The organism is Parasphingorhabdus sp. (assembly GCF_039939955.1).
Lineage (GTDB): Bacteria > Pseudomonadota > Alphaproteobacteria > Sphingomonadales > Sphingomonadaceae > Parasphingorhabdus.
In genome coordinates, this window is record NZ_JBDVHS010000002.1 from 512,238 (window position 1) to 569,020 (window position 56,783).

The following is a 56,783-nucleotide window of genomic DNA, read 5'->3' on the forward strand; positions in this document are numbered from 1 at the left end:
TCAGCAAGTCCTGACGCCGGGCTTCGCGTTCCTCTAAGGCATCCTGATCCAGCGTCAGTGCTTCGATACCGGCGGCTAGATCGATTCCATTGGCTTTGGCCACACGCTCTGCTGAGTCCAACCGGTCACGGACGACACATAGGTCTCCCGCCAGGACCATGATCATCGACATGACTTGATCCATGCCCGGTGTGTCATAGAATTGTGGGCGCTTTCCCCGCGCATCGCGGATCACATGAGGGCGATCGTCTTGCATATCGTCAAAGCTCATGCTGCCATCTCCTTGGCTAGTTCTTTCTCCGCGACCAGAACTTCCCAACCGCCTCCGGGGGCGTATTCGCCTGCGGTAAATTCGCGATCAGCCACTTCATTGGCGGTTTCTTCGCTATAGCCATCCGACCCGCCAGCAAATTCCATCACTGCCATTGGTGCGTTGTCAAATTTGATCGCTTCGGCGTTAAATCCAGCGCACTTGGCTAGATCGACCTGATCCATTTCACGCATCGCGCCCCAAAATGGTTCATTATTATACCAGGTTTCATTGTCGAGAATGAACTGGGTGAACGGGTCCATCAGGTCAAAGGGTGGCAGGTCAGCATGGATCATCATGCCGCCGGGCGATAGCAGCCGATGGCATTCGTTGAATATGCGCGGCATCGCTTTCCCGCTGGTTTCATGTAGCAGAATATGGCTGACTACGAGGTCGAAATGACCATCGGGGAAGCTTGTTTCCTCAGCGTTCATCTGGGCAAAATTGACCTCATGGCCCATCGCCGCAGCGCGGGCATGGGCGTAGCGGACCACGGGCCCACCGACATCAATGCCCCAGACTTCGGCATCCGGGAAATATTCCTTATAGGGCAGGGTGGCATGCCCGACGGTGCAGCCCATGTCCAAGATGCGAAGGGGTTTGAAATCCGGCTTGTTCCGGCGTAGATAATTGCAGACCGACCGGCCCATGTCGTCATTTTCCGGTCCCATATACCCCATGGAATAGAGATAGACGCCGCGGTCATAGAGGGCGCCGGCAGTAATGTCCTGCTCCGCGACTTCGCTTGCATAGCCGCCGGGCATGCAGTGAATGTCGAGCGCGGTAATATAGCGGGGCGGGGTAAAATCTTCTGGAATATCCAGCTTGGCCTTGCTGGCAGCGGATAGCTGTTTTGCGGTTTCCAGCAATTCGGGCAATTGCCGGTCTAGCGAGACGTTGACCGATTCCCACAAAATTTCCTGCGCCACCCGATTGGCGGAGGCATAATGTTGAAAATAGAGGTTTTTCACCATGGCCGATCGAATGTCGCGCCGGTCGGCTGGTTCGCGGCCATGCTCTTTTTGAAACGCTGGCTTCACCTGCTCATTATAGATCGGGGTCAGGCCCGGCAGCAGAGTGGATTGGATAAAGCCCTTGAAACTCTTGGTGAATTCCTGTCGCGCCGCTTCATCATGCGTGGCTTGTGGCAAGGCTGCGTGATGAGATTGTTGAAATGTATTGAGCATCAATCTGACTCCATGTTGGGCGCGTTCTATATAGCAATGCAAGTTCACCGCTTATAGGGCAATAAGCACCTTGTGCTGCTATCCGGCAGGCGGACAACGAAGGCATTTTGATGCTGAACGTAGTAGGAATGGAGAACAAGTGACTCCATATTGAAAATAGATAGCCAAAGCTGGAGATAAAAATGGACAAGTTTAACCTCAGTCGCCGAGAAAGCTTGGGTCTTGCTGCTCTAGCAACCGGCATGGCGGCGGTACCAACTGTTGCCAATGCGGGTAAGAAAAAATCTGGTATCGACTTCGTGACGAAGATTGATTTCAAAGATCCCAAGTGGAACCGTGATGTCTATGCGCGGATCGACGGGGATATTGATCCGACCAAAGAAAAATGCGGCTGGATCAAGGGCAAGGCGATGGGCGTGCGGCCAAATGAGAAAGTTCGCACGCTATTTGGCGTCGAAGGTTTTAGCTTTGTTCGGATGAAAAAACTGGAGGACGGCAGCTACCGTCGGATGCTTCGTGAAATCGTATTCTATACGGACTTGGAAACCGGTGAAGTCTTGACCGAATGGGAGAACCCCTATTCCAACGAAACCGTAAAAGTGGTTCCGATCGCCAATGATCCTTTCAATTTCACGATCAGCGAATTTTTGCCGGAAGGCCCATCTTATGGCGGGTTGAACAAAGACCTTCGCAAACCCAAACCGTTTTTGCAGGATTGGGAATATGGTCCCAATGGCACGATGATCCTGAACAACGGGATCGATCTCATGTATCCAAACGCGTTGCAGCCAAGCAAGTGGGTTCGCGAATCTGCCGGTGTCATGAATCGGGTGTCCGAACATTTTATCTATGTTGTCGAGCAGAAGGACGTTGAAAATCCGGAACTGACCCATATTCCCCATATTGGGTCTTGGTCGCGGGTTACGCCGTGGCTGCCGTGGATGTTGATGGGAGCGGCCGAAGGGCAGATCAACTATTTCACCCATTTTCAGACAATTCCCGAAGGGGTTGCCGGTTTGCCAGCCCATCTTGTGAAAGCGGCGCGGGACATGGACGAGAAATGGTTGAGTGCTCCGACTGAAGATTATGGTCCATCCCTGTCCAGCTTGGAACTATATGCACGCGAACAAACACCGGCGCCCGTGCCAGAAGGTTGGGAGCCACCCAAGGCACCTGAAGCACCAGCGGGTTTCCCTCCTAGATAGAGCGGGTAGAATATAGCATTCGTCACGAGACCTATGCCGCGTTTTGGTCCAAATCCTGGGTCAAAGCGCGGCCGGTTGGGTGCTGCCAATCCTGCATTTTGGGGTGTTGATTAAAGGCCTAAAGCGCCCGGGTTCATCAATCCGCGCGGATCGAGTTCCTGCTTCGTGGCCTTGACCAGACTGAGCGCCTGCGGATCAAGGCGTGACTGATAAGGATAAGCACGACCGATCTGGAAATGCGCTGCACCGAAATTCTGGTATAGCGCTATGATCGCTTCTTTTAAAACATTGGCATATTCGCGGGCTTCGACATTCTCTTCAAAAGCGGGAATGCTGGCGATGTGATCCGCACCTAGAGTTTCGTGATGATAGCTGCTGCGCTTGTCGGGCCAATAGAGCGCGATCTCGTAGAGGAAACCGGCAGGACCAGCGGGCGAGAACATCGTGCCCAGCCAGACGCCCAAACGGTCCATCTCCACCTGCTGTTCGGCTATCAGGGCGTGAAATGCTGCGTTGAATGCAACAACGGCATCATGATTCAATATGCCGTGGACCGGCACCCATCGTTCGCCACCGGGGCCTAGAATATTGGTCAGCGGCGCAAAGGGCATTGCCCGGACAAAGGTCGGCATAGAATTGGCAATTTCCCGACCGATATCGGCTAGAAGATAGCGCAAACGGCGCGCTTTTGCAGCGGCATCAGCGGGATCAAATCCCTCGACAATGAAATGGCACATATAGGCACCGGAGCGCATCGGGTCTTCACCGGCTATGGCCATGCGCATCAATTGGGCGAGGCCCTGTAATTTGCGCGGCGCCTTGCGCATCACTTCCGTCGCAATTTTTAATCGCGCGCCGATGCCTTCTTGCCGGCCGATTTGTCCTTGTGACAGAGCGAGATCCAGACCGAAGTGGGAGTCATCCAGTCTTTCCGCCTGAGCGATTTGTGTCGCCCGATGATAGGATTCAAAATCATCAAACGCAAAGCTCATTGGTTCGCAATGGTCCAGCGTCCGGATCAAGGGCAGCGTGATCGCTGTCTTTAGTCCGAATGCCCCACAGTCTCCGGTAAATAGCCCGGTCAGATCAGGGCCATAGTTGCGGGTAGATGTGGCGGCGCTGGTGGTTATCAATTCTCCATTGGCAAGCACGACGTCCATCGAAAGTGCGGATTGGGCCGATACGCCATGGGCACTGCTGCCGTGGCTGACCGTATTTTGACTCATGCTACCGCCAACAGTGGCAGCAAGACCGGAAAACGGGCCCCAGAAAGGCGTACGCAATTTCTGCGCGTCGAGCGCTTCTTTCAGCTTCGCCCATGTGGCGCCGGCGCCAACGGTGACCAGTAAATTTGCGGCGTCAATTTTGATCTCATCCAGCGCACCGAGATCAAAGAGAAGATGACCACCGGCAGGATAGAGATAGCCATCGGTATAAGAGGCACCGCCACCGCGCGGCACCATTGCTACGCCCGCTGCGGCGCAAAGCCGCACTGCTTCCTGGACTTGCTCTGCCGATGAAGGCTTCGCAATTGCCAGCGGTTCGCCACCCGAGCGATATACATCGTTGGAAAAATAGGAAAGATCATCGGCCTCGGTAAGCACGCGTTCCGCGCCCAGCAATTTTTGCATCTGTTTCACTAGGCTTGCTGGCTTTTTAATACCGGTCATTTCATTTGGCTCCGTTGATCCAGTCTATGGATGCGGATCAAAAATGTCACTTCCTATGTCGCTTCCCGATCTATCCGTTGGTCGGTCAGCAGCGTGCCTGATCGCCGCGCGGATGAAGGTTTGTGCTGGTCTATCATATTCTTGGTTCAAAAGGTTTGTCTGCAAATGATTGCAATGGATAACGGGTTTCAGGAAGCGGTCGGGATTGTCGACGACCTGGATAGCAGCGGGCAGCGTATTGCGGCGGCTTTGGGCTTTGTCGAAATCTATCGGGGAAAGGCACCCGAGGCCGCTTTGGTTTTGCTGGGGATGGAGGACGAGCAAGCTGTGCAGGAACTTGTGCTGTCCCATCCGACCAGTGATCGCGGTCAGATTCGTTTGCTGTCGTCGCAAAAGCAATCGCACGCTATCATGCGCGACGGAGCGCAGGCGTGGGACACGGGCGGGCTCTTCGACGTCAATATAAGAGCGCTGAAATCCATTGATGATTTGCACCATGCAATGGGGATGCAGGGATTTGTGTCTCCCGCTCCGATCACCGGCTTTGATTTTGATCCGGTTTCCGTCCGTGAAGTTCTGGAACGCGATAGTGACGGATTATGCTTTGCCCTGATGGAGCGGATAAAGCCGCCGCTCTCTGGATTTGAAGATGTTGGCGGACCAGCTTCGTGGCTGTTCAACGCCACGCAGGTGGTGTCCGATTTTTCTGCCGCCCGCGACTTTTATGTCGAACAATTGGGATGGCAGGTGGTTCAGGAAGCCAGTTGGACGCATCCCGATGGGCGCAATTGCATGGGCCTGCCTGCGGGTCTGGCCCCGGATATATTGGTCACGGTTGGCGTCTATCAAGCCAATGGACTGATGGAAGGTTCGGTCGAGATCATTCAATTCGGTTGCGACGGACTGGATTTTTCTGCCGATTGTCCGCCAAAGCGGGGCTGGGGGGCTTTGCGTTTTCCGGTTTCCAGCATCTCCGATTTTCAGTCCCGTGCGGAGAGCGGCGGCTGTAAAACCATCGGTCCTGTTCCTGTGGACTGGGCGCTGCACGGAAAATGTCGGGCGGTGGCGGCTATAACGCCTTGGGGTGTCCGACTGGAAGCCTTGGAACCCATGACAATCTAGCGGTTAGGCGCTGTAACGGCCTAGCCTAGACCCTGAAGGAATTTCACGGTCTCGTCTTCGCTGACAACATCCGCATATTTTGCGTTCATATCGAACAAGTTGGCATCATGGGGTGCTTCGTGTCGATCGCCGCAGGCTTCCGCAACGACCGCTGTGCGAAACCCGTGTGACATGGCATCGATGCAACTCGCGCGCACACAGCCGCTGGTGGTCAGTCCGGTCAGTAGCACGCTGTCGACGCCCATGGCCGTCAGGGTGGAGGCCAGGGAGGTTCCGAAAAAGGCACTCGGATATTGTTTGGTGATGATCAATTCATCATCCTGTGGGTCCAATCCCTCGGCAAAAGCGCCCATAGGATTGCCTTCGACAAAATAACGCAGCGGTGCGGCTTTTTCGAAGAAACGTCCGCCGTCAATCGTACTCGGGTGATAGGATACGCCCGTGAGGATTACCGGTATTTTTGCTTGTCGAGCCACTTCGCGTACACGCAAGGCCGAAGCCAGTGCATCATCTACATCCGCATATAGATCGCAATCGGGGTCAAAATAGCCTTGGCAGAAATCGATCAGGATCAGGGCGGGCCGCTGACCGAAACCGACTCTGGTGTCATAGGCCCGGCGATAATTCTCAAGCAGGTCATCTTCGCTCATGGAGTCATCTCTCTTTCATAGAGCCAAGGCTGGTCTTGGCGTTGCCTTGCTTCAAAGGCGCTAATGTCATTCACTCTTTGATTCAGGATTTGCGCAGTTTCATCCCAGCCATTGATAAGAGCCAATTTCCGTTCTGGCGCGATATCAAAGTCAAAGCGAACATCATCCTCCACTGCTATGGTCTGGCTTTCCAGGTCAATGGTCAAATTCAGGCCATCTTTTGCGCGGCCGAGCAATTTTCGTACGGTTTCATCCGGCAGGGTGATCGGCAATATGCCATTGCGCAAGCAGTTGGCTTGGAAAATTTCCCCGAAACTAGGGGCGATGACCGCGCGGACACCAAAGCCAAGCAAGGCCCAGACGGCCTGTTCGCGGCTTGATCCCGATCCGAGATTGGCACCTGCCAGAAGGATGGGGGCTTCGCGAAAGGGGTTTTGGTTGAGGATGAAATCCGGGTTTTCTTGGCCATCGGTTTCGAACCGTCGATCATGAAATGCATAGCGGCCCAGTCCTTCGCGCGCGGTAATCAGCAGAAAACGCGCCGGGAAAATGATATCGGTATCGATATTGTCCTGTTCGAGAGGAGCGGCGATGCCGGACAAGGTCTTAAAGGGCTGAGCTTTCATTGTGCTAATTTTCTAACATCGGTGATGCAGCCGGTGATGGCGGCGGCAGCAGCCATGGCGGGACTCATCAAATGGGTTCGGCCTCCGGCCCCCTGACGACCCTCAAAATTGCGGTTGGACGTGCTGGCGCAGCGATCTCCCGGTTCCAGACGGTCGTCGTTCATTGCGACGCACATCGAGCAGCCCGGATGCCGCCATTGAAAACCGGCCTCGGAGAAAATTCTGTCCAGCCCTTCGGCTTCTGCCTGAAGGCGCGTGGCGCCCGAACCGGGGACGACGATTGCTGTTACTTCGGATGCAACCGAACAGCCGGCCGCGACGGCAGCGGCGGCGCGTAGGTCTTCGATGCGACCATTGGTGCATGATCCGATGAAGACGTGGCTAATGGCTGTCCCTTCCAGCGATGTGCCGGCTTGCAGGTCCATATATTCCAAGGCGGTTTCCGCTTGTCGGCGTGCGGCCATATCTTCGTGCATCGCTGGTTCGGGAATAGCGCCGCCAATAGACACGCTCTGGTCGGGGCTTGTGCCCCAGGTGACTTGTGGTTCAATCTTATCCAAATCTAGCTCGACCATGAGGTCATATTGCGCGCCTTTGTCGGTTTTCAGGCCTAGCCAGTAAGCCGCAGCCCGGTCCCAAGATGGCCCTTTTGGCGCGAGCCTGCGGCCTTTTACAAAATCTAGAGTGGTTGCGTCCGGTGCGACCAGACCGACCCGGCTACCAGCCTCGATCGTCAAATTGCACAAGGTCATTCGTTCGGCCATCGACATGGCCGACACAGCCGGGCCCGCATATTCCACAGCAAAGCCGGCAGCGCCGTTGGTGCCGATATGTGCAATCAGCGCCAAGGCAATATCCTTGGCAGTGACATGGCGCGATGGGGTTCCCGACAATTGCACCAACATCGTCCGCGCTTTTTTCTGACGCAGGCATTGGGTGGCCATGACGGTGCCGCATTCGCTGGCGCCGATACCAAAAGCCAAGGCGCCAAAGGCGCCATGGGTGGTCGTATGGCTGTCTCCGCATACGATGGTGGTGCCGGGCAAGGTGAAACCGCTTTCCGGGCCAATGACATGGACGATGCCCTGATCTGCGCCTTGCAAGGCGGCATAAGGCATATCAAAGGCGGCGACATTGTCTTCCAGCTCGGCCACTTGCGCCCGAGCCAGCGGGTCTTCAATCGCCGCATTGCGGTCGCGCGTGGGTACCGCATGGTCCGCAACGGCATAATGGGTCAAAGGGCGGCGCAGTTTCCGTTCGCTGGAGCGCAAGGCCGCAAAAGCTTGCGGGCTGGAAACTTCGTGCACCAGATGGCGGTCGATATAGATGAGGGCTTCATCATCAGCCAGATCGCAGACGCGGTGGCTCTCCCACAATTTTTCATAGAGCGTCCTAGCGCCTGCCACAGTCAAACCTTCCGACACGCTTTGACCATCATGGTTTTGTTGCTTCAGCATCGGAAATCACGCCGGCTTCGACATAGGCCGCAATCCATTGTGCAAAACGATCGGGCGATTCCAGCGGTGGATAATGACCGACGTCCGGCATGATCACACGGGATATCTGCGCCGACCCGAGATAGCCGGTGATCGCATCTGCTGCGCTTTCGGGAAGCAGGGCATCCGCGCCGCCCCAGATCAGAAATGTCGGTGCCGTGATCTTCTTCATTTCGATTTTGGCCTGCACACCGTCACCAATCCGCGCAACCAAAGCAATCGGGTGTTTTTCCGGCGTCCGGCGGTTGAAATCATAATATTCCTTGCGCGTCTGTTCGCTGATCCGCGCAGGATCGCCGGCAAAATAGGTCAAATATTCATTCCAGAACGTCATATCTGAAAAGCCTGTTTTGCGGGATTTTGCAGTTGCGCTGAGGAAGCTTTCGGGCATCACCAAATGGCTCGTATCAACCGGATCCGATGGCGTGTTGGAGATGATCAGCCGTTCCACCAGATCGGGGCGTTTGGCGGCCAGATACATGCCCATGGTGCCACCACTGGATACGCCAACGAAGGTGAGCTTCTTGACGCCGAGCATTTCCACAAGCTCTTCGGCAATTTCGATGGGCTGAATATTGGCTGCGGCCTCATCAGATACGCGGCCGGACAGTCCATAGCCCGGGATATCGAACCGTATGACCCGGTAGTTGGGTTTCAGGATTTCTGTTATCCGATCCCATGTCCGTGTCGAGCTGACCGATCCATGGACCATCAGCAACACCGGTCCACTGCCTTCGTCTTTATAATGGACTTCAACGCCCTTGATGTTGGCATAGCGGCTCTGCTCGTCGCCGTAACGCTCACGTAGCTCTGCAATGGTGAGGCGGGGCTGCGCTTCTTCTGATGGAGCTGCGACAGATGCCGATGTGGCCGGTTTCCCTGACTGCGCAGCTGAGCAGGCCGGCATCGCTGCCAAAATTGCCGCGCCAGCGCAGGCTAAGGTCATTTTCGGGGACCATCGATTGGTGAACATTGGGTTTTCTCCATTGCATGTCTTTGGGCATTACGGCCGGCTCGTCATCGGTCCATAGGATGCAGGATGCAGCCGATTTTTGACAAGCTTTATTGCTACATGATTTGAACCGGTTGGGCTTAAAGCGCTACGGCAAATATCCGACTGGTGGGGAGTCCGCTCACCATAGGCTATCAAGTTTCGAAATTGACGGAAAGCGCAACCCAGCCCTGTTGCTTCAAGCTGTTGTCCGAACGGTGGACAAGGGCTAGCAATAGACTGGGGCGGAGATGATGAATATGTTTCAACCGGTTGAAGTCAGCCACAAGCAGGTAGATTAAATGGAATATGATTACGTCCCCTTGCCAGAGCGTCAGCCTTTAAAATGGCCCAATGGTGCGAAGGTCGCTTTGATCCTGACTTTCAATCTGGAGACATGGGATCTGACCAAAGATACGGACAAGCCTTATTATGCGGGCGGACCATCTATCTTGCCGGATATTTTGCCTGGCAACACACCAGATTTTCCAAATTATAGCTGGCGCGAATATGGCCAGCGCGTTGGTATCTGGCGCCTGTTCGATCTGTTTGACGAGCTCGGCGTCAAGGCCAGTTGCACGACCAATGCGGTGACCTTTGAACGACGCAAAGCGATGACCGATGCCGTTTTGGAGCGTGGCTGGGAACTGCTGACCCACAATTGGGAGCAGGGTGAATTGTTGACCAATTTTGCGGGCGATCCTGAGAAAGAACGTGAAATAGTCTTGCGGACGTTGGAGCAGTTTGAAAAATTCACCGGCCGAAAATCGAAAGGCTGGTTATCCTCTTCATTGCGGGGCACGCTGCAAACAGCCGATATTCTCGCTGAAAATGGCTGCACGTTTTATTGTGACATCATGAATGACGATCAGCCCTATATGCTGCGTACGCCAAACGGTCCGATCGTGTCTGTGCCCTATTCGAATGAGATCAATGATTTCACCTTCATCACGCGCAAGAATTTCACCACGGACCAATTCCGCGACGCCCTGATTGAAGAATTGGATGTCCTTTATGAAGAGGGTGCCACCAGCGGACGGATCATGAACGTCGGTCTCCATCCCCATGTATCCGGTCGCGCTCATCGGGTGCGGGCGCTGCGCGAATTTATCGAACATGCCAAGTCGCTGCCGGGCGTTTGGTGGGCAACGCGTGAAGAAATTGCGGCGTGGTATTTGGATAATCATGAAAGCCATATTCCAGGTCAATTGGGATGAGCCGGCCTGAAAAAATTGTAATTGTGGGCGGTGGTATCGCCGGGATGACGGCTGCAGCCGCGATTGCTGATCAAGGCTTTGCGGTGACCCTGCTGGAATCCGCTCCGGAATTTGGAGAAATTGGTGCCGGGGTGACGCTGTCGCCCAATGCGATGAAGGGTTTGGACTTCATCGGTATTTGTGAAGAGGTCGCTGCGGCCGGTGTTGAGCCATCCCGCCAACGCATCCAGCATTGGGAAGATGGCCGGGCGCTCGTCACGATGGACCGGTCTACCCAACGCGAGAAATATGGCGCGCCCTACGTGACCATACACCGGGCTGATCTGCACGATTTATTGACCGCTGCCGCACGTACAGCAGGTGTCGATATGCGCACCAATAGCGCCGTTGTCGATAGCGAGGGATCAACCGCAATTCTTGCCGACGGCAGTCGCGTAACCGGTGATTTGTTGATCGGTGCTGACGGTGTGAAATCGGTCATTCGTCAGCGCTTCGAACCGACCGAACCGCATTTTACCGGCCATGTTGCCTGGCGCGCCTTGGTGCCGGTAACGCCGGAACTTCAGGAACTGTCTGACTTTCCCGGCATCATAATTGGGCCGGGCGCAATGATTACGCGCTATAATATTCGGGGCAGCGCTGCGATGAACCTTGTGTTTTTTGCGCGGCAGGATGGCTGGACCGATGACGGGTGGGCGATTGCCGCTGACCCTGCCGAGATTGAGGCAATCTATGCCGATTGGTGTGATGACGCGCAGAAATTAATCGCAGCGGCTTGTGAACAACCGATGTTCAAATGGGCGATAAATGCCCGGGGCGCGCTTCCCGACTGGATCATCGATGATTCTGTCACGCTGATCGGAGATGCAGCCCATGCGATGACGCCATTTCTTGGTCATGGCGCCGCCTGTGGTATCGAAGATGCCGTCATCATGGCGCGCGCATTGGCCGCTTCTGATGATATTGCCGAAGGGCTGTCGCGCTATCAAGCCGCCCGCCATGAACGGGCCACTTGGATACAATCCGAATCCAACGCCAATGCTGATCGCATGCAAGGACAGGATGCCGACCTATTTGGTATCGGCAAGGCGAAGGACGAGGAGTCTCTCGGTCTGTTCCATTATGACTGTCGGTCGGAACCCGTTTGATGGGTTCCCGTTTCGGTCGATATTACGGGAACGGGCCGTTAATTGTTGCTAAGCCCGTGACTGATCGCAGCGGCTGTTTTCAACAAATCGTCGAGATAATCTTCTAGCGCATCGCTCAACTTCATCGCTGCAACAAAGAATACCATCGTCATCGCAGCTTCAAAATGGCCGTTTTTGAATATCGGAACTGCGATTGACGACGTTTTGCCCGGCGTGAGGTTGAAATGGTTGCGCCCCTGTGTTGCGTAGCCTTCTTCGCGGATTTGGTCGACGTTCAGGCCGATTTCCGCGGTCGAGAGATAGTCGATATCTATCTCCTGTGAAATACGCATGAAGCGGAGAATCATCTCGCGGTCTTCATCCTGGGCAAAGGCCATGGACAATTTTCCCGAAGCGCTATCCAGAATAGGAACGGTGAAACCGGGGTAATAATGTTCGAAGGTCAGCGAGGAATTGGCGTGGGTGCTGTCCCGCAGCATCATGTTGCGGCCTACGCGGACGGCTATAGACACTGGCCATCCGACGCGTTTGGTCAAATCGACAATATGGGGTCGCGCGACGCTCACCAATTGGTCTTCATGTTGAAAGCCGGTGGCTAGTGTCTGGACCAAAGCGGTGGGACGGTAGCGTTTGCGCGCAGGTTCCTGTTCGACCAGGCCTTCATAGAGCAATGTTTGGACAATGCGGCAGGCCGTTGGATAGGGAACTTCTGCGGCTTTCGCTATTTCCATCATCGTCATGGAGCCATGACGGTTTATCGCCCGCAGCGCAGAAAACGCTCGCGTAATGGATCGAATCGGTACGCCTTTTTCCATGACTATCTGAACCTCTCTATGCCGATGACAGAAAGGTGACATCAATAAGTCAAATGTCCGCAAATAGGAATCATTTATCCGATAGTCGGATATTTTATCCGAAGAGCGGAATAGCTATCTGCTGGATGGCTTTGCGTCCTGTGCCCACTTCTTCTCGAACTCCCAAACATCTTCAAATCCGATCAAAGAGCAGAATTCGCTAAAGTCAAAAATCCCATCCGGTTGTCCGATGCCCTCTTCTTTCAGGCCGATCAGAGCCGTCTCCATCGCAGAGGCGGCGGCAAGGCTGGTCAAAGACGGATAAATGGCGAAGCTATAGCCAATTTCTGCCAATATCGACGCGTTGGGAACCGGTGACAGTCCGCCATTGGACATATTGGCCATGACCGGCTTTTCAAAATTGGCGCAGGCCCGCCGCATTTCTTCTTCACTGGTCAGTGATTCCGGGAAAATTACGTCTGCGCCGGCTTTTTCATAGGCTTCCAGACGGCGTAGGACGCCATCCATCCCTTCGCTTTCCCGGGCATCGGTGCGCGCGACGATCAGAAAATTCTCGTCTTCTTTGGCGTCAACTGCGACCTTGATCTTCTCGACCATGTCTTCCAGCGGGATCAGGCGTTTGAACGGGGTGTGCCCGCATTTTTTCGGGAATTCCTGATCTTCCAGCTGGATTGCGGTAACGCCCGACGCTTCATAGCCTTTCACCGTGTGATGCACGTTCAACAGACCACCATAGCCGGTGTCGCCGTCGGCAATTACCGCAGCGTTGCTGGTCCGTGCCAGCGTCTCCATCCGATTGCGCATTTCGGTATAGGTTGCGATGCCGGCATCGGGCAGGCCCCAGGCCGAGGCAGTCAACCAATATCCAGTGCCGTAGACGACATCGAAGCCCACTTTATTCGCGATTACTGCGGTTATCATGTCCTGGATGCCAGGAATTACAAAGAATTTACCAGCCGCAAGCTTCTCGCGCAGGATAGGGTTTGCCATTCGTGTCTGTCCTTGAAAATCGGGGTTTGTTATTCGGCCGTCTGCCATTGGGGCTGCTTCGGTGCCGGAAGTCCGGTCTCTGCCAGACAATTGGCGCGCAGCGTTTCGATATCGGGGCCGTAGTTGAACGTGGGCAAATCGCCATCCCGGGCATCGCGCATTTTCGTGCGCAGCGCGTCGGTTGCAGACTGATCGACTTTGCCATTGGTCAGCACAACGCCATAGCGGAGTGCGCCTTCGACGGTCACAAGACCTTTCTCCAACTCGACGGCAAGCAATTCGGGTTCGCGTTCGAGCGGATCGCCCCAGCCACCGCCACCCCAGGTGACGAAATGCAGCTGATCACCGGCTTCCACTTCATAATCTTCCAGCTTGTTGCCGAGCACGATTTCGGTGCCGTCATTCTTGATCAGCAGCTTGCGCGCCCGGGCACCGGGTTCGCCGCCATTGACGCCCCAAGGCGGTACGAACCAGCGGTCATCATGGATAGCAATGACGCCCGGCTCGAGGAAACGATAGACCATGTTGATGCCGTTGCCGCCGCGGTGGAGGCCCGGCCCGCCGGAATCCGATACGGTTTCATAGCGCTCGATCCGCAACGGGAAATAGCGTTCGAGAAATTCGTTCGGAACGTTGGTAAAGCCCGGCCACAGCGAGTGACCATCCGGTCCGTCGCCCAAAGGCCTTCCTGGGATGCCGCCAAAACCGATCTGAAACAGTTGGAACCATTTTCCGTTCTTGTCGGTCCCGGCATAGAAAAGATGCGGTGAGGACGAGAAGCCCGCGGCGTTAAGAAACTCCGGTGTCTTCTGGCCGAGCAGACCACCGAGGATGTCGAACAAGCGGCCAAGCGCATGGGTCCGACCGGACAAGGCTGCTGGAAATTTCGGTTTCAGCAGCGAGCCTTCCGGAATGCGAACGTCGATAAGATCGTAGAAACCGTCATTGAACAGAATCTGCGGATCAAACACCATGATCATGTAGATGCCAAAGAACATCTTCATCATATTTTCGTTCAACAGGAAGTTGATTGATGCTTTGGATTGCGGATCGGTGCCCTCGAAATCCAGAATGACCCGACCGTTTTCGCGCCACATGGTGCAGCGGATCTTGTAGGGCCCATAGCCCATGCCATCGTCGCAGATATAATCTTCGAAGCTGACTTTCTCTTCACTCACCGACGTCTCGATCAGCTTTTGCATCGCACGATGGTTGCGTTCGAGCAGCAGGTCGGTGGCAGAGGCATAGACATCCTCGCCAAATCGATCGCACAGCTCGACCACCCGGCGCGCAGCAACGCGGCACGATGCGATCAGTGCGTTGAGATCGGCTTTGCACCAGTCCGGCGTGCGGGTCTGGTGCATGATCAATTTGATCAGGTCTTCATTATATTCGCCGCTTTTCCAGATTTTGATGGGCGGGATGCGGACGCCTTCCTGAAAGATGCTTGTCGCATCGATCGGCATGGATCCGGGAACCTTGCCGCCGATATCGGACATATGGCCGAACATGGACGTATAAGCGATCAGACGGCCATCCTTGAACACCGGCATGAGCACCAGCCAGTCGTTGGAATGGCTGATCGCGCCGGCGACCGAATAGGGATCGGACAGGAAAATCAGATCGCCTTCTTCGACCGTGCCGTCAAATCCTTCGAGGAACGGGCCGATATAGCTACCGAACTGGCCGACAATCATCCGGCCCTTGCTGTCGGCGATGAGGGGGAAAGCATCGCCCTGCTCGCGGATGCCCGGAGACATTGCCGTGCGCACCAGCGTGGCGTCCATTTCGATCCGCGCGTTCCGCAAGGCATTTTCGATCACTTCCAGCGTGACGGGATCAATTGCCACCGTGTTGAAGGGTGTTTCGTTAGACTGAATAATCTGTGCAGGCATAAATCCCTCCTCAGGCCAGGTTGATTAGAATGTTGCCGACCGGATCGACGGTGCCGATACAGTCCGCTTCGATCAGAGTGGTGGAGTCCATTTCGATGACAATGGCCGGTCCGGGTATCACGTCGCCGGCCAATAGTTTCGCGCGATCATATATGATCGCTGCTTGCATCTTGCCGTCGGCCCATAGTTGATGGTCGCGTATCTTCGCTGCAGACGGGTCACCATCGCCTTTTTCCAACGTCGGGGCTGGCAGGTCCAGTTCAGGGCCCAATGCGACGGCCCTGACATTCACCAGTTCATGGGCACTTTCCATATTGAAAGTGAACAGGCGGTGATGTTCTTCATCGAACCGGTCGGTGACGCCTTTCAAGCCATCTTCTAGCAGTGTTTTCTCGTCAATCGAGAGCGGCACTTCGAACGCTTGCCCTTCGTAGCGGACATCAAGTTCAAACTGTGAGGTGATGTCTTCGTCCGCTATGCCCTCTTCCATCAATTCGGCGCGTGTTTGCGCAGAAATTTCTTGGAGCAGGCCGATTACTTCTGCTTCATCGGTTTCGTTGAACCGGCGAGAGAAGCTGCGGGCGGTTTCTGTCCGCATCCGGGTCGTCGCATCGCCGAGCGCGCAAAGCACACCGGGAGAAACCGGTGAGACGGCCGGCCAGCTATCCATTAGTCGGGCCACGGCATTGACGTGCAGCGGGCCAGCACCCCCAAAGCCCATCAGCGCAAAATGGCGCGGATCATAGCCTTGTTGAACCGAGATCATCCGCAAGGCGCCAAACATATTTTCATTGACGATATCGATGATACCGCGGGCCGCTTCCATCAGACTTATTCCTAGCGTGTCGGCGATATTCTGGATGGATTTTTCCGCGCCTTCGCGGTCAAGCTTGAACGATCCGCCGAGCAGAGATTCGGGCAGGTAGCCCAGCACCACATTGGCGTCGGTGACGGTCGGTTGGACCCCGCCTTTGCCATAGGCGACGGGGCCGGGCACTGCGCCGGCTGATTCCGGACCAACCCGCAGAGCGCCGGTCAGTTCGGGCACATAGGCGATGGAGCCGCCGCCAGCGCCAACGGTTTTGACATCCAGAGCCGAGGCGCGCACCGAAAGGTGGCCGACTTCTGTTGTTCGCTGCCGCCGCGCTTCGAGATTTTCGATCAGGGCAACATCGGTAGATGTGCCGCCAACGTCGAGTGTGAGGATATTCTTGATGCCGGCGTTGCGACCGACCCATATTGCGCCGGTTACGCCGCCCGCCGGTCCGGACATCAACAAGGAGACAGGATGGTCTTCTGCTTTTTCCGAAGACATCAGGCCGCCATCGGAACGGAGCAGGGAAAGCGATCCGTTCATTTCGCAGGACCGCAGACTGTCGCGCAAATTGCGGACATATTTTCCGACAACCGGGCGAACGGACGCATTGGCGACCGTGGTCAATGTGCGCTCATATTCCTGCATTTCGGGAAGCACTTGATGGCTTAGCGAGAATGGAATGTCGGGCATGATCTCGGCGGCCAGCGCGCCTATCCGGCTTTCATGTCCGCCATTCAGGTAGGAATTGATCAGACTGACGGTCAGGGCTTCGATCCCGGATTCTTTCAATTTTTCCAAAATCTTGCGGATTTCGGCTTCGTCAATTGGAGCAATTTCCTTGCCTTGCGCATCGATACGGCCGCTAATTTCGAAGCTGTCCTCTAAAGCGGCAAGCGGTTCGGGCTTGGGCCATACGATCCAACCGGCCAGTCCGCCGGGCACGAAGCTGCGGGCGATCTGCATGGTCTGGCGATAACCAACGGTGGTGATGAGGCCAACGCGGGCCCCTTTTCCTTCCAGCATCGCGTTTGTAGCGACCGTGGTGCCATGGAGGAAAAATTCGATTGCCGATGGGCTGGTGCCCGCTTCCTGACAAATGGCTGTGACGCCGTTCAATATGCCTTGCGAGCTGTCATGTGGCGTGGATGGTGTCTTGTGTCGCCAGAAGTTTCCGCTCTGCTGGTCCAGCAACAGAAGATCCGTAAACGTGCCACCCACGTCTACTCCCAAACGATAGGACATAGCTTCCCCAATTAATTTACGCCAAATGCGGGAATCGCAAAGGCAATGTTGTGGCAATATTGCTAGCGTAACTCAGAGTGATTAGGCTCTTTTCGGATATTCTTATCCGACAAGCGAATTTTTGAGTAGCTAAGCATGGCGCTTCGGCGTTTAGCGAGTCAGTACAGGCATACATTCTGGAGATATTTGCCATGGGTTTTGATCTAACTAAGCTTCATCCTGAAAATCAGCAGTTCCTCGCACGCCGAGCCGGCGGCGAAGGCTTGCTAGCCAATGGCCAGTGGAAAACCGCCGAAGATGGCAAAACTTTTGATACGGTGGATCCCGCAACCGGATCAGTGACCGGCAAGCTAGCGTTGGCAGGGTCGGCCGACGTCGATGAAGCCGTGTCCGCTGCCCAGAATGCCCTGCCGGGTTGGAAGAATACGACCCCCGTCAATCGCTCCAAAATCTTGTGGGCCATTGCCGATATTATAGAGGCCAATATTGACGCGTTGGCAGAGCTGGAAAGCCTCGACCAGGGCAAACCGCTTTTTGTCGGGCGCTGGGCCGAAATCCCCGGGGCGGTGAACCAGTTCCGCTTCTTTGCCGGTCAGGCCATGAATATCGAAGGCCAGACGCTGGAAAGCTCGATCGACTATCAACCCGAAGGGAAGCAGATGCGGACGTGGACGGTTCGCGAACCTGTCGGTGTCGTTGCCGCGATTGTGCCCTGGAATTCACCACTTGTTTTGACCGCGATGAAGCTGGCGCCTGCCTTGGCGGCCGGGTGCACGATCGTCTTGAAACCTGCGGAAGACACGTCTCTCACTGCCTTGCGCCTCGCGGAGCTGATGGACGAAGCGGGATTGCCTGACGGTGTGTTGAACGTCATCACCGGCTATGGTGCCGAAACCGGTGCCGCTCTGGCCAAACACCCCGGTGTCGACAAGATTGCCTTCACCGGTTCGACCGCAACAGGCCGCGCTATTCTGGATGCAGCGAAGACAAATTTCAAACGGGTCACGTTAGAGCTGGGCGGCAAGTCGCCTTGTATCGTTATGGACGATGCTGATCTGGAGCTGGCCATTCCGGGCGTTGCCAACGCGATTTTCTTTAACGGCGGGCAAGTCTGTATCGCCGGTTCGCGCCTCTATGCGCATAGTGCGATCTATGACCGTCTGGTGGCGGGTGTTGTGGAATATGCCAACGGGCTCAAAATGGGCCATGGTCTGGATCCTGAAACCCAGATGGGGCCGCTGGTGTCGGTGCGTCAGGCAGAGCGTGTCGAAGGATTTATCAAACGCGCCGAGGCCGCGGGCGCCACAGTTTTGGCAGGCGGCGAGCGCAGCGGGGAGGCTGGAACCTTCATCGCGCCAACCGTATTGGCGGACGTGTCTCCCGATATGGAAATTGTCTGCGAAGAGGTTTTTGGACCGGTGCTTGCGGTTCAGAAATTCGACGATGTGGATGACGTCATCGCTGCTGCCAATGATAGTGATTTTGGTCTGGCCGCCAGCGTCTGGACGGAAAGCCTGTCCAACGCACATCGGATGAGTAGCGATATCAAAGCCGGAACGGTCTGGATCAATTGCCACGCCATGTATGATCCATCGCTGGCCATCGGCGGGGTTAAGCAATCGGGCTGGGGTCGCGATAGCGGCAAGCAGGCGATGGACAATTATCTGGAATGGAAAACCGTTTGCGCGGCTGTCTAGTCCGACCGATCTAGTTTGATTGGCGCAGGCCGCGAATCAAAATATTAGGCAGTGCAGCATTGTCCCAGACCGGGTCCTTGGGCGGCGTCGCGCCCATCCGCAAAACGACAAGCTTATGCTTCGGGGAAATATGCACCGTCTGATTGCTGTTGCCGTCGAACATATATATCTGCGGGTCTAGAAAGGGTTCGGATTGATATACGGTGAGGCCGATGGTTCCCGGAGCACCAAATCCGCGCTTTTCGCGATAGGGCTCACCCAACCAAATGCCGAGACCATAGCTAGGATTTTGCGCTGTGCCGCGCCGCATCTCCTCGACATAGCCTGCGGGCAATAATGGCTTGCCATCCCAATCTCCCTTTTGCGCCAGCAGTACGGCCAATCGCAGCCAGCTTTCGGCCGGTAATTTCATGCAGCAGCCCGAATGGGCGAGCCCTCCTTCGCGGTTTAGCCAGACTTCGCCGCCCTGGGCACCAATGGGAGAGAGAATTTCACTGCCAATAAATTCGGCATAGCGTCGGCCGGTGGCTTTTTCGATAACCAGAGCGATCAAATCGCCAGTGGCGTTATTATAGGTATAGCGTGATCCCGGCGGGTCGATCAGCGGATAATGGTCCAGGATATATTGGCCATGATCGGGATCCAGATAAGCGCGGTTAAAAGGGTGGGCTGGATCTAGACTATATCCCTGATCCAGCAATCCGGTGCGCATATCCAATAGATGCCGGACCAATATGTCGCCCTTGGGTTTCCCCTTTAGCTCCGTGACGATTTCAGACAGCGGTTGATCAAGGTCACGAATATTGCCCAATGCAATTGCCCGCCCGACTGCAATGGCGGTCAACGGCTTGGACAGAGATTTCGAATTGAGCACTGTATCCGCCTGAGTGTCCGGCGCATACCAGCTGCGTACCAGCTTGCCATTATGCCAGATCAGGAAGGCGCTGGATCGATTGGCGGCAGCATAGTTTTGCGCTTCGGCAAGGGCTTCTGGCGCAAAGCTCTCTTCTCCGCCTGCAGGCAGAGCTAAATAGTCAGAAGCCCCGGCGATGGTTTCCATTGGCGCATAGGCATAGTTGCCGGGATCGCGGAGAAAGGTTTGAAAGCGAGTCTCATATTCGCTGCCTTGGCGCACTTCGGCGTCCGACGTGTCCGCAATATGCTGGCATGAAACGAGCGTGCAGGCTGAGAAAAGCAGCGCAATTCTAGCATTGAAATTTTGAAACAAAGGCCATCTCCCGTTGCCGATCATATGTGCACAGAACAGCTTATAGTCATGTCTCTTCTACCCGTAATCACCGCAAGGCGGATACTTCGCTAGCAGTTTGATTAGAAATGCCAATTTTACGTCCATAGAGCTCAGGTGATTGAAAATATTGGAGACATGCTTAAATGAAGCGGGAACGCTGTCAGGTTGTAATCGCTGGAGCAGGTCCGGTTGGTACAGTAATGGCAACATTGCTGGCACAAATTGGTGTTGATGTCGTTATACTGGAAGCGGGCGCGGATTGCGCTCAGGATTTGCGGGCTTCCACGTTCCATCCGCCGACCTTGGAAATGCTGGATCAAATCGGCATTACACCGATGTTGCTTGATAAAGGTTTGGAAGCCCCAAAATATCATTGGCGCGATCGTCAATCCGGTGAATTCATTGAGTTCGATCTGTCCGAACTATCCGATGTCACGCGCTATCCTTTTCGAATCCAGTGCGAACAATATCATTTGTCTCGTGCCTTGGCCGATGGTCTGGAAAAATTCGACAATGCCGATATGCGTTTTGGCAACCGCTTGCTGTCCTTTGAACAGGATGGCAGTGGCGTGGATATTGCAGTTGAAACTGCGTTGGGCATCGACCATCTGCGCGCCGACTATCTGATCGGCGCGGACGGGGCGAACAGCATCGTCCGAAAATGGCTGGGCATTGAATTTGACGGCTTCACTTATGCAGAGAGGTTCCTCTGTCTCTCGACGGAAGAGGATCTTGTGGCCCATTTGCCGGGTCTGGCTCCGGTCAATTATGTTTCTGATCCAGAGGAGTGGCTGGTTCTGTTGCGCGTTCCGTCATTGTGGCGCGTTTTGGTGCCCACGGATGGCACGCTGGGCGACGATGAATTGCGCTCGGACAGAATGAAGAACGAGATTTTTGATCGACTGACTGGAAATGGCGCCGCTGTCGAGACGCGCCATCGCACATTATATCGCGTGCATCAGAGAGTCGCGAAATCCTTTGTCGAGGACCGGGTGATCTTGATTGGCGATTCTGCGCATCTCAACAACCCGCTCGGTGGTTTTGGGATGAACTCAGGCGTGCATGATGCATTCAACCTTTTTGAGAAGCTGGAACCGATCCTGAAATCAGGGACGTTGAACGGCAACCTGGAACTTTATGACCGCCAACGGCGGCAAGTCACCCATAGTTTTACACAGACCCAGACAATCGAGAATATGAAGTTCATGCGCGGCGGAAATGAAGGCAATGCGCATGAGCGCAAACGTCAGGAAATGCTTACAATACAGCAGGACGATGTTCTGCGCCGCAAATATCTCATGCGTCAGTCAATGTATGAGAGCTTGGCTCAAGCAGAAGCGATCGTTTAGACCGGAGAGAATAATGGTTGATGTTCTAGGCTCACGTAAGGTGATGGGTGTGATCGGACCGTCAACCAATACGGTGGTGCAGCCCGATATGGAGCGCATGCGACCAAACGGAATCACAAACCACTATTCCCGGATTTTCGTGACCGATCCGGTGGCGCTTTCCGACGAAGACTTTTTTGCGGGTACGCAGGCGATTTCGGACAATACGATGGACGCGGTGCGGTCGGTTATTACATGCAAACCGGACTATCTTGTGATGGGCATGTCGGCGGTCACATTTTACGGCGGTATCGCTGGCGGTGAACAATTCAAACAGCAAGTCGAAGAGGTTGCCGGGATCGATGTCAGTATCGGTTCGGAATCTCTGGTTGCGGCGCTGAAAGCCTATGGCGGGATCAAAAGGGTGAGTTTTGTTTCCCCCTATTTCCCCGCCGCCAATGCTGAAGTGCGAAACTATCTGGAAGAATCCGGTTTTGAGGTCGTGCGTGATGTCTCGCTGAAATGTAAATGTTGGACGGACATTGCAAAAGTAACCCCGGAAAAGCTGACCGAAGTGCTGGCCGAATTAGACGGTCCGGATGTCGATGCACTGGTGCAGGTTGGCACCAATCTTTCGATGGTTGATTTAGCAGCCGAGACCGAAGCGCGTTTGGGCAAGCCGGTGATTGCGATCAATGCGGCGACCTATTGGCATGCTCTGCGTGCTTGTGGCATTCAGGATAAAATCAACGGTCTGGGCCGTTTGCTCGCTGAATTTTAAAAGCAGTATTCCGCCTTCATGATACAGACCCATCTGGGCTTCATTGTCTGTGTGAGATGATTTCCTGATGCCATTTCGCGGCGGATTTCCCCGCGCGGAGCAACGCCCTTGCCCGCAGCGCGATTGCCGCGGGGGTGAGCATGCTTTGGTCGACCGCTATCGCATGGGATTCGTCCGCAGCATACCATGGCACGAATATCGCGGAGGCCCGTGCCACCGACCAGGCACGTTGCAGATAGCTGCCGAAACGGTCCGGGGTTAAATCGGGGTAGAGCCGGTCCGGATCACCGGGCGGTATGGCGGGCCACAGAAGGTTCGACGCGCCCAGTGCGATCCGTGCGGCTTCGATTGCCGCGCCATAATCTTCAAAGTCGCTGGAAAGGCCATGGCCCGGAACATCAATCGCCAATTCTCCGGCTGATGGTTCTGCCAGTTCGGCGCCCGGTGCGTGTAGCAACATATTTTCCGCGCCGCGTGTTCCCCGCCAGTGGATCAATCCTTCTCCGACCGCAACGAAGCCTGCACTGTCGTCTTCTGCGAGTTTTTGGGGACTATTCTCGGCATGTTCTGATAGAAAGGCGAAGCTGAGGTCTTGGTGATCAGCCGGACTTTCCACTTTTTCCGCACGCCAGTTTTTCGGCATCTGGTCAATCCGGTCGAGATGGGCGCCAAGCGGGTCGCCGCGATAGGCGCTGAGGAGGACCGGGGCGGTATCCGCGTCGGGTGGAGGGACTTCGCCGGGAGCCAGCAGCACCGCACGATAGCCAAAGCGATAGGCATTGCCGGCGTCCAGCATCTCCATAACGATGGCGTTTAAGCGTTCGGGATCGGCATGGGCAACCGACAAGCGGGTTTCATCGCGTGGATCAAACCAAGGGAAGAACCAGCTCTGTTCCAATATACGGTTCCACAGCCAGGCGAGATGTTCGCCATAGGGTTGGGGATGAAATTCGGGTATATATTGTTCGCCGAAGATGCGCATTTCTTCCGCGGTCCAAATGGCATAGCCGCCGATGGCGAGAGCAGACAGCCGGTCCGGGTGGCGCTTTAAAAGATGCGCGAGGATTATGCCGCCGGAATGAAAGCCATATGCAGCGCAGCGCTTCACGCCCAACTGATCGAGAAAGGCCACGACGGTATCGGCAAAATCGCCGACTTCCGGCACGCCCGGCAGTGGATCGGATTGTCCGAAACCGGGAGAGTCGGGCGCGATGCAGGTGAAGCTTCGCGACCATTTGCGGATCAATTCTTCATATTCGGCCGAACTGCGGGGGCTTTGATGGACCATCAGCAAAATAGGACCGGAGCCGCATCGGCGATAGTGCACGACCCGTTTTGGTCTTGCCCCGCTTGCGGGAATGGTCAGAAAGTGGCGGGTGATCATGGCTGATTGTTAGACCGTAAGCGACTTTTTGGGACTGTCCAGCACCGTTTTGCCGGCGAAGTCGGGATAGCGTCCGAGCGTCAGCAGCAACAGGGCACCGACAACGAACAAGATCATCGATGCTTGCAACATCCCGTCATAATTGCCCGTCACATCGCGCACCCGGCCATATAAGACGGGAGAGACACCGGCGGCAATTCCAAAGGGCATATAGAGCATGCCATAGATCTTGCCATAATGGGCCATGCCGAAATAGCGGCTGGCGAGATAGGCAATAAGGTCGCTCTCTGCACCAGCTGCAAAGCCCAGCATGATAGCGGACAGATAGATTTTCACCTCATCGGTTGCGGTTCCTTGCAGCCAGAAACAGGCGAGGGCGGGAACTAATAATATCGGCAAGCAGACCATCGGTGCCCATAGCCGGTCGAACAGCCAGCCGGTGAATAGACGGCCGACGAAAATGGAGATGCCGACAGTGGCCATCACGCCAGCGGCTAGTTCTGCATCCATACCATGTTGTTTGATGATCTCCGGCATGTGCACATGCGCGCCGCCATAAGCCAAAGCGATGCAGGCGATGGATATCCACAACGTCCAAAAACGGCGATCCCGTAGGGATTGGCTCAGAGTCATGCCGGTCAGCGCTCCGCCGGACATGATGGCTTCCGGGGCCTCCTCTGGCCGTGGTTCGCGGAACCAGAGAATGGCCAAAGGTACCGCGATCAAGAGCGGCAGCAAAGCAACCACGGGATACATGCCGCGCCATCCATATTCTGCGATCGACCACACCGCGATCCGTGGCACGATCAGCGCCGACAGGCTGGTGCCGAGTAGCAGAATGCCGAGCGCAAGACCGCGATTGGTGAAAAACCACATATTGACCGCGCGGCTCCAAGTCACCGAAGTGGAGCCAATGCCAACCAGCCCGACGAGGAACCACGCCAGATAGAATATCAGAATAGACGCCGGGGTTAGGCCGACCATGGCGAAGGTGATGGCAAAGGCCAAGGTCGATAGGATGGCGACGATGCGGACGCCATATCGGTCGGCGAGCCATCCATAGACTGGCGCTAGAAGCGACGCGACAATCCCGAATATTGTGAAACCGAGGCTGATTTCTGCAAAGCTCCAGCCCATTTCATCATGAATGGGCCCGATGACGAAACCCAATGTATTGAACGGGATGGGTGACGCGCCAAAGGCAATGCCGATGAGCCCGGCCAGAAGAATTTTCCAGCCAAGAGAAAATTCTGATCTGCGTGTCGTCATGCCTGATTTTCTCGCCCTGTGGTTCATCATCGGCTTCTGTGAAATATCATCAGGAGTCGTCCCGCTTCCTATGTTTGATCGTTGGCCGGTCAAAGGTCGCGGTGGATATTTGTCTATGGCTATATATTGGGACCAGATTGCCGGGTGAATATGGCTATCCGACTGGCGGGCATCCACGCCTTGCCGGTTTTTATCATTGGCCAATATTGCCTCTATTTGGCAGATAGGACGGTCTGTGCCTTCGCCCGGAAATGGAGATCTCAATGTCACTAAATCGCAGAAAATTTATGATGGGAACGGCGGGCCTCGGCCTCACGTTGCTTGCGGCGGGATGCGGGTCACAAACACCGAAAAAATATGACGCGATCGTCTTGGGCGCCGGGATTTCCGGTTTGCGGGCGGCGCAGCTTCTGGAAGAATCCGGACTGACGGTTGCCGTCATCGAAGCCCGTGACCGGGTTGGTGGCAGGATATTGACGCTGTCGGACCTTCCCGGACATCCTGAAATGGGCTTTAATTCCATGGGGTCCGGCTATGGTCGTGGTCTGGACCTAGCGGAAAAATCGGGCGTTGAACTTGTCGAAGTCGGGCATCGCTATCGCTATGGCCAACCGACAGGTCTGTATTTCAAGGGACAGCATCTCTCGCGTGAAGAATGGACGCGCCATCCGGAAAACCCATTCCCGGCATCGCTTAAATCGGTCATGCCTGCCGAACTGGCTTTTGCATTGCTCGGGAAAAACTCTCCGATTGATGACTGGACCAAATGGTCTGATCCGGCAAATGCCAAGTTGGACACGTCTTTTGCCGAATTTCTGGCGCAACAAGGACTAAATGCAGAAGCCATCCGGTTGAGCTACGACCTTGCGCCATATCATGGACGGGATTCGCATGACGTTTCGACGTTAATGATGAGCTTCAACAGCGGCTTCGTGCAAAACCAAATGGCGGCGGGACTAGAATCTTTTGCGGCGAAAGGCGGCAATGCGAAATTGCCGGAAGCGATGGCTGCACAATTGAAGGGCGATGTTATCCTGGGCAAACCGGTTGCTGCTATCGAACAAAATGCCGGTGGCGCCACCGTGACTTGTCGCGATGGATCGCGCTTTCAGGCCGAAAAGCTGGTCTGTTCTTTGCCACTATCTACGTTGCGCAACATCGATATTACGTCAAGCCTTTCCGAGATGCAGGCCAAGGCGGTTCAGCAAGTCAATTATCAACCGATCTCGATCGCCTTTTTGACGGCCAAGGCGCCATTTTGGGAAGAGGATGGCTTTGCCCCCGGCATGTGGAGCGACGGTTTCTCGAGCACGGTGATTCCACAGCGATATGGAGCGACCGAAGAGGAAGTCACGGGCCTGATGGTGCAAGCACGCGGCAATCGGGCTCTTGAATGGGACAAGCTTGGGGCCGAAACGGCCTTGGCGAAGGTTGTCGCGGATATTGAGACTTTGCGGCCGGCGGCAAAAGGCCAGCTTGAAGCGCGCCATTATCACAGCTGGTCCGCCGATGAATTTTCTGGCGGTGCATGGGCTTATTATGGCCCGGGTCAAGCAACGAGCCTGCATAATGTTCTTGCAAAGCCTGCGGGCGTCATTGGTTTCTGTGGTGAGCATACCGAAACGACATCCAGAGGTGTCGAAGGTGCCTTGGCATCGGCGGAACGGGTCGTGCTGGAGACATTGTCTGCATGATAAGGCGAGCGGCTCAATGGGACGGAGATGATCATAGCATTTTGAGTAGCTTGACGAAATGACACAGGCGGCGGCATCAGAAATTTCCCCCAATAGAGAGAAGGCTGTCTCATGAAAACTTTTGCGATCTACTGCACGGACAAACCGGACACTGCGCAGAAAAGACTTGATGCGCGCGATGCGCATTTTGCCCATATTGAGGCAACGCTCGACAATTTCTGCATCGCCGGTCCGCTTCTCGATGAACAAGGCGACACGGTAGGTTCGCTGCTGATCGTAAAAGCAGAGACCGTCACCGAAGCGCGCGGATATCTGGAAGCAGACCCTTATTTTGCTGCCGACATCTGGGCTGATATTCGGGTCACGCAATTCATGCCCGCAGCAGGTGATTGGATTGGCGGCAAGATATGGTAACAAGCGTGTGGACCAAGCAAGAGGCGCTAAAATATGACCCGCATCACACCCTTGTCGATGGAAGAATTGCCTGAAGAGACCCAGGCCGCACTACAATTTTCCAAAAACCTGATGGGCTATGTCCCCAATTCGGTGATGACCATGGCCCATTGGCCAGAGCTGCTGGCAGCCTTTCGCGGGTTGGTATCGGCTATCTATGGCGAAAGCGCGATTGATAACGGTCTCAAGCGACTCATCGGGGCCGTCGTGAGCGCTGCGGCCGGCTGCCAATATTGCATGGCGCATACCACGCTTGGCGCGCGCGACGTTGGTGTCGACGAGCAAAAGGTGAAGGCCGTCTGGGACTATCAGACCAGCGATCTGTTCAGCGATGCCGAACGCGCGGCGCTTGATCTGGCTTTTGCTGCAGGACAGATCCCCAATGCGGCAACCGACGACCATTTTGCAGCATTGGATGGCCATTTCGATGAACGGCAAAAAACCGAGATCATGGCCGTGATTAGCATGTTCGGATTTCTGAACCGCTGGAACGATACGCTGGCGACCGGCCTGGAAGACAAACCGTTTGAGTCTGCATCCGCGCTTTATTCTCCTGACCAATGGCAGGCGGGACAGCATCGGAAAGACCAATGAAAAGGGCTATTTTCATAGCGGCTGCTCTGGTCGCCCTGATTCCTTCGACGTCTATACTGGCGAGGGCCCATCACGTTTCTGCATCCATGACGGATACGCAGAAAATAGAAGCATGGGGCGTCAAATGGAAGAGACAGCTTGAGGCTGGCGACATCGAACCATTGCGCGATATGTACGAACCGGATGCGATCTTGATGTCCAACGGCTCCCCGCCGCAAGTCGGGGTCGATGCAATTCTGGCATTTCTCACCCGCAACAAGACCGCGGGCAATGCGGTGACCATTGATTTCGCCAATGAGGAAATTGTCATCGACAAGGATCGCGCTTATCTGACCGCGAAATATTGGATGACGATTACAATCCCGTCCGGTTCGGTCATCGATGTCATGGGGCGTTCTTTTCTGGTCTATAAGAAAGGTGCAGATGATAGCTGGCGTCTGTGGCGCGACATCGACAATCAAGCACCCGATATCCTAACCGAAGGCAGACCAGCCCCGGCCAGTTAACCGATCTCAATCAGTTCCAGCAGTTCACCGGCAGGGCCCAGGGTGGTCGCCGCGCGCCGGCCGCTATATGGTGCTGCATCGCGCTTTTCGGGAGGCGTGATCCAGTCGCAGGCAATCTTGTCCAGATTGTCGACGGCGAGGCTGACCAGACCGTTGCCGGGTGGCAACATGCCTTGGTGACGCTGGCGATCGGTGGCTTCTTCGGGATAGTCATCGACCTCGACAATCGGCAGGCGGCCATTTTGCACCATCGTCAGAGCAGATGTCGTGCCAGCAGGCTTTTCGAACGCTTCGTTGATCATGCTATATTCCAGCACATAGGTGTCCGCTTCGGTCAGATGGATGTGCTCGCAATACCATTGCACCGTGGCGGCGCGATCAGGTGTAGCCAGAATGACGATGAATATATGATCGGTGGGCGAATGCGCTTTGGGCAGGTCGGAGGACGGTGTATTCTCGCGAACCTCGTTGAGATAGACCATCTCGCGCCCGGTTCCGAGCACCTGCATCGGCACAAAGAACGGCAATGCTTCCAGTTCCTTGGGCGGACCGACAATATCAAAGCCGCTGCCCTGCAAGTGATCCGGCAGATCGAAGACATTTTGCACGGAAAATTCGAAGGCCGCCCAGCCATAAGTGGTTGTCGGTTTGAAATCGGGATGGTTCGGCTGTTCCACCAGACGGACATGACAGTCCGCGCCGCTGACGGGTTGCAGGGTGGCCGCAGGTGATCCCGCATTTTGTGGGCAGCCCCAGCTTGCTGCAATATCGGCTGCCAGAGGGCCCTGCTCGACTACGGTCATGCCCAGAATATCGCGATAGTCGCGCAGGGCAGCTTCAAGATCGGGCACGGCGGAAACGCCGCCGAGTATCGAACCATGTTGCAGCTTGTGAGTCATATCAAAATTCCGGTTTTCTCTTGGCAAGAAACGCGCTCACGCCTTCTTTGAAATCATTGCTTTCGAACGCGGCGTCAAACAGGGCAGAGGAGGCTTCGTCATCATCCGCCTGACCGTCCAGAATGCGTTGAACAATCTGCTTGCTCATGCGTTGGCTGTGCGAGGAGACCGATGCCATGGTTTCTGCCATTTGGGTCGCTTCGCCATAGGGATCATCCGCAAGGATGGTGATCAATCCGATGCGCAAAGCTTCTGCGGCCGGCATGATCTGACCGGTGAATAGAATCCGTTTCGCCTGTGATGGTCCCACCGCATCCACCAGCAATTTGGTATCGTGCAACGGATAGACCAGACCGAGTTTTGCCGGTGTGATACCAAAGCGGGCTGTCGGACCGGCAATGCGCATATCGCAAGCCAGGGCAATGCCACAGCCGCCGCCGATGCAATCGCCGTCAATCACAGCGATCGTGGGTTTGGCGGCCTGCGCCAGATCATGCTGCAGCTTGCCGATGGCTGCCTGATTTCTGGCGCGCCATTTGGGGTCGGTCGATCCTTCGCCAAATTCGCCAATATCGGCCCCTGCACAAAAGGCGCTGTCTTTGGTGCTGGCATGAACCAGCAGCACACGAACGGCCTCATCCGCCATGGCGTCGGCTAGCAGTTCGGGGAATAGTTCCCACATTTCCTGGGTGAAGGCGTTGCGCTTATTCGGGCGATCGATCAGCATATTTGCGATCTTGCCATTTTTCTCGAGGCGCAGGGTCATGCAGGGTCTACTTTCGCTAAATGTTGAGCAATTTTATGTCTTGTGGTGACCCAGACGTCCTTCTTTGAGCGGACATGTTTGAGAAATTCCTCAAAAGCCCAGATCCGGCCGGGGCGACCAATGATCCGCAGATGCAGGCCGAGCGACATCATCTTGGGATTGCCTTCTTCGCCTTCGCGGTAAATCTGGTCGAAATTGCGCTTGGCATAGTCCAGCCATTGCTGCGGTGTCATTGCCGGATCGGTCCACATTTTCATATCATTGCTATCCAGCTGATAGGGTGTGATCGCAATCGGTTTTCCGGGAACGGTCTGTTTGTCCCAGAACGGAATATCACCCGAATAGTCATCCATATGATAGGCAAAGCCCTCTTCGATCAGCAGCCGTCTGGTGTTGTCTGTGTGGAAATAGCGCGACAACCAGCCATAGGGACGAACACCCACGGTCTTCTCGATAGAGGTGACAGCCTTGCGGATGAACGCCCGTTCTTTCTCTTCATCCATCTTGAATTGATGGACCCAGCGATAGCCGTGGCTGACCGGTTCATGCCCCAGATCAGCAATGGCCTGGGCAATCTCGGGATGGTTCTCCAGACTCATCGCAGCCACCGTCCAACTGGCCAAGATATCGAAATCCTTGAGCAGCTTCACGACACGCGGTGCACCCGCCTTGATGCCGTATAGATAATTGCTTTCATTGCCATAGTTGCGGATCGGCGACTTGATATGAATGCCCAGTTCATCAACCGGCTCCATCCCGCGATCCCCACGCGCGACCGTCATCTCGCTGCCTTCCTCGACATTGACGACAATGCTCAGCGCCATTTTCGCGCCGTCCGGCCAGTCCATACGTTCTTCTTGCATCAGTGCATTTCCTCCCCGCCGGAAACATTGATCGCTTCGCCGGTCACATAAAAAGCATCATCACTGGCCAGCCATGCGCAGGCGGCGGCCGTGTCGCTCGGCAGGCCGGGGCGACCCATAGGGTTTTTGGTGCTCATATTGGCAAGATAGTCTTCGACCGTTTCAAAGCCCAGCAGCTTGGAGAAATATTCATTCTGCTGCGCACCGAGACCGGTGGTCACATGATTGGGGCAAACCGCGTTCACGGTAATAGCATGCGCGCCGAGTTCGACCGCGCTTGCTCTGGTCAGGCCGACCATCCCATGTTTCGAGCTGACATAGGCCGGGAGATGCGGGAAACCGGTCTTTGCAGCTTGAGAAGCGATGTTGATGATCCGCCCGCCTTGGCCCGTCTTCACCATCGCCTTGGCGGCGGCCTGGGTGCAGTAAAAGGCTCCGGACAGATTGACACCGATCACGGTTGCCCAGTCCGCCGGATCAACATCCAGCAAAGGCTTCATCATGAAACCGATACCTGCGTTGTTGACGAAAATGTCCACGGCTCCAAATATCGCAACGGCTTGCGCGACGAGCGCCTGACATTGTGCCGCATCGCTAACGTCGCAGGCAATGGTCGCGACCTTCGCCCCGCGCCCGCGCAGTTCTTCTGCAACAGCCTCTTCCTCGTCGCCGATGGTAAGATCGGAGACCACGCAATTGGCGCCTTCATCGGCAAAGCGCTGCAATATCCCTTGTCCCAGTCCCTTTTGTTTGCCGGACCCGGTGACGACGATGGTTTTGCCTGCGAATTTTCCGGACATTAGAGATCTTCAGTCAGAATGAATTGCGGGCCGTCTGCATAGTCCTGGAACGGAGCCGCCATGGCCTGAAAAGCAGGATCGGATACATCGGTGACAAAGGCGTCCATGCCGGTGATGTCGATAATCTCGACATATTCATAAGGCGACGGATCGTCGGAGCCGAAAAGGCCGGTTGCTTTGTGGACAGTGAATGATGTGACCGAGCTCAGCGCGCTGGCAGTTGGAATGTCACGGGTTTTCGCCCATTGCTCATATTCGCCAATATCGACGCCCGCCTTCAGGTTAAACAAAACGATGATGCGCACGGTCTCTCTCCTTCATTGTCGGTAAAATAGGGGCGGTTGATGATAGGCCGATAATTGGCCGTCGAGTTTTTTGGTAAGTTTCAGCAAGCCGGCTTCATTGCCAGCGGCGCTGATGATCTGAACGCCAACCGGCAGTCCCTCGGCATTCCGTCCGGCGGGTATGCTGATGGCTGGCAGGCCGGCGATATTGGCCAGACAGGTGAAATCCGCCTGATTGGCCGGGGCCTTGTCGGCGTGGCTAAAGGCGGCCTGTGGTGCGGTGGGCATCAGGATGGCGCCATGTTTGGCGACGACTGCATTGACCACATCGCTGACCTCGGCCAGGATTTTTCGATCTTCGGCAAGGTCAGACGGGCTGCGTTGGGGGCCGAAGCTTAGTAGAAATTTGAGGCTGTCGGATAGTCCCTCTGGTTTGGTTTCGATCAGCGCGCCGAGTGTTTCGGACAAGGCAAGCGAGGTAAGAATGAAGCCTGCATAGCGGATGCGGGTAAGCGGATAAGGCAGTGAAAAATTGTCCACGGCGTTTAAGGCTTGGCATGTATTTGCATAATTTTCCAACACGGCGGCTTCGCATTGGACATCACCCAGATTCTCCAACAATATAATATTATCAATGACTTGCTCTTTACCCAACGGCATCAAAACACGCGAACATGCTTCCAATGCTTCCAGTGATCGGGCCATCGGGCCGATGCTGTCCAGCGTCGCTTCGGCAATCTCCAGCCCGTCCTGACTGATCGCTCCATGCGTTGGTTTCAATCCATATATGCCGCAATAGGATGCCGGTATGCGAACCGATCCCATGGTGTCGGTGCCTAGTGTCACATCGCACAGTCCGGCTGCGACGGCCGCCGCGCTGCCGCCGGACGATCCGCCGGGCGTATAGCCGATTTGGTGGGGGTTCTGGGTGGCTCCGAAAAAGGGGTTGTCGGTTTTCGCGCCGAGCGCCGCCTCTTCCATATTCACGGTGCCTATGATCGCGGCTCCCGCCGCCCGAAGTCTGGCGACCGCATCCGCATCCTTGCTCGCAATGCGGGTGCGATAGGCTTCGATCCCGCCGGTCCAGGGCAGGCCTTCAACCGCGATATTCGCCTTGATCCCGATGGTCATATCATCCAGCGGGCCTTCGCCAAATTGCGCGTCTTCGTCAAAATCAACGAAGGCGTTTAGCGCGGCATTGGCCGTTTCAAGATCGTCCCACTGGATCATCGATCAGATCATAGCCCTCGCTCATCAATCAGGCGGATTGGCTTTTGCCGGACATCAATCTGGCTTGCTGCGGCGGTTCCGCCCACATCGACCAGATCAATGGCGACATCTATGCCAAGCCCCTTGCGCAGCAGTTCGGAGAGCAGGCCGATGTCCGACCCACCGCGGCTTTCGAGTGCGACCTTCATTTCATCCCGGCCTTTTTCATCGCGGGTCACATAGCAGACATATTCACCCGTGAGATCGGTGCGGTTTTCGATGATCGAACCGACAGCATGGGGAAAGATATTGATCCCGCGCAGCTTCACCATATTGTCGCTGCGGCCTTTGAAACCGGTGATCCGTTTGAACACCATGCCGGTGGCATTGCTGTCGGTGCGTTCCTCGGTAATGTCATGGGTGTTGAAGCGGATACAGGGCGCGATGTCGTCCTTGAACAGGCAGGTAACAACCATATCGCCGGTTTCGCCGGCGGCGACTGGCGCGCCGCTGTCAATATCGAGCAGCTCCAGATATTGGGCATCTTCCCAGACATAAAGGCCGTCGCGCTCGGGTCCTTCGCCGGCGATGCTGCCGGTATCGCCGACGCCATACCAGTCAAAGGCTTTGGCGCCATGCCAAGCGTCTTCGGTTGAAGCCCGGTCCTCGGTGCCGAGATGGCCGATGATCATTTTGAGATCAATCCGGTCAAACAGCTTTTCCGCCTCTGCTACATCCGCCAGCTTGCGGACATAGTCGACAAAGCCTACCATGCAGGTGACGCCGAAATCCGCCATCAGATTGACTTGATTGATCGATCGCGTCTCGATGCCGGTACCCGCGCTGAGAAACAGGGAATTGGTGAAATGGGTTACCGCTTCACGGATATAATGGCCGCCGTTGATCATGCCATGACCATAGACCGACTGGACCACATCATCGCGGCCCAGACCCATCCAGCGATACATGCGCCCGACCAGAAGATTGGTGACCTCCCGGCCTTTCGGACCAAACATCAGCGGTTGCGGGCGGCCTGTGGTGCCGCTGGTCGTATGGAAAATAACCGGATCATCACCCCGCCCGTCAAAGTCGCCATAAGGTGGATGCGCATTGACCGAAGCCATCAGGTCGGACTTGTCATAGACAGGAAGCTTGGTGATATCGGTAAGGCCTTTGATGTCACCGGCTTCAATGCCTTGCTCGCCCCATAGGCGCTGGTAAAAGGGAATTTCCCAGCCGCGCTGCATCAGTTTCTGGAATTGCCTGTCCTGAACCGCGTAAAGTTCATCGCGCGACATGGCGGTATAGCGGCGGACGAAGTCATCGCCGACCGGATATTGGTCGAGCATCTGTTTCGCGTCAAAAGCTTCAAAATAAGTCGGGAAAGTCATTGGGGCTCCGTCGCATAAGCTAGAGGGTCATCAAAAATTCGGGGGTCACAATCGGCATCGGCGAGGCTGTGGGCCAGGTCGCGTTTGGATCGGCTTTGTGCGTCCGACATTGGCGAATCCGGGCTGCCAAGATTGTCGGTGATTGTCCGTTCTATCTTGCGGCCATCGGATAGAGTGATGGTCAGGCTTTGCGGTGCCAGCGCATTGTGATCGGGGTTGTCGTCAATTCGGACAGTGACTTTTTCGCCCAGTGTCACCAACTCGGGATTGGCAAATTCTTCCGGCGTGAAACAGCGTGGATCGATGATCCGGTCGCGCAGCATCAAGGGCACAAGAAACGGCAGGCATAATCGCGCATAGCTAGGAGTCATGTCGGTTTTATAGGGGCGTCCGACCAGACGATGGATCAAGGGCGGGGCAGCGACATCGACGGCAATAACCTGCGTGGGATCAAGCACGCCGTCGCGCAGCATATCGTCTAGCGCACCCAATATGCCGTGGCTGGCCCGGCCCGATGGAAAGGGTTTCACGCTGACATTTTTGATCAACCAGTCTTTGCCGATATCATCGGTATAGCGCGTCAGGTCACCCGGTTCGAACAAGGTGAAATAGCCGAACGGCCCATCCAGCGCATCATGCGGTCCGTCCATGCCAGCCTTGGCCAGATCGACGGCTGTGATAGCGGCACGCGATGCATTGGCTATCTGCAATGGCAGCGCGATCGATGCCTCGACATGCGCCTGCATCGTTCCCGCGGCTTGTGAATAAGCGAGGCCCAGAACATCCGGGAATTGGTCACCGGAAAGTCCCTCTAGCCGTGCCACCGCTAATGAGGCGCCGACAATTCCGGCTGTCGCGGGGCGGAAAAACTGCATCGCGCCGGTCGCTGCCACACCGATACCGCTGGCAATGTCGACACCCACCGCAAGGGCAGTTAGAAAATCATCTTGATCGCAGCCGCCCAATCTGTCCGCCGACGCAAGCAGGGCGGCGGTGACCACAGATAGGGCGTGGACCACGGCCGGTTCATGCACCGCATCCCATTCGAGGCAGTGGATCGCAAAACCGTTGAACCAGGCTGCGGACGGTGCGGGCAGGCGGCTCCTCGAGCCCAGCAAGCGTGCAGCATCCCCTGAGCCCCAGCTCCGGACGGCAAGCAGCATCTCTTGCGCTTCATCCGATGCCGCACCAGCGGCTCCGCCCGCCAAGGTGTCGCTCAGCAAATATTGTGCTGCCGCTTTCGCAGAGTCCGGAAACATGTGATCGGCAGCGGCAAAGGCCAGTATTTTCTGGGTCGCGCTCATGACAGCCAGTCCGATAACATTTTGTCTATTGCCTCAGCATCATCGCCGTTGAGCGCCAGATCAACCGCGCGGTCCGCTTCTTTTTCTGACAATCCACCCCAAGCGATGAGTGACCGGGCTTTGTCGATTATGCCGTCCTTGGACAGCGGCCGCTCGGGATCGCCCAGCGTATCGACAAGCGCGACCGTTTCGCCCGCACAGGCGATCCGCGCGCCATAATGTTCGGGATAGCGATCGGTGATGTCGGATGCCTCGGCGACCGTGATGCGGCTTCGGGCTTCGGTCAGTGCGGCAATGGCATCCGGTTCAAAATCCGCGAGTTGCGGCACGCCTTTCGTGGCGACAATTGCAACCGCATGCTGGATCGAAAATTTCGCGTCATTCACCGATTGCGGGTCAGGCCGGTCACAAAAGCTGATCGCATCAGCATAGGTTTCAACATGGATATCGCCATCCAGCGAACCAAGCCTTGCCTTCAGTTCCAGCGCGGCATCAATCGCCGGATGGGCATGGCGACAAGCGCCCCATGGTTTGAAGCTGACCTCGTGAATACGCCATTGATCAGGGAAGGTCATGGGTTTGGGGTTTTCGCAGGTGGCGGCGTAGAGACCCTGTTCGCCTTCCAGAATGAAGCGGGGACCGACGATGCCATCGAGAGCAAAAGATGAAGCGTTGAGAGCGCTATTGACGGCATGAACGATGTGCCATTGCTTGGTGTTCCCACCTTCGTGCCGCATCTGCCACAGGCCACCGCTAACAGAACCAGCCAATCCAAAGGCAGAGGCTAGCTGTACTTTGGCGATACTTTCCTCTTCGGTTCCCGCTTGTCCATATTTCCAATGACCGGCGGTACTGCCGAAGAAACCAGCCGTCGCAGTATTATGGTAACTGCCATAGTGTATGGCATCAAAGGTAGAACCAACGGCAATGGTCGCTTCATAGCCACGAACCGCACCGTCCAAAATGTCTGAAAAGCTGTCGATAGGGTCCAAAACAGATGGCCAGATTACAGGCCCCGGGTGCAGAATTGACGTCCGGTGAATGTCGTCCATTTCCAGAATATTGCCGAGCCACGTCGCAAAACCAACGGCGTCACCTTCGATCTTTTTGTCGATGGCTAGCTTCGCAAGTTCACTCTGCCGCGCGCCTGCAACACACCCGAGCCAATCCAGCAAATGCAATCGTGCCCGCTGCCGCGTGGCCTCATCGACGGGGCGCATCAAATGGGTTGCGAGTTTCTCGGTCAGGCTCTCTTGCGTCATCTCGCCACCCGTCTTAAGGCTAAGGGATGGCCGGACAAAAACCTGCACCTTCTCCAAAAAAGAAGCCGCGTTATCTTGAGCTTGCGGACGAACTGCGCGAGGAGGTTTTGCGCGGTGACTATCCCGACCCCGGCGATTTTCCTACTGAATCGGTGCTTTGCAAGAAATTCGATGTCAGCCGTTTCACGGTTCGTGAGGCGCTGCGCAAACTGACTTCCGAAGGCCTGATCGCTCGGAAGCGGGGATCGGGAACCATTGTGCAACCGGCGACCGCCCGGGCTGGCGCTTTGCATCAACCGCTGAGCAATGTCGGCGAGATTCTGCAATATGCGCGCGACACGACGATCAGTTTTGAAAAATTGCCGCCGCAGGAAATCCCGGCCAAAATCGCGGAGCAGATTAGCATAGCCCCGAAACGAAAGTGGTTTGTTTTCCACGGCAAAAGACGGAAGCCTGGGCGTAACCGCCCGATCGCGGTGACCGTCGCTTGGATTCATCCCGATTTTGCCGATGCCGTTGACCGGATCGATATCGATGGCGCCACTCTTTTTGGCCAGATCGAAGAATATGGCAATGTGAGCGTCGGGCGAGTTACGCAGGATATTCAAGCCATTGCGGCATCGAAAAAGTTCGCGGCGGATTTGGGCCTTGAGGAAGGCGATCCGATCTTGCGTATTTTGCGCTGCTATTTTGACGAGGATGACCGGCTGTTTGAAATTTCCGCTAGTTACCATCCCGGCGAACGATTTGCCTATTCGATGCATATCGAGGTCGACTGAGTGTTTCATTTGGGAAGGTCCGGCGCGTCCGACGGCTGCCATTTCTCTTCGGATTGAAATTTGAAAGCCGGAGCAATCTGGTGCGAACCATTTGCTTCGACCAATAATCCCCGTTTTCGCACAAAATCCTGATCAAGCGCTTCGCGGAAATCGAGCACCGGAGAGAATGCGACGTCCTTATCAGCGAACCATTGAACCCATTGATCGCGGCTTTTGGTCGCAAATATGCTGCGGAGAAACTCCACTAACGCCTGCTGCGGTTGCCCGGCCTCCATTTCGGCCAGCGGGAGCAAGTCGACCCGGTCGAGCGCGGTGAGCAGGACCTTTGCAAATTTCACTTCGCGCGCGCCCAGAACCACATGTTTGTGATCCAGAGTTTGATAGACATTGTAGAATGCCGCCCCGCCCAGCGAACGCTGCGCTTGGGATGATGGGGACTGGCCGCCTTGTATCGCATCGCCCGCAATATGGGCGCACCATGGCAGCATCGAGTCATACATGGCGATATCGACATAATCGCCGCACCCGGTCTTCTCGCGACCGAGCAACGCCATCAGCACGGCGGAGAGGCCGTTCAGGCCAGCCGCCATATCAGCAGAGGGTACGCCGGGCACAACCGGCATGCCATCGGGACCATCATTGACTGATAGAAAACCGGAAAGTGCTTGTACCGCCAGATCATGGGCCGGGTGATGCGCCATCTCCCCTTCCTGACCAAAGGCTGAAATGGAACAATAGACGATAGATGGGTTTTTGGCGGCTACCGCATCATAGTCGAAGCCCAGACGCTTCATAACGCCGGGTCGAAAACCTTCGATCATTACATCCGCATCCGCCAGCAATGCCCAAAGCTGATCCCGGCCATCGTCTGATTTCAGGTCCAGAGCGAGCGCTTGCTTGCCGCGATTGAGATTGCGGAACCAGACCGATTGACCAGCCTCGACGGGTTCCATTCCCCGCGCAGGATCGCCCGCTGGCGGTTCAACCTTGATCACTTCAGCGCCATGATCGGCCATCATCATTGTCAGCATCGGACCCGGCAGGAACAATGACAGATCGACGACTTTTATGCCGGACAACTTCCCCATCAGATCAGATCACTCCGCCGGCACGGAGCTTTGCAATGGCATCGCCATCATAGCCGATTTCACCCAATATGGCGTCGCTATCTGCACCCAGCAAAGGCCCAGCCTTATTGGGCAGCCGTTCGCCGTTCACTTTGATCGGACTGGAAAGCACATCCATTTCGGATTTGTCAGGATGGCTGATGGTGTCGCGCATGCCGATGGTTTCGAGCCAAGGATTATCAAGCGCCTGGTCGAGTTCATAGACCGGAGAAACCGGCACAGCCCCTTCCAGCAGTTGCAACCAATGTGCGACCGGTTGTGCGGAGAAAATTGCATCCAGCACCACGGAAAGCTCTGCGCGATTGGTCAGGCGATTGGCCGGCGTATCAAAGCGGGGATCGGCTAACAGCGCTTTCTGGTCGATCCGTTCGCATAATATGGTCCAGAATTTGGGTAACTGGGCCATGACAAACATCCAGCCGTCTGCGGCCTTGAACATCTGGCTCGGTGTGGCCGAGGGATGCGCGCCGCGAGGAGCACGGCCCGTCACGTCGTCTTCGTTCATATACCAGAGCGCCGGGTAGCTGGTCTGGTGCACCGCTGCGGACAGCAGATCGACATCGACATCGCAGCCTTCGCCAGATCTTTGTGCATCAAGCAAGGCGGCGAGCAAGCCGACCGCCATTTGCGTGCCGGACATGAAATCGACCATCGACAGGCCAAAGCGGACGGGTGGCCCGTCGGGCTCCCCGGTCAGTGCGCAGAATCCTGCTTCTGCTTGCATCAAATAGTCATAGCCAGGCCATTTTGCGCGTTCATTGTCGCGCCCGTAAGCCGATACATGGGCGCAGACGATCGCCGGATTGACCGCTTTTAGCGATTCATAATCAAGCCCGATTTTTGCCGGGACATCGCCGCGCAAATTGTTCGCCATGACGTGCGCGTCTTTGGCAAGCTTGTGCAGAATCTCAACTCCTTCGTCCGTACGAAGGTCCAAGGTCAAAGAGCGTTTGTTCAGATTGAAGCTTTGGAAATAGAGGCTTTCCTGATCGCGCAACCAATGCGGCCCGACATGGCGGGCGGTATCGCCGCCTTTGGGAGGTTCTATCTTGATAACGTCCGCGCCCAGCTGGGCGAGAAACATCGTGCCATAAGGACCAGCGCCATATTGTTCGGCCGACAGGACGCGAAAGCCCTTGAGAGGTTGTTTTACGCTCATGACGGCAAGACCGTCGACGATAGGAGAGCGGTGTTTGATGCCATTAAGCGGGATTCCTTTTTACCCATTGTTTCGAAATGATCATGCGCTGCATTTCATTGGTTCCTTCTCCGATACACATCAGAATGGAATCGCGATAATAGCGTTCAATGTCATATTCTTTCGAATAACCATAGCCGCCGTGAATGCGTAAGCCTTCTTCTGAATTTCTGACAGCGGCTTCGGAGGCAAAATATTTGGCCATGCCGGCTTCCATGTCGCATCGTTCACCGCGATCATAGGTTTTTGCGGCGTCCAGGGTGAGCAACCGTGCAGCGCGCGCACGCGTCACCATCTCGCCCAGTTTCAACTGGATGGCCTGATGCTCGCAAATCGGCTTGCCCATGGTTTCGCGCAGCTGGGCATATTCCGTGGCCAGTCGCAAAGCGCCTTCGGCCAGTCCCACGCCCCGCGCCGCGACATTGATGCGGCCGAGTTCAAGGCCGCCAGTGGCTTGGAAAAACCCTTTACCTTCGACCCCGCCAATCAGGTTTTCAGCCGGGATGCGGTAATTGTCGAACATCAATTCCGCGCTGTCGATAGACTTATAGCCGAGCTTGTCGAATTTTTTGCCGACGCCAAAGCCTTCGCCTTTTGGCGCAATCATCAAGCTCATGCCGTTATATCGTGGGTCTGCTTTCGGATCGGTTTTCACCAGCAATGCGAAACATTCGCCTTTGATACCATTGGAGATCCAGGTCTTGGTGCCGTTGATAACATAGTCATCGCCATCCCGAACTGCCGTTGTCCGGATCGCTTGCAAATCTGTCCCGGCATTGGGTTCGGTCAGCGCCAGTCCGCCGCGGATTTCGCCGCTAGCAAATTTCGGAAGCCATTTTGACTTTTGCTCTTCGGTACCAAAACGCTCGACCGCTGCCGCCATGATCAGGTGTGAATTTACGATACCGGTGATTGCCATCCAGTAAGAGGAAACATAGGCGATGATCTTTGCATAGGTTGTGGCCGGTAAACCCAGGCCACCATATTCCTCACCGATAGTGGCCCCAAATAGACCCATTTCAGCCATTTGAGCGACAAGCTTCTCGGGCCAGATATCGCCGTGATCATGTTCCATCACCACAGGCTTTACTTCGCCTTCGACCCATTTCTCGATCGCATCCAGGAAAGCGCGCTCGTCATCCGGATCGATTGTTCTGATTTGATTTGCGTTTACGGCACTAGCCATTTTCAAATTCCTTGTTAGCGGACTTTAATCGTCCGCACCGCCGAAGCCACGTTTCCAGATCAACATGGTGCGTTCAAATGTACACACCACTTTGTCATCCTGATTCTTGCCGATGGTTTTGACCATCACGATGCCCTGTTCTGGACGAGATGAAGACTCTCTTTTGTCGAGCACTTCGCTCTCTGCATAGAGGGTGTCGCCGGGAAATAGAGGATGAGTGAGACGGATTTTGTCCCAGCCGAGGTTGGCAACGGCCTTTTGGCTGGTGTCCGAGACGCTCATGCCAACCATCAAGGCGACCGTTAGCGGCGAGCAAACCAGCGGCTTTTTAAACTCTGTCTTCTTGGCAAATTCATAGTCAAAATGTGCCGGATGGGTGTTCATTGTCAGCAGGGTGAAATGCACATTGTCGGTGTCGGTAATCGTCCGGCCCGGGCGATGTTCGTAAATATGGCCGACTTCAAAATCTTCAAAATAGCGACCAAATGTTTCACGGAAACGTCCGGGACTGACTTCAATAACTCCATCACGCATGCTGTTTTTCCTTTGTCTGCATATTGTTCAAATTAGACGGATTGTATGATCCGCCGATATCGTTCCATGACCGGTGCTTCCAGCATCTGGCCATTGTGACTAATGGGTTTGCCGCCTGCCTGTTCATAGGCCGCCAACACTTCTCTCGCTTCGGCAAGTTCCGCCTCGCTGGGGCGCATTGCGGCTTGAATGGCGGTGATTTGTTTGGGATGTATGGCTGCCTTGGCGTGAAATCCCATGGCCTTTGCCTTGGTGCATTCGGCGGCTAGGCCAGCCTCGTTCGCCATGTCGATATAAGGCACGTCAATCGCCATCACCTTTGCCGAGGCGCAGCACATGATGAAGGCGCCTCTTGCGGCAAGCAACGGTTCCCATTCTAGCTTCGTTCCCAGCTCTGCAGAAAAGTCGCCGCCACCGAACATCATCGCAGTTACACCATGGCTCGCCGCAATGGGATCGCCAGCGCGCAGTCCTTTAACGGTTTCGATGAGCGGAACCAGCCCAGCGACTTTGTCTCCTAGGATATCATCGGCAATTTCCACTTCGCTCGGGCTTTCGACCATCGGCATGAAAACAAGCGCAGGCGCATGGTCGGCATTGGCCAATGCCAAAAGATCCGCAAGACCGGCAGCGTTTTTCAATCCGTTGATCCGGACCGCTGTCTTTTGCCGATCGAGATTGGCAAGCGCAGCCAGAACGGATTCGCGTGCGGTATCCTTTTGATCGGCCGGAACGGAATCTTCGAGATCAATGCAGATCATATCGGCACCGCTGGAAGCCGCTTTTTCATAGCGTTCTGGGCGATTTGCCGGCACGAAGAGAAAATTGGTAAAGCTGATCATGATGTCCAATATTGTAGATTGTTACGCAGCCCCTAAATTTGTCCGGACAAATATAAAGTCAACCCGAAAGTGAAATTAATCCGTCCTATTCGCTGGACGAGAAACTTCAGGGGAGGCCGGTTTGTCCGGGATGTCGCCGCGATCTGCTTGCCGCGACGACGTCGGCGCTGATCAAAATGGTTTGATGTTGCCCAGAAACGCTGTCGCGACCAGCAGCAGATATACGATCCACACCCATATCCGCGTTCGGTTCATGGTGTGGAGCAACGGGATTTCGGTTTCGTCGGAAGAACCGTCCGCGATAAGTTTGCCGAGCTGCGGCCCAACCGGTTTGAAGGCGACATCAATCATGATCGCTGCAGCAAAGATAAGTCCGAACATAAACGCCTTGGTGGCTAGCCAGAGCGGCGCAAGAGGCGCGCCCTGGGTGAGTGAAATCATGCCCAGACCGATGTAGAAGACCGTCAGGCCGATCGTAAGATAAGATTCAATTTTCTTATCGCGTGCGGCTCTTGCGGTTTGTTCATGCCTATGTGCATCCCAGACTAACCATAGCCAAAATCCGCCGACGGCCCATGCCGCGGCGAGTGCCCAGCCCGGCAAAACCCACCAGCCACCTGCATCAACCATGGTCAGCGTTAACGGCACCATCAAGGCCCAAGCCGTCCGGGGAACCATATCAAGATTGACCAGGAGCTGCAGCAATACCAGCCGTTGTGGCAGGTCATATTTGTCGCGTTTGCGAAAATGCTGTCCTAGCATGAACACGCCAACGTCGGCGCCCAGCCACAACACGAACAGGATTATGTGTACGAAAACCAAAAGCTGATAAAAACTGACCGTCATGAAATCCATAATATTATTCCCCAATGCGCTCTTTTTGCCACAGATAATCACCCAAATGAATAGGTAGCGAATCAAATTCTTGCCAAATTGTATACACTATGTAAATTTGTCCGGACAAATAATAATGGTCCGGGAGTTTGATATCGTGAAAAAATCACTGCTTGCATCAGCGGCATTAGCCAGCCTCACAGTTTCTTTTCCAGTGTTCGCGCAGTCTGCGAATGAAGACGAAGTCACCGATGGAGGTGGCCTTGGCATTATCGTGGTTACGGCCCAGCGCCGTGAGGAAAGCGTTCAAACTATTCCTATTTCCATCAGTGCATTCGATGAGGAGGAGCTGCTCCGCAGAGGTGTTTCCAATGCATTGGAAGTGGCGCAGTTTGTCCCCAACCTGGTTGGTTTGAACAATACGGGCCTGGGTTCTGCGAACTCTTATTATCTTCGGGGCGTCGGCAATAGCGAGACGATTCCGACATTCGATCCGCCGATTGGTACCTATGTCGACGACATTTATCTGAGTCGGCAAAATGCCAACAACCTCTCATTATTCGATGTGCAGCGGCTGGAAGTGCTGCGTGGTCCTCAAGGGACTCTGTTCGGGCGGAACACAACAGGTGGTGCGATCAATGTATTCCTGAAGGAACCCGGCAATGAATTCGCCGGTTTTGTCGAAGCGGGCTATGGCAGCTACGAAAAATATATGGCGCGTGGTTCCATCGACTTGCCTTTGGCAGATAGCTTTGCGGTCAAGGTTTCCGGATATTTTCAGGAAGACCAAGGCTATGCCCAGAACACGACCACGGGTGAGCGGGTCAACGAGAGTGATGGTTGGGGCGTTCGGCTCGGCTTCCGCGGCGAACTGTCTGACACAGCCCGGTGGACCGGTTCCTATATGCACACCCGTTCTGAGGGCGCGAACATATTGAATTTCGATTGCGATCCGGCCAATCCGTCCAATTGTGATGGTCGCTTTGTGACCACCGGCTATACCGAAGGCGGGAATTTCGGAGGCCTTTTCACCGGCAAGAAAAATGATTTCGGGCTTGGCAACAAGACGGACATGGATTTCGTTTCATCCAATTTGGAACTTGGTAGCGGTGAAGATATTTCGGTCAATATTATCACCGGCTATGTCTACACGACGCAGGATTATGCGCTTGATTTTGCCGATGGTCGCGGTTTGCCCAGCCTCTCAAATGATACTCCGCCGGTCGCGGGCTATCTTCTTGGCGGATTTACCATCGCCAATGAAGGCGAATTTTCTCAGTTCACACAGGAAATCAAAGTCAATGCGTCACTTGGTGACGGATTGATCGATCTTGTTGGTGGTGTTTATTATTTCGAAGAGGATAATTACAGCGACTTTGGCGACCAGTTTTCTCTTGCAACATTGCCATTTCCGCCTTTTACCGTAGTACCTGACGGCTTCCCTCTGATCTTGGCGGATCGCACTCTGCGTAATTCGACCAAAGCTTATGCAGGCTATTTGCAAGGCGATCTCAACGTTACCGACCGGATCAAATTGACCGCCGGTATTCGCTATACCGATGAAACCAAAAAGTTCAGTATCAGTGACAATCGGGCAAGTTGTAACGATGGCTCGCTCGAGGCAAGCTGTATTGACGACCGGAACCTCACGGCAGCCAATGGCGTGGCGATCCCGCAAACTCAGACAACCAAAATCTGGACGCCTCGATTTGCCGTCAACTTTCAGGCCAATGACGATATGCTGTTTTTTGCGTCCGCGACACGCGGGTTCAAATCTGGCGGCTGGAATGCGCGTGGCACGGCGCCGAGCGAGCTGCTGCCTTTCGGACCGGAAACCGCTTGGAATTACGAAGCTGGCATCAAATCGGAATTGTTGGATAACCGGCTGCGTGTCAATCTGACGGCCTATTTGCTGGACGTGGCCGGTTTGCAAACGCCGTCCGCGTTCACCAGAGCAAATGGTTCTATTGCCTTCATCACCCGTAATTTTGCGGATTATGAGAATAAGGGCATTGAACTGGAAGTCAGCGCGGCGCCGGTTGATGGGCTGAACTTGTTCGCATCATTCGGTTATCAGGACGACAAATATAAAATTGATGCCGATGCACCCTTACTCGATGCATTTGGTGTCAGTTCCGTTGCCAGCCAACAGGCGGGATGTCTTGCGCAACTGGCAGCCAATCTCGTTCCGGGTGGCGGCCCGGCGGAAGCATCCAATTGCGGCGTGGGTATCGTGGCTGCGGACGGCAGTCTGGCAGAACCGGTCCGGACGCCGAAATTCAACTTGGCAATCGGCGGTAGCTATGAGGCAGATCTTGGCGGCGGTCTTTCGTTGATCCCGTCGGTCAACGCGAGCTGGCGTGACAAGAGTGAAGTGGGGACAAGCCAGTTCAGCCTGTACAGCGGATCGATCACCAGTTCTACCGGGACGACGTTTGCGTCCAACCCGTTCGGCGGTGATTTTATCACTGGTTCGTTCAGCGACAGCCGCTGGATCGTCAATGGCAATATCACCCTGCAAAGCGATACGGGTTGGTCGCTGTCTGCTGAATGTGCAAATTGCTTTGACGAAGAAGCGATTGAATCGGCGCTTGCCAACTACAGCTATCTCAACCCGCCGCGCACCTTCCTGATCAAGGGGCGGTTCGCCTTCTAAATCTATAGCAATCAGATCCATCTGTTGAAAAAGGCGAGCCGTTTCGGTTCGCCTTTTTTGTTCTGGCATAATAGACTGGCCACGGTATAGTTGTCCGGACAAATTATTTCAGTGAGGACATATGGAAGCAAGCACAGAAGAACGCGGCGAATTTGCCCTTGGTTGGAAGGTGCTGTTCGCGAGCGCAATCGGTGTGGCTTGCGGTGCATCTCCGGTTCCCTTCAATGTTATCGGTTTTACCGTTGAACCGCTAATCGCCGAATTTGGCTGGACCCGAACCCAGATCGTAATGCCCATCACAATCTTCGGGGTGATTGCTGCTTTGTTGGCACCATTTTTCGGTTCATTGGCGGATAAATATGGCGTCCGTAAAGTCGCGCTCTATTCCTTGCTGGCTTTCGGCATTTCCTTTGGCATGATTGCGCTGACGCCCACCGCGCAAGTGACTTCGACCCTCTATATTTATTACGCGCTTTGGGTGTTGGTGGGACTGGTGGGTATCGGTTCTACTCCGGTTAGTTGGAGCCGGGCAATCAACCTCTGGTTCTACAAGCATCGCGGTCTGGCGCTGGGCATATTGTTGATGGGTACAAGCCTCGCCGCGATTTCCGTGCCAAAGCTTGCTGTGTGGGGGATCGAAAATTACGGGTGGCGTTCGATGTTTGCGATCGTCGCGACCTTGCCGTTGATCATCGCGCTGCCGATCGGATATTTTCTGTTCCGTGAACCGCGAACGGACGAGCGGCCGAAAGCGATCGGCGGGGCGAGCGGCAATCTAACCGGTGTGACGCTGAAAGCTGCATTGAAAGATTACCGTTTCTGGCTGATCTGGGTTTCCATCGCGATTGTCGCAGGTTCCTTTGGCGGTGCATTCATCAATTTGCCCACCATGTTGTCTGATCGCGGGCTCGAGGCGCAAACCGCTGCGTCGGTCATGGGCGTTTTGGGAATCGGCATTTTTTCTGGCCGTATCATAACCGGAATGTTGCTTGATCGTTTCTGGGCCGGTTTTGTCGCCTTCCCGTTGCTCTGCTTACCGGCGCTATCCTGCTATATTTTGCTCGGCGACAATATCACCTTCCCGATGGCGGCCGTCGCTGGTTTTCTACTTGGCTTTGCCGCTGGAGCCGAAAGCGACCTTATCGCCTATCTGACCGGCCGCTATTTTGGCATGGCCAACTATGGCAAGGTTTACGGCATGCTATATATGCCTTTCGGATTTTTCTCCGCCTTGTCGCCCATCATATATGCCAATGTCAGGGACACGACGGGAAGCTATGATCCGATATTGTCCGTGGCGATGTTCGCGTTCTTCATTGGCGGGGGGCTTCTGCTGCTGCTTGGCCGTTATCCCGACAACCTGCCAGAAGCGGAAACACCGACCACTGGAAATCTTGCAATGGAGGCAAGTTAATGGCTACCAATGTTAATCTGAGCGCGACCGACCATATTGCTGAAACCGGTGTAACGGTTTTGACGGACGCCGACCTGCTCGATTTCTATGCCCATGATATTTACCAGCGCGGTGCGGATTTGCTCGCAGTGGTAAGGCCAAAAAACAAGGATGAGCTGGCGGCGGCTATCGCGGCGACCACTGCGCAAAATATCGCCGTGATCCCGCGCGGTGGCGGGATGAGCTATACCGGTGGATATACATCGGATCAGCCAGGCGCAGTGCTGTTCGATCTGGCGGCGATGGACCGGATATTGGAAATCAACGAAACTGATATGACGGTTACGGTTGAGGCTGGCTGTACATGGGCCACTCTCTATGAGGCTCTGCAAGCAAAAGGCCTGCGGACGCCGTTCTGGGGCACATTGTCGGGCCTGAAAGCCACTATCGGTGGCGGTATGAGCCAGAATGGCGTGTTTTGGGGATCGGGCCGCTATGGCACGGCAGTAGAAACATGCCTCGCAATGGAAGTGGTGTTGGCGGACGGCACGATCCTGAACACGGGTGCCAATTTTACCCGACCTTATGGTCCCGATCTGACTGGCATTTTTTTGGCCGATACTGGGGCTTTAGGCATGAAGGCGACGATCACGCTGCGTCTGATCCCCGAGGCTGAGGCCCATGGCTATGCAAGTTTCAGTTTTGAAAGCCATGCAGATACGCTCGCCGCATTGGCAGAGATTGAACGATCCGGTGTCTCGACCGAATGTTTTGGCTTTGACCCCGGCTTGAATGCCATCCGCATGAAGCGGGATAGCTTGGGCAGCGACGCGAAAGCGCTGGGCCAGATGATGAAGAAACAAGGCTCGGTTTGGGGTGCGATCAAAGAAGGCGCCAAGGTAGTTGCAGCCGGACGCGACTTCATGGACGAAGCCAAATTTTCTCTGCACGTCTTGACCGAAGCGCGCCTCCAGGTGGCGGCAGATGATGACCTAGGGCGCGCACGGAAAATGGCACTGGCCCACGGTGCCACCGAGACGGAAAATACGATTCCCAAAATCATCCGCGCCAACCCATTTGGTCCGCTGAATTCAATGTTGGGGCCGGAGGGACAAAGATGGGCGCCGATACATGGCCTGTTGCCGCATTCCAAGGCGATCGCATGTTATGATGCGATCAAAGCCCTGTTTGCCGACCATCAGGAAGAAATGGACAGCCTCGGCATATCTACCGGTACATTGGTGTCGTCAGTCAGTGGCTCGGGCGCGATCATCGAACCCTGTCTATACTGGCCTGATGCCGCCAATCCGCTCCACAAGGACAGCGTTGAAGATGCCCATTTAGCGAAGCTGCCACAATTACCTGCCAATCCCGCAGCTTGGGCGTTCGCGCAGAAAATGAAGCAGGCGCTGGTTGATCTGTTTTTTGACCAGGGCGCAACGCATTTCCAGATTGGCAGGGCCTATCGCTATCGTGATAGTCTTGATCCGGCGGCGGATGCTTTGTTGGTTGATCTCAAGAAGTCCCTGGACCCCAAGGGGCTGATGAATCCAGGAACTCTGGGTTTCTGACGGGCGATGGATTTTGATCGCAGACAGATGTTGGCGGGGGCAATATGCGCTTCGACGCCGACAACAGTTTTTGCGGCGATAGCGAAAGATGGTGGTGATGAGAGCATGACAGATCGCAAAATATATGCAGCGGTGGCGATGCAACTCGCAGCGAAATCGGTGGAGAAGACACCGGACAAAGCCGCTGCCCGTGCCCAGATGCTGGCGATGATTGGTGATGTTGAAAGCAAAATTCATTCTGCCACCATCTTCATCAAGCAATATGCCGGCAATCCGGTGAAACTTGCGGTTCTGCCTGAATATCTTTTGACCAGCTATCCCGGACGTATTTCTATTCCCGATTTCGCGGACAAGGCTGCGTTGGAGGTAGATGGTCCGGAATATGACGCGCTGGGCGGAATGGCACAGCGGCTCCAAATGCATGTCGCTGGCAATGCCTATGAGGTGGATAAGAATTTTCCCGGCCTCTATTTCCAAACGAGTTTCATTGTAGCGCCGTCCGGTGATGTTGTGTTGCGTTATCGGCGGCTGAATTCAATGTTCGCTCCAACGCCCCATGATGTCTGGTCGAAATATCTCGATATTTACGGGATCGACGGGGTGTTTCCGGTCGCGAAAACGGAAATTGGTAATTTGGCAGCTATTGCGTCTGAAGAAATACTCTATCCCGAAATCGCGCGTGCCCATGCGTTGCGCGGGGCGGAAATATTCGTCCATAGCAGCTCCGAAATCGGCTCTCCACTCGACACGCCAAAGGATATTGGCAAGCGCGCCCGCGCGCAGGAGAATATGGCATATGTCGTGTCGGCCAATACCGCAGGGATCGAGAATACGAGCCTGCCTCTGGCCTCTGCCGACGGCAATAGTATGATTGTCGACTATAAGGGCAGGGTGCTGTCCGAATCCAATAGTGGTGAGACATTTACCGCTTTTGCGGACATTGATCTGGGTGCTTTGCGGGCTGCGCGGCGGAAGCCGGCGATGACAAATTTTCTCGCACGTCAGAGACTCGAGCTTTTTGCCGCGACCTACGGAGATATTGAGATACAAGGTGCCAACGGCTTGATGAAGGATGGAAAGGTGCAGATTCCTGACCGCGACTATTTTCTGCGGACTCAGGAAGAAGTGATTGAACGTATGATCAAGGATGACCTGATATGAGCAGCGACGAAAAGCTCGATGTAGCGCCTCCATATAACGCCGTTGCGCAGCATGGCGTTTCACCAGTGGCATCGCATGATGAAATCGCCCGCTTTGATTTTCTCGCCAATTTCAACAAATTCCTTTCTGGTGCTCTGGGTCCCGGCAACAAGCTCGCCTATGACAATCGCGTGTTGCCGAAGTTTGAAAAAACCCATGGGCGTGAACCGAAGGACCGGTTCGAAATCCGCCATGCGATGAATGAGGATCCGTTTCATCAATTCTGGTCAGCGCTGAAACGCAATTCGATGGAAATGCGCCAGCAAAATGGTCGCGCTCTGGTGCTGCGACAGATAGACGAGCTCAATGCCAAGGCACGGCAGTTTAACGAAGGTCGGGATTCGCTAGAACTCAACCCAGAGGTCGAGATTCCCCGCTATCAAAATGCCGTTGATATCCATTGTATGCCGGGCAGCTATCATGGTGAAGAGCATCCGGGTGACGTTTCCGCCGGTGCCAATTATGATAGCGGGATATTTGCGACCACGGCTGGTGGTCTGGGTGCGCTATCCGACGGCGGCGGGCAGGCTTTGGTTGACTGGATCGGCAAGCAACGTCCGGGCTGGGAACCGCGCCGGGTGCTCGATATCGGTTGCACCATCGGCCACAATATCGTTCCGCTGGCTCTTGCTTTTCCCCATTGCGAAATCATCGCGATTGATACGGCGGCGCCGATATTGCGCTATGCCCATGCCCGGGCGCAGTCCCTGGGGGCGACCAATATCAAATTTATTCAAGCAAATGCCGAAGATTTGTCGCGCTGGGAAGACGGGACATTTGATTGGGTGCAGACGACGATGTTCTTGCACGAAACCAGCGGCAAGGCGCTGCCCAAAATCCTCTCCGAAGGCTATCGCGTGCTCGCCGATGACGGTTTGATGCTGCATCTCGAACAACCTGAATATCATGATGGCATGCCCTTATTCGAGCAATTTTTGCGCGATTGGGATGCGTTTAACAATAATGAGCCTTTCTGGTCGTCGATGCACAGTCTCGATATGAAGGGGCAGATGGTCGCTGCGGGCTTTGGCCGGGAAGAATTGTTCGAAACCGGCGTGCGCGCTGTGGTTGACCGGGAAATCTTTCCCGAAGCGCCGACCGGCGAGGATGAGGATCATGGCCGGGCAGCCTATTGGCACGCATATGGTGCTTGGAAGAATTCCGAACAAATGCAGGAGGCAGCAGAATGAGCGACGCAGCATTTGATTGGATGGCTGCGGCCAACAAAAAGGCAAAAGGCAAGCGCCCCGAATATTTCGAAAATCCTCAGGACGAACGTCTGCTTTCTATCTTGATGGCGGTCGTCGGCGAAGTATCAGTGTTGCGGGAACGTATGGATACGGTCGAGCGCCTATTGGACTCCAAAGGCACGATTTCCCGAGCAGATATCGAGAGCTATGTGCCGGACAAGCAGGCGGCTTACGAGCGCGGCGTGATGATCCGCGAATATATCTATCGGGTGATGCGGGGCCCGCAGCAGATGGTCGAAGAGCTTCAGCAGGCAGAACCGCCTGTGGAAGACGTCAGCCGGGAACTCAAAGATATTTGAATGAACGAGGGTCGGGGTTCTGACCCTAGAACGGTTTCACCGCTCCAAGGAAGCAGACACCGGAAATCGTGATCCAGTAGATATAGGCGGCAAAGCGTGCCTGCGCGATTTCCCGTTCCAAGGCCGCTTCTTGCGCAGCATCCGGACCCTGAGCCAAAACCCTGAATCTTTCCGTCCAGCGGCGCATGACCAGCCGAAGGAAAAGGCCGATGCACAAGGCGAAAGCATAGAGCGCGATTTTGGAAGGATACCAATGGCTGCCTTCACCGGTTTCAATGGGGCCGCTACCCTGAAAGGCGAGGAAGGAAATGATGAACAGCGAGAGGATTAGCGGATAGCGTAATTTTTCTTCCAACATGGTGACCTTCACACCGATATCGGTTTCCCGTTTGAGAAACGCGGTCCAAGTCATTGCCAGCCAGATTGCAAAGAACAGCCACATCCACCATATCCCGGCACCATCAAGCATCGGGACAAAACCGTAAAGCTTGCCCATATGGAGCCCCAGCGGGAGCAGCAGGACAATGCCGGTGCGTGCCAATATGTCGATGCGATAGGCGGTTTCCATATGCCGCCGGCGTTCCTCCAGTGAGAGGTCGCGATTGGTGACATTATAGCTTGTCTGGAACACGCCCCATTCACCGCCCAGCCAGTAGACCATCGCCAATATATGTACCCAGCGCAAAATGCTTAGTTCATTTGTGGTCAGAAATTCCATAGCCTGCGTTCCATCTATCGCCAAAAACAGTGAAGTTAATTTGTCCGGACAAATTCCCCTTGGCATTCGGATAATCGGCTGGCATGACAAAAACAAGGAGAAATTGGCATGAAGCATAGAGTGATCGAAGGGCGGCTAGAATATACGTCCCGGAAGCCAGAGATGAAGGGGAAGAACCGGGGTTTTGAGACGTTCATGTTCACTCGCCACGGTGATGGTAAGGTGACGATGCGTGCCCATTGTGAGATCTATGAGCCCGAACCCACCGTGATGCGCGATATCATCTATGCGCTGGACGAGCATGATCAACCGATGGACCTTCATGTCCGCTTGACCGTGGGTGATGCTTTCATGGGGTCTGGCTGGATGCGCTTCGATGGCAGTCATATCGAGATGGAAAGCTATGGCCCTTCTATCGGCCGCTTGTCGCAGCGGGTGGAGGCAGAATTGCCGCTGACCGGCTTTGGGACGCACCCAATTGTGTCTGACGGTTATATGCTCTCTACACTGGATTGGGACGCGCAGGATAAAAGACTCCTGAACTGCTACCTGCCTTCGCCTGACCACCGCGGCGCCACACCGCCGCAGATTGCACAGGTGAAAATCGGCGCGCTATATCTTGGCAAGGAAAAGGTCACCGTTCCGGCTGGAACCTTCCAGTGCAAGCATCTGCAATTCATCGATGACTCCAGCATCATACCGGGGACGGGCGGCATGGCTGGCGAACACCCACCCTATGACGTTTGGATCACCGACGACGACGATGGTATTTTCGTTCAAGGCGGGGTCGGCGGTTATATGATGACTTGGTATGAACTGACAGAATTGAAGCGCTAGGGCGGGATCATAGGCTGTGAAAATATTGATCATCGGTGCTGGTCTTGGGGGGCTCACCGCTGCAATTGCTCTGCGGCAGCAGGGGATTGATGTTGAAGTTCATGAAGCCGCGAATAGGCTAGAAGAAACCGGCGCCGGACTGACCCTTGGCCTTGGCGCGCAGCATGTTTTTCGCGCGCTCGGTGTTCAGGGCGCCGTTGCCGCGAGATCCTGCCCGGCGGGTGTTCTGCCCTTTCTCCACTATCAGAACGGCCGCCTGTTGATGGGTGATTTTGATCATGGTGATGGTCGTGCAGATGACGGCGAAGCCGACATTATACGCCATATCTACCGTGCGGACCTGCAGCAGGTGCTGATTGACGCGCTGAAGCAATTGGGTGGCCCGATCTATACTGGGCATAAATTGGTCGATTTCGATGAAGCGGATGGTCAGATCACCGCGAGATTTGCCGATGGCGCCCTAGCAAAAGGAGACTTGCTGGTTGGCGCCGATGGCGTTCGGTCTGCGGTTCGTGCGATGCTCAGGCCCGGTGACGAACCACGCTTCACGGATCATGTTGCCTATCGCTTTCTGGTACCGATGCGCGAGGCTGATCCGTTCATGCAACTGGGCCGCAGCGCTATATTCATTGGCCCGGAGCGGACCTTCAACCGCTACACGATGTGCAATGGCGAGATCGTTAATTGTGCAGGTCTGGCGGAGACGAAGGAACCGGTGCCAGAGGGCTGGTCCACGGGGGCATCAAAAAGTGAATTGGCAGAAATATTTGCTGGTTGGCATGAAGATGTCGTGGGCCTGATCGGCCATGGCTCGAATATCATCAAATGGGGGCTTTATGATCGCAAGCCGCTCGCGAAATGGTCGCGGGGACGGACGACCCTATTGGGTGATGCGGCGCACGCGATGCTGCCGTTTCTGGGCATGGGTGCCGCCATGGCGATTGAAGATGGCTATATTCTAGCCAAGGCTCTGGTACTGGATTCCGATATCGATGGGGCGCTTGCCCGCTATGAAAGCGCGAGAAAGCCGCGCACCGAAAAAGTGCATGCGGCATCGATCATTCAGGGAAAAGTGACGCAGGCGATCGATCCCGACAAGTTTAAACCGGCCTCTGCACCGATGAACAATATGGAAATGATGGCTTTTAATCCGGTGACCGCGACCATTTAGAACATCATCATTCAATCCATGCGGATCAGAATTTTTCCAAAATGCGTGCCGCTCTCAAGATGGCGAAAAGCGGCCGGTGCATCCGCAAAAGCAAATTCCTGATCGACCGGAATGCTGATGCCATGTTCCGCGATTGTCGCGACCGCCGCCGCCATCATTGCGCGGCTACCAGAGGCAATTCCCTTGATCGTCAGATTCTTGCCAATGATATCACCCTGATTGGCGCTGGCGGTTGCTTGTGGTGTGCCCGACAATGCCCCCAGCGTACCAATTCGGCCGTTCACCGCCGATGCCGCAACCGTTTCTGCAAGGGCAGGAAAGCCCAGCGTGTCGACAACGACATCGGCGCCGCGCCCCCCGGTTTGTTCCCACAAGGCTGCTGCCCAATCGGGGCGGTCGCGATAGTTGATCGCAAAGTCTGCACCCATGTCTTTTGCCCGCGCCAGCTTCTCGTCGCTGGATGAAGTGATCGCGAAGTCCGCGCCCAGTGCTTTTGCCAGATGCAAAGCGAAGATTGATACACCGCCGGTCCCTTGGGCTAGCACAAGCTCGCCGGGTTTGACCGCGCTGAAGGCAACCATTGCGTGCCAGACGGTGCCCGCGACAACGGCCAGAGATGCTGCCGTTTGATCATCGACTGCAGCGGGCAGGGCTATGGTGGAAGCAGCAGGAAGCGTCATTTTCTCTGCCAGCCAGCCATCAGCGGTAACGCCGAGATCCGCACCGAATATACCGAAATTATAAGGCCCATCGAGCCAGTTCAGGAAATGGGGCGCTATGACCCGGTCGCCGACGTTGAAGCCGGATACGCCCTCACCAACCGCTTCCACCACGCCCACACCGTCGGAAAGAGGAATGCGATTTTCCGGAAGATCGTTACCATAGTGACCGCGCAGCACCATAAGGTCGCGATAATTGAGGCCGGACGCGACTGTCTTGACCAGTAATTCTCCTGCCCCGGCCGTGGGTTCATCACGTTCCGCGATACGCAAACCATCAATTCCGGTGCGCGCACCAATTTCCCAAACTTTCATCAATTATGCTCCTTCGCGCAGTGGCGCAAAAATACGGTTTATAAATACTTTCATTTTGGCTTCCCGGTCTTCAGGTGTCGGTTCTCGGCCTTCCAATGTCATCAGCCGTTCCTCCTGAACCCACATTTCCTGTGCCATGTTCATGATGACGGCAACGAAACGGTCCATACCGGGATCGTCGAAAAATATCGGCTTGCCATCGGCGCCATAGATATCGTTTGGCGTATCGTCGGGTTTGAAAACGGGTTCAGCCATTATCGTTTCCAGGCCCCGAAACCGAACCACATAATGCCCTCTGCCAGCCTGCCGGTTGTTTCGCTATCCACCGCATTGGCATCTTCATCGGCAATTGCATCGGTCACCGCATCGGCACCGTAAATACCGATGCTAGGCACGACGAATTGAAAATAGTCATCCGACCCGAAGCCACCATTTTCACATAGATTCTTGGGGTCTTCGTCGCGAAAGCCCTTGTAAAAAGGCTCGCTATTATACCAGCTGTCCCAATCGAGATAGAAGCCATCAAAGGCATTCATCTGGCCGTTGGGCGGCAATTCCATGTGCAGCAACATGCCGCCGGGTTTGAGGACGCGATAGGCTTCCTTGAAGGCCGCAGCGCGTGCTTTTTTGGAAAGCTCGTGCAGGAACATGGACGAGAAGACGAGATCGAAACTATTGTCTTCATAGTCCAGCGCCTCGGCCGACATTTGTTTAAAGTGGACTTCCTGATTCTGCATCTTGGCCCGCGCGGAGGCATAGCGCAGCCCGCCTGCCGCCGCGTCAATGGCTTCGACACGGGCGTCCGGATAGGTCTGTTTCCATGGCAGGGTATTGTGACCAATGGTGCAACCGGTATCTAATATACGTTCCGGTTTGAAGTCCGGGAATTTTCCGGAGACATAGGCGGCCATGGACAGGCCAATATCATCCAGATTCGTGCCCATCAGGCCCATAGAAAAGACCGCTAGCCCCTGATCATAAACCGCGCCGGCCTCAAGAGATTCACCGCCTCTGGTATAGCTTCCCGGCATCAGGTGGAC

53 protein-coding genes (2 of these 53 cut by a window edge) are annotated in these 56,783 nt (G+C 55.1%); 20 read left to right on the top strand and 33 right to left on the bottom strand.

Annotation, left to right across the window (positions count from 1 at the left end; translation table 11 throughout):
* Positions 1 to 271: the 5' portion of a hypothetical protein gene (locus ABJG22_RS02715; RefSeq protein WP_348018693.1), read on the bottom strand. Its footprint begins 101 nt before the window's first position; the window shows 271 of its 372 coding nt (coding positions 1-271); it begins with the start codon at positions 269 to 271; the stop codon falls past the left edge of the window.
* Complete coding sequence (locus ABJG22_RS02720) at positions 268 to 1,497, bottom strand: class I SAM-dependent methyltransferase (protein WP_348018694.1); 1,230 nt, start codon at positions 1,495 to 1,497, stop codon at positions 268 to 270. Before ABJG22_RS02720 ends, ABJG22_RS02715 begins: the two co-directional genes overlap by 4 nt.
* A gap of 182 nt (positions 1,498 to 1,679) precedes the next feature.
* Here ABJG22_RS02720 and ABJG22_RS02725 point away from each other — a divergent pair, with 182 nt between their 5' ends.
* Positions 1,680 to 2,702 (top strand): DUF1838 family protein, encoded by a 1,023-nt coding sequence (locus ABJG22_RS02725; RefSeq protein WP_348018695.1) that lies wholly within the window; start codon positions 1,680 to 1,682, stop codon positions 2,700 to 2,702.
* Between the two features lie 110 nt (positions 2,703 to 2,812).
* On the opposite strand, the gene ABJG22_RS02730 is transcribed toward ABJG22_RS02725, so the two are convergent.
* The gene (locus tag ABJG22_RS02730; RefSeq protein ID WP_348018696.1) at positions 2,813 to 4,372 is read right to left on the bottom strand and encodes an FAD-binding oxidoreductase; all 1,560 of its coding nucleotides are present in this window, start codon (positions 4,370 to 4,372) and stop codon (positions 2,813 to 2,815) included.
* A gap of 174 nt (positions 4,373 to 4,546) precedes the next feature.
* On the opposite strand from ABJG22_RS02730, the gene ABJG22_RS02735 reads away from it, so the two are divergent.
* Complete coding sequence (locus ABJG22_RS02735) at positions 4,547 to 5,494, top strand: hypothetical protein (RefSeq protein ID WP_348018697.1); 948 nt, start codon at positions 4,547 to 4,549, stop codon at positions 5,492 to 5,494.
* Positions 5,495 to 5,514: 20 nt separating this feature from the next.
* Here the strand turns inward: ABJG22_RS02735 and ABJG22_RS02740 are convergent, their stop codons facing one another.
* Genes ABJG22_RS02740 through ABJG22_RS02755 form a run of 4 tightly spaced genes read right to left on the bottom strand, consistent with a single transcriptional unit; the run spans position 5,515 to position 9,212 of the window.
* The gene (locus ABJG22_RS02740; RefSeq protein ID WP_348018698.1) at positions 5,515 to 6,144 is read right to left on the bottom strand and encodes an isochorismatase family protein; all 630 of its coding nucleotides are present in this window, start codon (positions 6,142 to 6,144) and stop codon (positions 5,515 to 5,517) included.
* Positions 6,141 to 6,770 (bottom strand): 3-isopropylmalate dehydratase small subunit, encoded by a 630-nt coding sequence (gene leuD / locus ABJG22_RS02745; RefSeq protein WP_348018699.1) that lies wholly within the window; start codon positions 6,768 to 6,770, stop codon positions 6,141 to 6,143. Before leuD ends, ABJG22_RS02740 begins: the two co-directional genes overlap by 4 nt.
* Positions 6,767 to 8,227, bottom strand: coding sequence for a 3-isopropylmalate dehydratase large subunit (gene leuC / locus ABJG22_RS02750; RefSeq protein WP_348018700.1), 1,461 nt, complete (start codon positions 8,225 to 8,227; stop codon positions 6,767 to 6,769). Before leuC ends, leuD begins: the two co-directional genes overlap by 4 nt.
* On the bottom strand, positions 8,205 to 9,212 hold the full coding sequence (locus ABJG22_RS02755) for an alpha/beta hydrolase (protein WP_348018701.1): 1,008 nt from the start codon (positions 9,210 to 9,212) through the stop codon (positions 8,205 to 8,207). The genes leuC and ABJG22_RS02755 overlap by 23 nt, the downstream gene beginning before the upstream one ends.
* A 347-nt stretch (positions 9,213 to 9,559) precedes the next feature.
* On the opposite strand from ABJG22_RS02755, the gene ABJG22_RS02760 reads away from it, so the two are divergent.
* Together ABJG22_RS02760 and ABJG22_RS02765 are read left to right on the top strand one after the other, a co-directional pair.
* The gene (locus ABJG22_RS02760) at positions 9,560 to 10,474 is read left to right on the top strand and encodes a polysaccharide deacetylase (RefSeq protein ID WP_348018702.1); all 915 of its coding nucleotides are present in this window, start codon (positions 9,560 to 9,562) and stop codon (positions 10,472 to 10,474) included.
* Entirely contained in the window at positions 10,471 to 11,622 is a 1,152-nt protein-coding gene (locus ABJG22_RS02765) for an FAD-dependent monooxygenase (RefSeq protein WP_348018703.1), read from the top strand. The genes ABJG22_RS02760 and ABJG22_RS02765 overlap by 4 nt, the downstream gene beginning before the upstream one ends.
* A gap of 38 nt (positions 11,623 to 11,660) precedes the next feature.
* Here the strand turns inward: ABJG22_RS02765 and ABJG22_RS02770 are convergent, their stop codons facing one another.
* From ABJG22_RS02770 to ABJG22_RS02785, 4 genes are all read right to left on the bottom strand, one after another.
* Entirely contained in the window at positions 11,661 to 12,437 is a 777-nt protein-coding gene (locus ABJG22_RS02770) for a helix-turn-helix domain-containing protein (protein ID WP_348018704.1), read from the bottom strand.
* Positions 12,438 to 12,551: 114 nt separating this feature from the next.
* Entirely contained in the window at positions 12,552 to 13,427 is an 876-nt protein-coding gene (locus ABJG22_RS02775; RefSeq protein WP_348018705.1) for an isocitrate lyase/PEP mutase family protein, read from the bottom strand.
* A gap of 29 nt (positions 13,428 to 13,456) precedes the next feature.
* Positions 13,457 to 15,322, bottom strand: a complete 1,866-nt coding sequence (locus tag ABJG22_RS02780; protein ID WP_348018706.1) for a hydantoinase B/oxoprolinase family protein — start codon at positions 15,320 to 15,322, stop codon at positions 13,457 to 13,459.
* A 10-nt stretch (positions 15,323 to 15,332) separates the two neighbouring features.
* Complete coding sequence (locus tag ABJG22_RS02785; RefSeq protein ID WP_348018707.1) at positions 15,333 to 17,381, bottom strand: hydantoinase/oxoprolinase family protein; 2,049 nt, start codon at positions 17,379 to 17,381, stop codon at positions 15,333 to 15,335.
* A gap of 191 nt (positions 17,382 to 17,572) precedes the next feature.
* On the opposite strand from ABJG22_RS02785, the gene ABJG22_RS02790 reads away from it, so the two are divergent.
* Complete coding sequence (locus ABJG22_RS02790) at positions 17,573 to 19,078, top strand: aldehyde dehydrogenase family protein (RefSeq protein ID WP_348018708.1); 1,506 nt, start codon at positions 17,573 to 17,575, stop codon at positions 19,076 to 19,078.
* 10 nt (positions 19,079 to 19,088) lie between these two features.
* Here the strand turns inward: ABJG22_RS02790 and ABJG22_RS02795 are convergent, their stop codons facing one another.
* Complete coding sequence (locus ABJG22_RS02795) at positions 19,089 to 20,306, bottom strand: serine hydrolase (RefSeq protein WP_348018709.1); 1,218 nt, start codon at positions 20,304 to 20,306, stop codon at positions 19,089 to 19,091.
* 164 nt (positions 20,307 to 20,470) lie between these two features.
* Between ABJG22_RS02795 and ABJG22_RS02800 the strand changes: the two genes are divergently transcribed.
* Together ABJG22_RS02800 and ABJG22_RS02805 are read left to right on the top strand one after the other, a co-directional pair.
* Complete coding sequence (locus ABJG22_RS02800) at positions 20,471 to 21,676, top strand: FAD-dependent monooxygenase (protein ID WP_348018710.1); 1,206 nt, start codon at positions 20,471 to 20,473, stop codon at positions 21,674 to 21,676.
* Between the two features lie 13 nt (positions 21,677 to 21,689).
* Entirely contained in the window at positions 21,690 to 22,436 is a 747-nt protein-coding gene (locus tag ABJG22_RS02805) for an arylmalonate decarboxylase (RefSeq protein ID WP_348018711.1), read from the top strand.
* Between the two features lie 40 nt (positions 22,437 to 22,476).
* Here the strand turns inward: ABJG22_RS02805 and ABJG22_RS02810 are convergent, their stop codons facing one another.
* Together ABJG22_RS02810 and ABJG22_RS02815 are read right to left on the bottom strand one after the other, a co-directional pair.
* Positions 22,477 to 23,820, bottom strand: coding sequence for an alpha/beta fold hydrolase (locus ABJG22_RS02810; RefSeq protein ID WP_348018712.1), 1,344 nt, complete (start codon positions 23,818 to 23,820; stop codon positions 22,477 to 22,479).
* A 9-nt stretch (positions 23,821 to 23,829) separates the two neighbouring features.
* Positions 23,830 to 25,089, bottom strand: coding sequence for an MFS transporter (locus tag ABJG22_RS02815; RefSeq protein WP_348018713.1), 1,260 nt, complete (start codon positions 25,087 to 25,089; stop codon positions 23,830 to 23,832).
* Between the two features lie 263 nt (positions 25,090 to 25,352).
* Here ABJG22_RS02815 and ABJG22_RS02820 point away from each other — a divergent pair, with 263 nt between their 5' ends.
* The 4 genes from ABJG22_RS02820 (at position 25,353) to ABJG22_RS02835 (ending at position 28,336) form a co-directional block, all read left to right on the top strand.
* Positions 25,353 to 26,783, top strand: coding sequence for an NAD(P)/FAD-dependent oxidoreductase (locus tag ABJG22_RS02820; protein ID WP_348018714.1), 1,431 nt, complete (start codon positions 25,353 to 25,355; stop codon positions 26,781 to 26,783).
* A gap of 111 nt (positions 26,784 to 26,894) precedes the next feature.
* Positions 26,895 to 27,197: a YciI family protein gene (locus ABJG22_RS02825; RefSeq protein WP_348018715.1), complete on the top strand. Its 303-nt coding sequence runs from the start codon at positions 26,895 to 26,897 to the stop codon at positions 27,195 to 27,197.
* Positions 27,198 to 27,230: 33 nt separating this feature from the next.
* Positions 27,231 to 27,830: a carboxymuconolactone decarboxylase family protein gene (locus ABJG22_RS02830; RefSeq protein ID WP_348018716.1), complete on the top strand. Its 600-nt coding sequence runs from the start codon at positions 27,231 to 27,233 to the stop codon at positions 27,828 to 27,830.
* Positions 27,827 to 28,336, top strand: a complete 510-nt coding sequence (locus ABJG22_RS02835; RefSeq protein WP_348018717.1) for a DUF4440 domain-containing protein — start codon at positions 27,827 to 27,829, stop codon at positions 28,334 to 28,336. The genes ABJG22_RS02830 and ABJG22_RS02835 overlap by 4 nt, the downstream gene beginning before the upstream one ends.
* Here ABJG22_RS02835 and ABJG22_RS02840 read toward each other — a convergent pair.
* Genes ABJG22_RS02840 through ABJG22_RS02880 form a run of 9 tightly spaced genes read right to left on the bottom strand, consistent with a single transcriptional unit; the run spans position 28,333 to position 37,114 of the window.
* Entirely contained in the window at positions 28,333 to 29,235 is a 903-nt protein-coding gene (locus ABJG22_RS02840; protein WP_348018718.1) for a VOC family protein, read from the bottom strand. The genes ABJG22_RS02835 and ABJG22_RS02840 overlap by 4 nt on opposite strands.
* A 1-nt stretch (position 29,236) precedes the next feature.
* Positions 29,237 to 30,001: an enoyl-CoA hydratase-related protein gene (locus tag ABJG22_RS02845; RefSeq protein ID WP_348018719.1), complete on the bottom strand. Its 765-nt coding sequence runs from the start codon at positions 29,999 to 30,001 to the stop codon at positions 29,237 to 29,239.
* On the bottom strand, positions 29,998 to 30,864 hold the full coding sequence (locus ABJG22_RS02850) for a polysaccharide deacetylase family protein (RefSeq protein ID WP_348018720.1): 867 nt from the start codon (positions 30,862 to 30,864) through the stop codon (positions 29,998 to 30,000). The genes ABJG22_RS02845 and ABJG22_RS02850 overlap by 4 nt, the downstream gene beginning before the upstream one ends.
* Positions 30,864 to 31,664 carry an SDR family NAD(P)-dependent oxidoreductase gene (locus ABJG22_RS02855; RefSeq protein WP_348018721.1) on the bottom strand — a complete coding sequence of 267 codons (801 nt, stop codon included), beginning with the start codon at positions 31,662 to 31,664 and terminating at the stop codon, positions 30,864 to 30,866. The genes ABJG22_RS02850 and ABJG22_RS02855 overlap by 1 nt, the downstream gene beginning before the upstream one ends.
* Complete coding sequence (locus ABJG22_RS02860; protein WP_348018722.1) at positions 31,664 to 31,969, bottom strand: REDY-like protein HapK; 306 nt, start codon at positions 31,967 to 31,969, stop codon at positions 31,664 to 31,666. Before ABJG22_RS02860 ends, ABJG22_RS02855 begins: the two co-directional genes overlap by 1 nt.
* 12 nt (positions 31,970 to 31,981) lie before the next feature.
* Positions 31,982 to 33,178 carry an amidase family protein gene (locus tag ABJG22_RS02865; protein ID WP_348018723.1) on the bottom strand — a complete coding sequence of 399 codons (1,197 nt, stop codon included), beginning with the start codon at positions 33,176 to 33,178 and terminating at the stop codon, positions 31,982 to 31,984.
* Positions 33,179 to 33,186: 8 nt separating this feature from the next.
* Positions 33,187 to 34,548, bottom strand: a complete 1,362-nt coding sequence (locus tag ABJG22_RS02870; RefSeq protein ID WP_348018724.1) for a phenylacetate--CoA ligase family protein — start codon at positions 34,546 to 34,548, stop codon at positions 33,187 to 33,189.
* Positions 34,545 to 35,852: an MmgE/PrpD family protein gene (locus ABJG22_RS02875; protein ID WP_348018725.1), complete on the bottom strand. Its 1,308-nt coding sequence runs from the start codon at positions 35,850 to 35,852 to the stop codon at positions 34,545 to 34,547. Before ABJG22_RS02875 ends, ABJG22_RS02870 begins: the two co-directional genes overlap by 4 nt.
* Positions 35,849 to 37,114, bottom strand: coding sequence for an MmgE/PrpD family protein (locus tag ABJG22_RS02880; RefSeq protein ID WP_348018726.1), 1,266 nt, complete (start codon positions 37,112 to 37,114; stop codon positions 35,849 to 35,851). The genes ABJG22_RS02875 and ABJG22_RS02880 overlap by 4 nt, the downstream gene beginning before the upstream one ends.
* Positions 37,115 to 37,140: 26 nt before the next feature.
* Between ABJG22_RS02880 and ABJG22_RS02885 the strand changes: the two genes are divergently transcribed.
* Positions 37,141 to 37,893, top strand: a complete 753-nt coding sequence (locus tag ABJG22_RS02885; protein ID WP_348018727.1) for a GntR family transcriptional regulator — start codon at positions 37,141 to 37,143, stop codon at positions 37,891 to 37,893.
* A 5-nt stretch (positions 37,894 to 37,898) separates the two neighbouring features.
* On the opposite strand, the gene ABJG22_RS02890 is transcribed toward ABJG22_RS02885, so the two are convergent.
* The 6 genes from ABJG22_RS02890 to ABJG22_RS02915 form a co-directional block, all read right to left on the bottom strand.
* The gene (locus ABJG22_RS02890; protein WP_348018728.1) at positions 37,899 to 38,981 is read right to left on the bottom strand and encodes a CoA transferase; all 1,083 of its coding nucleotides are present in this window, start codon (positions 38,979 to 38,981) and stop codon (positions 37,899 to 37,901) included.
* Between the two features lie 4 nt (positions 38,982 to 38,985).
* Entirely contained in the window at positions 38,986 to 40,179 is a 1,194-nt protein-coding gene (locus ABJG22_RS02895; RefSeq protein ID WP_348018729.1) for a CoA transferase, read from the bottom strand.
* A 43-nt stretch (positions 40,180 to 40,222) separates the two neighbouring features.
* Entirely contained in the window at positions 40,223 to 41,404 is a 1,182-nt protein-coding gene (locus tag ABJG22_RS02900) for an acyl-CoA dehydrogenase family protein (protein WP_348018730.1), read from the bottom strand.
* A 24-nt stretch (positions 41,405 to 41,428) separates the two neighbouring features.
* Positions 41,429 to 41,938, bottom strand: a complete 510-nt coding sequence (locus ABJG22_RS02905) for a MaoC family dehydratase (RefSeq protein ID WP_348018731.1) — start codon at positions 41,936 to 41,938, stop codon at positions 41,429 to 41,431.
* Positions 41,939 to 41,970: 32 nt separating this feature from the next.
* Positions 41,971 to 42,780 (bottom strand): CoA ester lyase, encoded by an 810-nt coding sequence (locus tag ABJG22_RS02910; protein WP_348018732.1) that lies wholly within the window; start codon positions 42,778 to 42,780, stop codon positions 41,971 to 41,973.
* A gap of 171 nt (positions 42,781 to 42,951) precedes the next feature.
* Positions 42,952 to 43,635: a hypothetical protein gene (locus ABJG22_RS02915; RefSeq protein ID WP_348018733.1), complete on the bottom strand. Its 684-nt coding sequence runs from the start codon at positions 43,633 to 43,635 to the stop codon at positions 42,952 to 42,954.
* Between the two features lie 136 nt (positions 43,636 to 43,771).
* On the opposite strand from ABJG22_RS02915, the gene ABJG22_RS02920 reads away from it, so the two are divergent.
* From ABJG22_RS02920 to ABJG22_RS02945, 6 genes are all read left to right on the top strand, one after another.
* A complete protein-coding gene (locus ABJG22_RS02920) occupies positions 43,772 to 46,270 on the top strand; it encodes a TonB-dependent receptor (RefSeq protein WP_348018734.1) in 2,499 nt (832 codons plus the stop codon).
* 121 nt (positions 46,271 to 46,391) lie between these two features.
* Entirely contained in the window at positions 46,392 to 47,684 is a 1,293-nt protein-coding gene (locus ABJG22_RS02925; protein ID WP_348018735.1) for an MFS transporter, read from the top strand.
* Positions 47,684 to 49,234: an FAD-binding oxidoreductase gene (locus ABJG22_RS02930; protein ID WP_348018736.1), complete on the top strand. Its 1,551-nt coding sequence runs from the start codon at positions 47,684 to 47,686 to the stop codon at positions 49,232 to 49,234. The genes ABJG22_RS02925 and ABJG22_RS02930 overlap by 1 nt, the downstream gene beginning before the upstream one ends.
* A 105-nt stretch (positions 49,235 to 49,339) precedes the next feature.
* Positions 49,340 to 50,395 carry a nitrilase-related carbon-nitrogen hydrolase gene (locus ABJG22_RS02935; protein ID WP_348018737.1) on the top strand — a complete coding sequence of 352 codons (1,056 nt, stop codon included), beginning with the start codon at positions 49,340 to 49,342 and terminating at the stop codon, positions 50,393 to 50,395.
* A complete protein-coding gene (locus ABJG22_RS02940; protein WP_348018738.1) occupies positions 50,392 to 51,624 on the top strand; it encodes a class I SAM-dependent methyltransferase in 1,233 nt (410 codons plus the stop codon). Before ABJG22_RS02935 ends, ABJG22_RS02940 begins: the two co-directional genes overlap by 4 nt.
* A complete protein-coding gene (locus ABJG22_RS02945; RefSeq protein ID WP_348018739.1) occupies positions 51,621 to 51,983 on the top strand; it encodes a hypothetical protein in 363 nt (120 codons plus the stop codon). Before ABJG22_RS02940 ends, ABJG22_RS02945 begins: the two co-directional genes overlap by 4 nt.
* A gap of 25 nt (positions 51,984 to 52,008) precedes the next feature.
* Here the strand turns inward: ABJG22_RS02945 and ABJG22_RS02950 are convergent, their stop codons facing one another.
* Complete coding sequence (locus tag ABJG22_RS02950; RefSeq protein WP_348018740.1) at positions 52,009 to 52,701, bottom strand: hypothetical protein; 693 nt, start codon at positions 52,699 to 52,701, stop codon at positions 52,009 to 52,011.
* Between the two features lie 108 nt (positions 52,702 to 52,809).
* On the opposite strand from ABJG22_RS02950, the gene ABJG22_RS02955 reads away from it, so the two are divergent.
* Positions 52,810 to 53,538, top strand: coding sequence for a hypothetical protein (locus ABJG22_RS02955; protein WP_348018741.1), 729 nt, complete (start codon positions 52,810 to 52,812; stop codon positions 53,536 to 53,538).
* 16 nt (positions 53,539 to 53,554) lie between these two features.
* A complete protein-coding gene (locus tag ABJG22_RS02960) occupies positions 53,555 to 54,709 on the top strand; it encodes an FAD-dependent monooxygenase (RefSeq protein WP_348018742.1) in 1,155 nt (384 codons plus the stop codon).
* A gap of 11 nt (positions 54,710 to 54,720) precedes the next feature.
* Here the strand turns inward: ABJG22_RS02960 and ABJG22_RS02965 are convergent, their stop codons facing one another.
* The 3 genes in view from ABJG22_RS02965 to ABJG22_RS02975 are tightly spaced (at most 3 nt apart) and all read right to left on the bottom strand, a layout consistent with a single transcriptional unit that may run on beyond the window.
* Positions 54,721 to 55,743, bottom strand: coding sequence for an NAD(P)-dependent alcohol dehydrogenase (locus tag ABJG22_RS02965; RefSeq protein WP_348018743.1), 1,023 nt, complete (start codon positions 55,741 to 55,743; stop codon positions 54,721 to 54,723).
* Positions 55,744 to 55,746: 3 nt separating this feature from the next.
* Positions 55,747 to 55,998: a hypothetical protein gene (locus tag ABJG22_RS02970; protein ID WP_348018744.1), complete on the bottom strand. Its 252-nt coding sequence runs from the start codon at positions 55,996 to 55,998 to the stop codon at positions 55,747 to 55,749.
* Positions 55,998 to 56,783 carry the 3' portion of a class I SAM-dependent methyltransferase gene (locus ABJG22_RS02975; protein ID WP_348018745.1) on the bottom strand. It continues 402 nt past the right edge of the window, so 786 of the gene's 1,188 nt are visible here — the last part of the coding sequence; its start codon lies off the right edge, out of view — the gene reads right to left on this strand; its stop codon occupies positions 55,998 to 56,000. The genes ABJG22_RS02970 and ABJG22_RS02975 overlap by 1 nt, the downstream gene beginning before the upstream one ends.

Coding starts and splice junctions, on each gene's coding strand:
- ABJG22_RS02955 (WP_348018741.1), top strand. CDS start 52,810: ATGAAGCATAGAGTGATCGAAGGGCGGCTAGAATATACGTCCCGGAAG.
- ABJG22_RS02805 (WP_348018711.1), top strand. CDS start 21,690: ATGGTTGATGTTCTAGGCTCACGTAAGGTGATGGGTGTGATCGGACCG.
- ABJG22_RS02855 (WP_348018721.1), bottom strand. CDS start 31,664: ATGTCCGGAAAATTCGCAGGCAAAACCATCGTCGTCACCGGGTCCGGC.
- ABJG22_RS02930 (WP_348018736.1), top strand. CDS start 47,684: ATGGCTACCAATGTTAATCTGAGCGCGACCGACCATATTGCTGAAACC.
- ABJG22_RS02970 (WP_348018744.1), bottom strand. CDS start 55,998: ATGGCTGAACCCGTTTTCAAACCCGACGATACGCCAAACGATATCTAT.
- ABJG22_RS02770 (WP_348018704.1), bottom strand. CDS start 12,437: ATGGAAAAAGGCGTACCGATTCGATCCATTACGCGAGCGTTTTCTGCG.
- ABJG22_RS02895 (WP_348018729.1), bottom strand. CDS start 40,179: ATGAGCGTAAAACAACCTCTCAAGGGCTTTCGCGTCCTGTCGGCCGAA.
- ABJG22_RS02910 (WP_348018732.1), bottom strand. CDS start 42,780: ATGATCAGCTTTACCAATTTTCTCTTCGTGCCGGCAAATCGCCCAGAA.
- ABJG22_RS02940 (WP_348018738.1), top strand. CDS start 50,392: ATGAGCAGCGACGAAAAGCTCGATGTAGCGCCTCCATATAACGCCGTT.
- ABJG22_RS02945 (WP_348018739.1), top strand. CDS start 51,621: ATGAGCGACGCAGCATTTGATTGGATGGCTGCGGCCAACAAAAAGGCA.
- ABJG22_RS02865 (WP_348018723.1), bottom strand. CDS start 33,178: ATGATCCAGTGGGACGATCTTGAAACGGCCAATGCCGCGCTAAACGCC.
- ABJG22_RS02840 (WP_348018718.1), bottom strand. CDS start 29,235: ATGACTCACAAGCTGCAACATGGTTCGATACTCGGCGGCGTTTCCGCC.
- ABJG22_RS02935 (WP_348018737.1), top strand. CDS start 49,340: ATGACAGATCGCAAAATATATGCAGCGGTGGCGATGCAACTCGCAGCG.
- ABJG22_RS02825 (WP_348018715.1), top strand. CDS start 26,895: ATGAAAACTTTTGCGATCTACTGCACGGACAAACCGGACACTGCGCAG.
- ABJG22_RS02905 (WP_348018731.1), bottom strand. CDS start 41,938: ATGCGTGATGGAGTTATTGAAGTCAGTCCCGGACGTTTCCGTGAAACA.
- ABJG22_RS02950 (WP_348018740.1), bottom strand. CDS start 52,701: ATGGAATTTCTGACCACAAATGAACTAAGCATTTTGCGCTGGGTACAT.
- ABJG22_RS02820 (WP_348018714.1), top strand. CDS start 25,353: ATGTCACTAAATCGCAGAAAATTTATGATGGGAACGGCGGGCCTCGGC.
- ABJG22_RS02800 (WP_348018710.1), top strand. CDS start 20,471: ATGAAGCGGGAACGCTGTCAGGTTGTAATCGCTGGAGCAGGTCCGGTT.
- ABJG22_RS02790 (WP_348018708.1), top strand. CDS start 17,573: ATGGGTTTTGATCTAACTAAGCTTCATCCTGAAAATCAGCAGTTCCTC.
- ABJG22_RS02810 (WP_348018712.1), bottom strand. CDS start 23,820: ATGATCACCCGCCACTTTCTGACCATTCCCGCAAGCGGGGCAAGACCA.
- ABJG22_RS02785 (WP_348018707.1), bottom strand. CDS start 17,381: ATGTCCTATCGTTTGGGAGTAGACGTGGGTGGCACGTTTACGGATCTT.
- ABJG22_RS02885 (WP_348018727.1), top strand. CDS start 37,141: ATGGCCGGACAAAAACCTGCACCTTCTCCAAAAAAGAAGCCGCGTTAT.
- ABJG22_RS02725 (WP_348018695.1), top strand. CDS start 1,680: ATGGACAAGTTTAACCTCAGTCGCCGAGAAAGCTTGGGTCTTGCTGCT.
- ABJG22_RS02875 (WP_348018725.1), bottom strand. CDS start 35,852: ATGAGCGCGACCCAGAAAATACTGGCCTTTGCCGCTGCCGATCACATG.
- ABJG22_RS02755 (WP_348018701.1), bottom strand. CDS start 9,212: ATGACCTTAGCCTGCGCTGGCGCGGCAATTTTGGCAGCGATGCCGGCC.
- ABJG22_RS02900 (WP_348018730.1), bottom strand. CDS start 41,404: ATGGCTAGTGCCGTAAACGCAAATCAAATCAGAACAATCGATCCGGAT.
- ABJG22_RS02760 (WP_348018702.1), top strand. CDS start 9,560: ATGGAATATGATTACGTCCCCTTGCCAGAGCGTCAGCCTTTAAAATGG.
- ABJG22_RS02925 (WP_348018735.1), top strand. CDS start 46,392: ATGGAAGCAAGCACAGAAGAACGCGGCGAATTTGCCCTTGGTTGGAAG.
- ABJG22_RS02765 (WP_348018703.1), top strand. CDS start 10,471: ATGAGCCGGCCTGAAAAAATTGTAATTGTGGGCGGTGGTATCGCCGGG.
- ABJG22_RS02890 (WP_348018728.1), bottom strand. CDS start 38,981: ATGGGGAAGTTGTCCGGCATAAAAGTCGTCGATCTGTCATTGTTCCTG.
- ABJG22_RS02775 (WP_348018705.1), bottom strand. CDS start 13,427: ATGGCAAACCCTATCCTGCGCGAGAAGCTTGCGGCTGGTAAATTCTTT.
- ABJG22_RS02965 (WP_348018743.1), bottom strand. CDS start 55,743: ATGAAAGTTTGGGAAATTGGTGCGCGCACCGGAATTGATGGTTTGCGT.
- ABJG22_RS02850 (WP_348018720.1), bottom strand. CDS start 30,864: ATGCAAGAAGAACGTATGGACTGGCCGGACGGCGCGAAAATGGCGCTG.
- leuC (WP_348018700.1), bottom strand. CDS start 8,227: ATGCTGAAGCAACAAAACCATGATGGTCAAAGCGTGTCGGAAGGTTTG.
- ABJG22_RS02740 (WP_348018698.1), bottom strand. CDS start 6,144: ATGAGCGAAGATGACCTGCTTGAGAATTATCGCCGGGCCTATGACACC.
- ABJG22_RS02720 (WP_348018694.1), bottom strand. CDS start 1,497: ATGCTCAATACATTTCAACAATCTCATCACGCAGCCTTGCCACAAGCC.
- ABJG22_RS02830 (WP_348018716.1), top strand. CDS start 27,231: ATGACCCGCATCACACCCTTGTCGATGGAAGAATTGCCTGAAGAGACC.
- ABJG22_RS02845 (WP_348018719.1), bottom strand. CDS start 30,001: ATGACCCTGCGCCTCGAGAAAAATGGCAAGATCGCAAATATGCTGATC.
- ABJG22_RS02915 (WP_348018733.1), bottom strand. CDS start 43,635: ATGGATTTCATGACGGTCAGTTTTTATCAGCTTTTGGTTTTCGTACAC.
- ABJG22_RS02815 (WP_348018713.1), bottom strand. CDS start 25,089: ATGACGACACGCAGATCAGAATTTTCTCTTGGCTGGAAAATTCTTCTG.
- ABJG22_RS02735 (WP_348018697.1), top strand. CDS start 4,547: ATGGATAACGGGTTTCAGGAAGCGGTCGGGATTGTCGACGACCTGGAT.
- ABJG22_RS02780 (WP_348018706.1), bottom strand. CDS start 15,322: ATGCCTGCACAGATTATTCAGTCTAACGAAACACCCTTCAACACGGTG.
- ABJG22_RS02880 (WP_348018726.1), bottom strand. CDS start 37,114: ATGACGCAAGAGAGCCTGACCGAGAAACTCGCAACCCATTTGATGCGC.
- ABJG22_RS02835 (WP_348018717.1), top strand. CDS start 27,827: ATGAAAAGGGCTATTTTCATAGCGGCTGCTCTGGTCGCCCTGATTCCT.
- leuD (WP_348018699.1), bottom strand. CDS start 6,770: ATGAAAGCTCAGCCCTTTAAGACCTTGTCCGGCATCGCCGCTCCTCTC.
- ABJG22_RS02870 (WP_348018724.1), bottom strand. CDS start 34,548: ATGACTTTCCCGACTTATTTTGAAGCTTTTGACGCGAAACAGATGCTC.
- ABJG22_RS02730 (WP_348018696.1), bottom strand. CDS start 4,372: ATGACCGGTATTAAAAAGCCAGCAAGCCTAGTGAAACAGATGCAAAAA.